Source organism: Paraburkholderia podalyriae (assembly GCF_014397785.1).
In the GTDB taxonomy this organism is placed as follows: Bacteria; Pseudomonadota; Gammaproteobacteria; order Burkholderiales; family Burkholderiaceae; genus Paraburkholderia; species Paraburkholderia podalyriae.
The window spans coordinates 173,015-230,685 of sequence record NZ_VZQQ01000003.1; the positions used below are offsets into that span (position 1 = coordinate 173,015).

At 60.4% G+C, this 57,671-nt stretch carries 48 protein-coding genes and 2 pseudogenes (2 of these 50 running past the window's edge); 27 read left to right on the forward strand and 23 right to left on the reverse strand.

Annotated features, from left to right (window positions below; translation table 11 throughout):
* The 3 genes from F6X42_RS04650 to F6X42_RS04660 all read right to left on the reverse strand — a co-directional run.
* Positions 1 to 381 carry the 5' portion of a nitroreductase gene (locus tag F6X42_RS04650; RefSeq protein ID WP_187633083.1) on the reverse strand. 321 nt of this gene lie to the left of the window's left edge, so the window shows 381 of its 702 coding nt (coding positions 1-381); the start codon lies at positions 379 to 381; its stop codon lies off the left edge, out of view.
* Positions 382 to 473: 92 nt separating this feature from the next.
* Positions 474 to 2,102 carry a tripartite tricarboxylate transporter permease gene (locus tag F6X42_RS04655; protein WP_187633084.1) on the reverse strand — a complete coding sequence of 543 codons (1,629 nt, stop codon included), beginning with the start codon at positions 2,100 to 2,102 and terminating at the stop codon, positions 474 to 476.
* Positions 2,103 to 2,105: 3 nt separating this feature from the next.
* Positions 2,106 to 2,585: a tripartite tricarboxylate transporter TctB family protein gene (locus F6X42_RS04660; protein WP_187633085.1), complete on the reverse strand. Its 480-nt coding sequence runs from the start codon at positions 2,583 to 2,585 to the stop codon at positions 2,106 to 2,108.
* A gap of 340 nt (positions 2,586 to 2,925) precedes the next feature.
* On the opposite strand from F6X42_RS04660, the gene F6X42_RS04665 reads away from it, so the two are divergent.
* On the forward strand, positions 2,926 to 3,744 hold the full coding sequence (locus F6X42_RS04665) for an SDR family NAD(P)-dependent oxidoreductase (RefSeq protein ID WP_187633086.1): 819 nt from the start codon (positions 2,926 to 2,928) through the stop codon (positions 3,742 to 3,744).
* Positions 3,745 to 3,755: 11 nt separating this feature from the next.
* The gene (locus tag F6X42_RS04670) at positions 3,756 to 4,709 is read left to right on the forward strand and encodes a zinc-binding dehydrogenase (RefSeq protein WP_187633087.1); all 954 of its coding nucleotides are present in this window, start codon (positions 3,756 to 3,758) and stop codon (positions 4,707 to 4,709) included.
* A gap of 101 nt (positions 4,710 to 4,810) precedes the next feature.
* On the opposite strand, the gene F6X42_RS04675 is transcribed toward F6X42_RS04670, so the two are convergent.
* The 3 genes from F6X42_RS04675 to F6X42_RS04685 form a co-directional block, all read right to left on the reverse strand.
* Positions 4,811 to 5,797 (reverse strand): Ldh family oxidoreductase, encoded by a 987-nt coding sequence (locus F6X42_RS04675; RefSeq protein ID WP_281393944.1) that lies wholly within the window; start codon positions 5,795 to 5,797, stop codon positions 4,811 to 4,813.
* 9 nt (positions 5,798 to 5,806) lie between these two features.
* Positions 5,807 to 6,805 carry a Bug family tripartite tricarboxylate transporter substrate binding protein gene (locus F6X42_RS04680; protein ID WP_187633089.1) on the reverse strand — a complete coding sequence of 333 codons (999 nt, stop codon included), beginning with the start codon at positions 6,803 to 6,805 and terminating at the stop codon, positions 5,807 to 5,809.
* A 90-nt stretch (positions 6,806 to 6,895) separates the two neighbouring features.
* Positions 6,896 to 7,477 carry a carboxymuconolactone decarboxylase family protein gene (locus F6X42_RS04685; RefSeq protein ID WP_187633090.1) on the reverse strand — a complete coding sequence of 194 codons (582 nt, stop codon included), beginning with the start codon at positions 7,475 to 7,477 and terminating at the stop codon, positions 6,896 to 6,898.
* A gap of 836 nt (positions 7,478 to 8,313) precedes the next feature.
* On the opposite strand from F6X42_RS04685, the gene F6X42_RS04690 reads away from it, so the two are divergent.
* From F6X42_RS04690 to F6X42_RS04740, 11 genes are all read left to right on the forward strand, one after another.
* Positions 8,314 to 8,811 (forward strand): MaoC family dehydratase, encoded by a 498-nt coding sequence (locus tag F6X42_RS04690; protein WP_187633091.1) that lies wholly within the window; start codon positions 8,314 to 8,316, stop codon positions 8,809 to 8,811.
* Between the two features lie 9 nt (positions 8,812 to 8,820).
* Positions 8,821 to 10,032, forward strand: coding sequence for a thiolase family protein (locus F6X42_RS04695; RefSeq protein ID WP_184057110.1), 1,212 nt, complete (start codon positions 8,821 to 8,823; stop codon positions 10,030 to 10,032).
* A gap of 25 nt (positions 10,033 to 10,057) precedes the next feature.
* On the forward strand, positions 10,058 to 10,477 hold the full coding sequence (locus F6X42_RS04700) for a Zn-ribbon domain-containing OB-fold protein (protein WP_187633092.1): 420 nt from the start codon (positions 10,058 to 10,060) through the stop codon (positions 10,475 to 10,477).
* A gap of 51 nt (positions 10,478 to 10,528) precedes the next feature.
* Positions 10,529 to 11,758, forward strand: a complete 1,230-nt coding sequence (locus F6X42_RS04705; protein ID WP_187633093.1) for a CaiB/BaiF CoA transferase family protein — start codon at positions 10,529 to 10,531, stop codon at positions 11,756 to 11,758.
* Positions 11,748 to 12,902: a CaiB/BaiF CoA transferase family protein gene (locus F6X42_RS04710; protein ID WP_187633094.1), complete on the forward strand. Its 1,155-nt coding sequence runs from the start codon at positions 11,748 to 11,750 to the stop codon at positions 12,900 to 12,902. Before F6X42_RS04705 ends, F6X42_RS04710 begins: the two co-directional genes overlap by 11 nt.
* A 40-nt stretch (positions 12,903 to 12,942) precedes the next feature.
* Positions 12,943 to 14,352: an MmgE/PrpD family protein gene (locus tag F6X42_RS04715; RefSeq protein ID WP_187633095.1), complete on the forward strand. Its 1,410-nt coding sequence runs from the start codon at positions 12,943 to 12,945 to the stop codon at positions 14,350 to 14,352.
* A gap of 138 nt (positions 14,353 to 14,490) precedes the next feature.
* A complete protein-coding gene (locus F6X42_RS04720) occupies positions 14,491 to 15,306 on the forward strand; it encodes an enoyl-CoA hydratase/isomerase family protein (RefSeq protein WP_187633096.1) in 816 nt (271 codons plus the stop codon).
* Between the two features lie 603 nt (positions 15,307 to 15,909).
* Positions 15,910 to 17,214, forward strand: a complete 1,305-nt coding sequence (locus F6X42_RS04725; protein WP_184057120.1) for an MFS transporter — start codon at positions 15,910 to 15,912, stop codon at positions 17,212 to 17,214.
* Between the two features lie 971 nt (positions 17,215 to 18,185).
* Complete coding sequence (locus F6X42_RS04730) at positions 18,186 to 18,935, forward strand: nitroreductase (protein WP_184057122.1); 750 nt, start codon at positions 18,186 to 18,188, stop codon at positions 18,933 to 18,935.
* Between the two features lie 270 nt (positions 18,936 to 19,205).
* Complete coding sequence (locus F6X42_RS04735; protein ID WP_187633097.1) at positions 19,206 to 20,492, forward strand: acetyl-CoA hydrolase/transferase family protein; 1,287 nt, start codon at positions 19,206 to 19,208, stop codon at positions 20,490 to 20,492.
* Between the two features lie 509 nt (positions 20,493 to 21,001).
* Positions 21,002 to 21,946: a LysR family transcriptional regulator gene (locus F6X42_RS04740; RefSeq protein WP_184057386.1), complete on the forward strand. Its 945-nt coding sequence runs from the start codon at positions 21,002 to 21,004 to the stop codon at positions 21,944 to 21,946.
* A 216-nt stretch (positions 21,947 to 22,162) separates the two neighbouring features.
* On the opposite strand, the gene F6X42_RS04745 is transcribed toward F6X42_RS04740, so the two are convergent.
* From F6X42_RS04745 to F6X42_RS45250, 4 genes are all read right to left on the reverse strand, one after another.
* The gene (locus F6X42_RS04745) at positions 22,163 to 23,836 is read right to left on the reverse strand and encodes a GMC family oxidoreductase (RefSeq protein ID WP_184057126.1); all 1,674 of its coding nucleotides are present in this window, start codon (positions 23,834 to 23,836) and stop codon (positions 22,163 to 22,165) included.
* Positions 23,837 to 23,863: 27 nt separating this feature from the next.
* Positions 23,864 to 25,354, reverse strand: coding sequence for an aldehyde dehydrogenase family protein (locus F6X42_RS04750; RefSeq protein ID WP_184057128.1), 1,491 nt, complete (start codon positions 25,352 to 25,354; stop codon positions 23,864 to 23,866).
* Complete coding sequence (locus tag F6X42_RS04755) at positions 25,348 to 27,033, reverse strand: aldehyde dehydrogenase (RefSeq protein WP_311734714.1); 1,686 nt, start codon at positions 27,031 to 27,033, stop codon at positions 25,348 to 25,350. The genes F6X42_RS04750 and F6X42_RS04755 overlap by 7 nt, the downstream gene beginning before the upstream one ends.
* A gap of 106 nt (positions 27,034 to 27,139) precedes the next feature.
* A complete protein-coding gene (locus tag F6X42_RS45250) occupies positions 27,140 to 27,274 on the reverse strand; it encodes a hypothetical protein (protein WP_260320969.1) in 135 nt (44 codons plus the stop codon).
* Between the two features lie 982 nt (positions 27,275 to 28,256).
* Here F6X42_RS45250 and F6X42_RS04760 point away from each other — a divergent pair.
* Positions 28,257 to 29,438 carry a porin gene (locus F6X42_RS04760; RefSeq protein WP_184057130.1) on the forward strand — a complete coding sequence of 394 codons (1,182 nt, stop codon included), beginning with the start codon at positions 28,257 to 28,259 and terminating at the stop codon, positions 29,436 to 29,438.
* Positions 29,439 to 29,493: 55 nt separating this feature from the next.
* Here F6X42_RS04760 and F6X42_RS04765 read toward each other — a convergent pair whose 3' ends face one another.
* Positions 29,494 to 29,703 carry a hypothetical protein gene (locus F6X42_RS04765; protein ID WP_187633098.1) on the reverse strand — a complete coding sequence of 70 codons (210 nt, stop codon included), beginning with the start codon at positions 29,701 to 29,703 and terminating at the stop codon, positions 29,494 to 29,496.
* A 289-nt stretch (positions 29,704 to 29,992) separates the two neighbouring features.
* Here F6X42_RS04765 and F6X42_RS04770 point away from each other — a divergent pair, with 289 nt between their 5' ends.
* Complete coding sequence (locus tag F6X42_RS04770; RefSeq protein ID WP_187633099.1) at positions 29,993 to 31,192, forward strand: multidrug effflux MFS transporter; 1,200 nt, start codon at positions 29,993 to 29,995, stop codon at positions 31,190 to 31,192.
* Between the two features lie 455 nt (positions 31,193 to 31,647).
* Here the strand turns inward: F6X42_RS04770 and F6X42_RS04775 are convergent, their stop codons facing one another.
* Both F6X42_RS04775 and F6X42_RS04780 read right to left on the reverse strand, forming a co-directional pair.
* The gene (locus F6X42_RS04775) at positions 31,648 to 33,063 is read right to left on the reverse strand and encodes an MmgE/PrpD family protein (protein ID WP_187633100.1); all 1,416 of its coding nucleotides are present in this window, start codon (positions 33,061 to 33,063) and stop codon (positions 31,648 to 31,650) included.
* Positions 33,064 to 33,156: 93 nt separating this feature from the next.
* A complete protein-coding gene (locus tag F6X42_RS04780; protein WP_187633101.1) occupies positions 33,157 to 34,227 on the reverse strand; it encodes a zinc-dependent alcohol dehydrogenase family protein in 1,071 nt (356 codons plus the stop codon).
* 483 nt (positions 34,228 to 34,710) lie between these two features.
* On the opposite strand from F6X42_RS04780, the gene F6X42_RS04785 reads away from it, so the two are divergent.
* The 4 genes from F6X42_RS04785 (at position 34,711) to F6X42_RS04800 (ending at position 38,039) form a co-directional block, all read left to right on the forward strand.
* Entirely contained in the window at positions 34,711 to 34,896 is a 186-nt protein-coding gene (locus F6X42_RS04785; RefSeq protein WP_187633102.1) for a hypothetical protein, read from the forward strand.
* An 83-nt stretch (positions 34,897 to 34,979) separates the two neighbouring features.
* Positions 34,980 to 35,210 carry a hypothetical protein gene (locus F6X42_RS04790; protein ID WP_187633103.1) on the forward strand — a complete coding sequence of 77 codons (231 nt, stop codon included), beginning with the start codon at positions 34,980 to 34,982 and terminating at the stop codon, positions 35,208 to 35,210.
* Positions 35,211 to 35,324: 114 nt separating this feature from the next.
* On the forward strand, positions 35,325 to 36,887 hold the full coding sequence (locus F6X42_RS04795; RefSeq protein ID WP_187633104.1) for a class I adenylate-forming enzyme family protein: 1,563 nt from the start codon (positions 35,325 to 35,327) through the stop codon (positions 36,885 to 36,887).
* Between the two features lie 282 nt (positions 36,888 to 37,169).
* Entirely contained in the window at positions 37,170 to 38,039 is an 870-nt protein-coding gene (locus F6X42_RS04800; RefSeq protein WP_246529972.1) for an alpha/beta fold hydrolase, read from the forward strand.
* A 388-nt stretch (positions 38,040 to 38,427) separates the two neighbouring features.
* On the opposite strand, the gene F6X42_RS04805 is transcribed toward F6X42_RS04800, so the two are convergent.
* Positions 38,428 to 39,369 (reverse strand): LysR family transcriptional regulator, encoded by a 942-nt coding sequence (locus F6X42_RS04805; RefSeq protein ID WP_187633106.1) that lies wholly within the window; start codon positions 39,367 to 39,369, stop codon positions 38,428 to 38,430.
* 481 nt (positions 39,370 to 39,850) lie between these two features.
* On the opposite strand from F6X42_RS04805, the gene F6X42_RS04810 reads away from it, so the two are divergent.
* Entirely contained in the window at positions 39,851 to 40,744 is an 894-nt protein-coding gene (locus F6X42_RS04810) for an alpha/beta fold hydrolase (RefSeq protein ID WP_187633107.1), read from the forward strand.
* Positions 40,745 to 40,916: 172 nt separating this feature from the next.
* Here F6X42_RS04810 and F6X42_RS04815 read toward each other — a convergent pair whose 3' ends face one another.
* Complete coding sequence (locus F6X42_RS04815) at positions 40,917 to 42,857, reverse strand: AMP-binding protein (protein ID WP_246529959.1); 1,941 nt, start codon at positions 42,855 to 42,857, stop codon at positions 40,917 to 40,919.
* A 336-nt stretch (positions 42,858 to 43,193) separates the two neighbouring features.
* Here F6X42_RS04815 and F6X42_RS04820 point away from each other — a divergent pair, with 336 nt between their 5' ends.
* The 4 genes from F6X42_RS04820 to F6X42_RS04835 all read left to right on the forward strand — a co-directional run bounded on the left by F6X42_RS04820 (position 43,194) and on the right by F6X42_RS04835 (position 47,902).
* Positions 43,194 to 44,390 carry an acetyl-CoA C-acetyltransferase gene (locus tag F6X42_RS04820; RefSeq protein WP_187633108.1) on the forward strand — a complete coding sequence of 399 codons (1,197 nt, stop codon included), beginning with the start codon at positions 43,194 to 43,196 and terminating at the stop codon, positions 44,388 to 44,390.
* A gap of 284 nt (positions 44,391 to 44,674) precedes the next feature.
* Positions 44,675 to 45,052 (forward strand): hypothetical protein, encoded by a 378-nt coding sequence (locus F6X42_RS43815; RefSeq protein WP_246529960.1) that lies wholly within the window; start codon positions 44,675 to 44,677, stop codon positions 45,050 to 45,052.
* A 43-nt stretch (positions 45,053 to 45,095) separates the two neighbouring features.
* A complete protein-coding gene (locus tag F6X42_RS04830; protein ID WP_187633109.1) occupies positions 45,096 to 46,322 on the forward strand; it encodes an ABC transporter substrate-binding protein in 1,227 nt (408 codons plus the stop codon).
* Between the two features lie 71 nt (positions 46,323 to 46,393).
* Positions 46,394 to 47,902 (forward strand): aldehyde dehydrogenase, encoded by a 1,509-nt coding sequence (locus F6X42_RS04835; RefSeq protein WP_187633110.1) that lies wholly within the window; start codon positions 46,394 to 46,396, stop codon positions 47,900 to 47,902.
* Between the two features lie 41 nt (positions 47,903 to 47,943).
* Here F6X42_RS04835 and F6X42_RS04840 read toward each other — a convergent pair.
* The 6 genes and pseudogenes from F6X42_RS04840 to F6X42_RS04865 form a co-directional block, all read right to left on the reverse strand.
* Positions 47,944 to 48,082: pseudogene (locus F6X42_RS04840) on the reverse strand (IS6 family transposase); the annotation flags it as partial.
* Between the two features lie 154 nt (positions 48,083 to 48,236).
* Complete coding sequence (locus tag F6X42_RS04845) at positions 48,237 to 48,917, reverse strand: ABC transporter ATP-binding protein (protein WP_187633111.1); 681 nt, start codon at positions 48,915 to 48,917, stop codon at positions 48,237 to 48,239.
* Positions 48,901 to 49,647, reverse strand: coding sequence for an ABC transporter ATP-binding protein (locus F6X42_RS04850; protein WP_184057160.1), 747 nt, complete (start codon positions 49,645 to 49,647; stop codon positions 48,901 to 48,903). Before F6X42_RS04850 ends, F6X42_RS04845 begins: the two co-directional genes overlap by 17 nt.
* On the reverse strand, positions 49,644 to 50,636 hold the full coding sequence (locus F6X42_RS04855; protein WP_184057162.1) for a branched-chain amino acid ABC transporter permease: 993 nt from the start codon (positions 50,634 to 50,636) through the stop codon (positions 49,644 to 49,646). The genes F6X42_RS04850 and F6X42_RS04855 overlap by 4 nt, the downstream gene beginning before the upstream one ends.
* 3 nt (positions 50,637 to 50,639) lie before the next feature.
* Positions 50,640 to 51,521, reverse strand: coding sequence for a branched-chain amino acid ABC transporter permease (locus F6X42_RS04860; RefSeq protein WP_187633112.1), 882 nt, complete (start codon positions 51,519 to 51,521; stop codon positions 50,640 to 50,642).
* Between the two features lie 13 nt (positions 51,522 to 51,534).
* On the reverse strand, positions 51,535 to 52,737 hold the full coding sequence (locus F6X42_RS04865; protein WP_246529973.1) for an ABC transporter substrate-binding protein: 1,203 nt from the start codon (positions 52,735 to 52,737) through the stop codon (positions 51,535 to 51,537).
* 344 nt (positions 52,738 to 53,081) lie between these two features.
* Between F6X42_RS04865 and F6X42_RS43820 the strand changes: the two are divergent.
* Positions 53,082 to 53,234: pseudogene (locus tag F6X42_RS43820) on the forward strand (acetyl-CoA C-acyltransferase); the annotation flags it as partial.
* Positions 53,235 to 53,253: 19 nt separating this feature from the next.
* Here F6X42_RS43820 and F6X42_RS04870 read toward each other — a convergent pair.
* Both F6X42_RS04870 and F6X42_RS04875 read right to left on the reverse strand, forming a co-directional pair.
* Entirely contained in the window at positions 53,254 to 54,522 is a 1,269-nt protein-coding gene (locus F6X42_RS04870) for an acetyl-CoA hydrolase/transferase family protein (protein WP_512699616.1), read from the reverse strand.
* Positions 54,523 to 55,148: 626 nt separating this feature from the next.
* Positions 55,149 to 56,096 (reverse strand): LysR substrate-binding domain-containing protein, encoded by a 948-nt coding sequence (locus F6X42_RS04875; RefSeq protein WP_187633114.1) that lies wholly within the window; start codon positions 56,094 to 56,096, stop codon positions 55,149 to 55,151.
* A gap of 152 nt (positions 56,097 to 56,248) precedes the next feature.
* Here F6X42_RS04875 and F6X42_RS04880 point away from each other — a divergent pair, with 152 nt between their 5' ends.
* The gene (locus F6X42_RS04880) at positions 56,249 to 57,094 is read left to right on the forward strand and encodes an HTD2 family dehydratase (protein ID WP_187633115.1); all 846 of its coding nucleotides are present in this window, start codon (positions 56,249 to 56,251) and stop codon (positions 57,092 to 57,094) included.
* A 29-nt stretch (positions 57,095 to 57,123) separates the two neighbouring features.
* Positions 57,124 to 57,671, forward strand: partial view of an acyl-CoA dehydrogenase family protein gene (locus F6X42_RS04885; protein ID WP_184057173.1) — the 5' portion only. The gene runs 613 nt beyond the window's last position; the window shows 548 of its 1,161 coding nt (coding positions 1-548); it begins with the start codon at positions 57,124 to 57,126; its stop codon lies off the right edge, out of view.

The following is a 57,671-nucleotide window of genomic DNA, read 5'->3' on the forward strand; positions in this document are numbered from 1 at the left end:
CTGTCGCGCCGCGGCTTCGCGATCGCCTTTCCGCACGCCGGTGGCTTGATAAAGGGCCCAGCCGCATTCTCGCCTGCGCGTCTGATGAACGCCGCGATACTCGCGCGGCCAATCGAGTTCGGGCGACGGAGCGATGTTCGCTGAGGCGCGGGCCATCAGATCGCTACGGAGACTCTCGAGCGGCTCGCCGCTCACCATGTGGACCTGCCAGGGTTGGGCATTACACCAGGATGCAGTGCGTTGCGCCGTCGCCAGAATTTGCCGGATGACATCTCGCGATACTGGCTGCGGCAGAAAGGCTCGGCAGCTGTGTCGCCGCCGCAGCAATCCGTCGAGGCAAGTAAAATCTGCTGTGACTGTATTGGTGCAAACGGAAACCATCTTTTCTTCCTCCTTTCCAGTGCCGCTGCAGCGGCGTTAATGAACGGATAAGAACGATGCGTGTAGGCGTCGGCAGCACACAATGTCTGGACTCACATGTCGGACGTGCGGCGGCTCGCCGTTTGCGCGGCGCGCACGCCGATCGACTCAATTCCGCCCTGAGCTAGTTGTCCCGGTTGATGGGCCTGGCCCGTCTGCGCGGCAGCGCTCAGTCGTCTTTGAATCACCGCTCGCCGCAACCCGAAGCAGATTTGACTCAGCAGCAACAAGGCGCAAAGCGTGATCAGCACGGCGCTAATCGGGTGTTCGACGAAGATCATCATGTCGCCGCGTGACAGCAGCAGTGCCCGGCGGAAATTCTCTTCGAATGGTCGCCCGAGCACGAAGCCGAGCAGGATTGGCGCGACGGGAAAGTCGAGTGCAAGAAGGACCGCGCCGACTACGCCGAAGAAGAGTGCCTCGCCAACATCGAAAAGCGAATTATTCGTGGAGTACACCCCGATGGCGATAAAGCCCATCGCCAACGGCAAAAGGTAGCGGTAAGGCACCTTCAGCATTCTGACCCAGACGCCGATCATCGGTAGGTTCATGATCATCAGCAACACATTGCCGATCCAGAAGCTTGCGATCAAGCCCCAGAAGATGTCCGGGTGTTCCCTGATCATTTGGGGACCCGGCTGAATACCTTGAATCAGCAGCGCGCCAAGAATGAGCGCCATCACCGCGTCGCCGGGAATGCCGAGACTCATCGTCGGGATGAAATCGACCTGCGTCTTGGAATGGGACGCAGCTTCCGGCGCTGCAACGCCCTCGAGTGCCCCATGGCCGAAGCGTCCGGGCTTGCGAGATACCTTCCGCTCGAATGCATACGCTACGAACGACGCTACCGTCGGACCGGTCCCGGGCATTGCGCCGAAGAGCGTGCCGACCAACGTTCCGCGAATCGTCGGCCAGAAAGCCTGCTTGATCTCCGTCTTGCTCGGCAGCATATCCTTGAAGCCTACGTCCATCGTCTTGTTGCTCGACGTGACCGCGTGCATGCGGTTGATACTGACGAGAAAATCAGCCACACCGAAAAGGCCAAGTGCTAGCGCGACGAGTTCGATCTTGTCAGAGAGTTCCAGAAATCCAAACGTGAACCGTTGCACGCCGCTAGTAACGTCCGTGCCGACGATGCCGAGCAGCAATCCCAACGTCGTCATGGCGACGCCCTTGAGCGGCGAGCCGCGAGCCATCGTGGAGCCCGCCAGAAGGCCGAGCAGCATGACCGAGAAGATTTCCGCGGGTCCGAAATCGAAGGCGATTCGTACCAGCAGCGGCGAGGCGATGATCATCACGACGATGCCGAACGATGCGGCGAAGAACGATGCAAACATCGCGACGCCCAGCGCCGTTCCTCCTTTTCCAGCCTTGGCCATCGGGTACCCGTCGAGGCAGGTTACCGCATGCGGCGGGTGCGATGGCAGGTTTAACAGGATCGCACCTATGGCGCCGCCATACATCGACCCGTAGAAGATGCCGGCTAGCATCAGGACCGCGGGTACCGGATGCATCGAATAGGTAATCGGCAGGAGCATCGAGATGGCCGTCAGTGCGCCGAGCCCCGGTAAAACGCCTATCAGGTTGCCTATTAGAACACCGACGAACGACCACCAGATGTTGTGAGGTTGCAGCGCAATCTCGAAGCCATACCAGAGGTTTGTGAGCGAATCGGTCAGCATGGCTCAGGCACCTCCCCACGTAAACAGCGGAAAGGACATTCGCAGCGCGCCCCATATCACGACGATCGCAAACACCAGCATGATCGCCATCAGCAGCAAGCCGTCCTTCAGCTTATTGTCGCGGTCACCCATCGCGGCGATAAAAACGACCGCTGCGCAGGCGGCCAGCAAGCCACCATAACGGCCCAGAATGACGAAAGCGATCAACGCACCAACGATGCACGCCCACCCTCGCCACTCTGGGGGCAACGTCTCGGACTTGACCACACCCGCACGCGCACGCTCGAGCCAAGCAGCAACGGCAATGGCTGTGCCGGCAAACATCAACAAGACCCCCAACGCGACCGGGAAAAAGCCCGGCCCCATCTGCCGGAGCGTTCCGATACTGTATGTCGCGCCCATGCCAGCTGCGCTCGCACCAATCAGTATCATCAAGCCGCCACCCAGATAGTCCTTCGGTAGCGAAACCAATGGATTCGGCATTCGTCCCTTCTCCAATTGCCAGACAGCTTCCGAAGCCGTGTTCGCTGCGCACCACCTCGACCATACAGGCAGCTCGCGAACAGGACTCAGTCGTGCCTTGTCTCCGATATTTACTATATGAACTCTGGTAGCCAGATGATGGTGCGAGAGTAGTGTATGCCTCACTCCAAGCCCGATCTATGTGCCCAGCCGTTAAGCAGTTTTGCGCGCGGCGGCAAGACACTCGGCCCGCCTGCCGTACCGGCTCATTTTTGCGAGCGCGAGCAAGCAGCTTCGCACACTGGTGCGTTGACTTCGCTGCCGACACACCCCTAAGCTCGTCCGAGCTACCGGAGAAATCATGACCAACAAAACTGCTGTTGTCACAGGCGGCGCGTCCGGGATCGGGCGACGTACTGTCGAACGCCTGATTGCCCACGACTGGACCGTCTGGTCCCTGGACGTTTGTGAACATGCACCGGATCAGCATGCGTCATTGCAGACTTCGCAAAACCGACTGCGTCACCTCCAATGCGACGTGGCCGACGTCGAGAGCGTCCGGTCCGCATTCGATGCCGTCCGCCGCCAGACGGCGAAACTCGACGCCTTGATCTGTTCCGCAGGCGTGATTCGCGTCGGAGCGCTCGAGGAGCACACGCCAGAAGATGTAGATCTGCTGCTCGGCGTGAACGTCAAGGGTCCGTGGTTGACAGTGCGCGAAGCGCTTCCGCTTTTGCGTGAGCGCTCGAGTGTTGTCCATCCTGCGCGCGTGGTGATGGTCGGCTCCTGTGCAGGCATCCGACCCAAGCCCGGCTCGGGTTTCTACGCAGCGACGAAGGCGGCGCTCCATTTGCTCACCGGTGTACTCGCCGTCGAGTTGGGGCCCTCGGGCGTTGTCGTCAACGCCGTAGCGCCCGGAACCGTGGCAACGCCGATGCTGAACGGCGCGGCCAAAACCGATGTCACTTCGCTGTACAAGCCGACGGGTGTATCGCCGCTCGGCCGCATCGCCGAACCGGACGACATCGCCGATGTCATCCTGTTCTTCCTGAGCGATGCGGCCCGGTACGTCAACGGGACAGTGCTCCCTGTTGACGGCGGAACCCGTGCAGCCTTCTATCCAGGCAATACCGCCATGCAGCCGGTGGCAGACGCGTCTCTCGATGGGACTCCACAATGACAGGACCCGCCATGAAAGCGATACTTGCAACCTCCGCCGGTGCACAGCCCGGCGACACCCCCGTGCCGCGCCCTGAGCCCGACCAGATCCTTGTGCGTGTAGGCGCGGCAAGTCTGAATCGGGCCGATCTTTCAGGCGTGGCTGCAAAAGATGGCAAGGTGATTGGCATGGAGTGGGCCGGCGAAATCGCCGGGGTCGGAAGTGCCGTGACCGAATGGAGACCAGGCGACCGCGTGATGTGCACAGGAACCGGTGCATACGCGGAATACGCCGTTACGGATCGGGGCCGCGCGATGCGTATTCCGGACGGCATCGCGTTCGAGGAGGCAACGGTCCTGATGCTCGCCTGCCAGACCATGCACAATGCGATCGTCACGGCAGGCCGCATGCAGCGCGGCGAGACACTCATGATCCACGGCGCCAGCTCGGGTGTCGGACTCATGGGCATGCAGATCGGGAAGCTACTCGGAGCAGGCGCCGTGATCGGCACTTCGACGAACAGCGCAAGGCGTAGCCGGCTCCAGGAATTCGGCGCGGACTATGCGCTGGATGCCTCCGCGCCCGAATGGGTAGAAAGAATCCTTGACGCGACTGCCGGAAAGGGCGTGGATGTCATCGTGGACCAGGTGAGCGGACCGGCCTTCAACCAGACCATGAAGACCTGCGCCAAGCTCGGTCGCATCGTCAATGTCGGCCGGCTCGGAGGCAGTGAGGGTGTCGTAGATTTCAATTGGCACGCGCTGCGTCGCATCTCGTACACTGGAGTCACTTTCCGTACGCGATCAGTAGATGAGATTCGCGACCTCACGGCACTGATGGCACGCGACCTGTCGGCCGCCATTGCCGAGCGCAAATTGCGGCTGCCGATCGATCGCGTGTTCCCCCTCGAACAGGCCGCCGCGGCCCTTGACCGAATGAGTTCGAACGCCCATTTTGGCAAGATCGTCCTGTCCGTCCCGGCCTGACTCCTGTCTGCGTTACCCAGGCACGAACTCTAAAAAAAATGCCGTTCAGCGCTTTTGCTGAACGGCATGACAGGCTGCGATGACGGTCGCGATTCGCGATATTACTCCACCGTAAGGCGGCGATAGATTTCCTCTTCGATCTCGATCCAACCACGCGCACGCCCTTCGGCCAGGCGCGCGTCGGTCGCGCTTCCCGGCACCCTCACGGGACCGCCGCCCTCGATGGGACGGGAGCTTTCGATGGAGGAACGCAAGACGCCGATGCGCTGCTTGAATTCGTCGACCGGCATCAAGAGTTCAGGGTTGATCGTAATGAACAGATAGCCCCACTTACCCGCCTCGCCAATGATGGGATCGCTGCCTGCGAGAATGCCAAGCGCCTGCACGACCAGCGAGACGCTATAACCGCGCGCACCGCCCCATCCCAGAATTGCACCAGCGAGCGCCGCTGCGGGGTCCGTGGTCCGCCGTCCTTGCGGGTCGACAGCGCAGTCCGACGGAAGCGGCTTGCCGAGCTGCCCGTGGTAAATGACGTCGCCCCACATCAGCTGCGAGGTGGCGAAGTCGATCACGAGTGGCGAGCGCTCGCCGGGAAATGCAAACGCGATCGGATTCGTCCCGAGCAAACTGTCGGCGCCGCCATGTGGCGCGACTCGAGCCGTCGAGTTCGCGGCGTGGATCGCGATGAAGCCCTCGTTTGCGGCAGGCTCGACGTAATAGCGAAGCAGTCCGGAGAACCAGCTGTTGTTCACGCCCACAATGCCCACGCCGCTCGCCTTCGCAAGTGCCATAGCCTTCTTCATCGCTATGACAGATGTGACGTAGCCGTTGACATTCGCCCCGTCGATCAGCGCGGAATTATCCGTCTCCTTGACCGTCCGGATTGTGCCGCCGGTTCCGGTCTTGCGCAGCCGTTCGGCCATGGGAATGAGCCTAGGCAGGCCGGCGTACGCATGTCCGGCAAGCATTGCGTAAATGAGGTGATCGGCGACCATTCGCGAGTGTTCCTCGGACATGCCGCGTCGCACGAGGAAGGCGACCGCCACGCCATGGGCATCGGAGGTATTGATCTTCACTGGGTTCTCCATCGGGACAGGTTAGTGAGGCGTGAAATGGATGCTGGCAAGAAAGTCGCGCCATTGCGTCGTTTCCGTTTCGATCTCGTGCGCAAACAGCTGCGGGTTGGACTGGGGTATGAAACCGGAGAAAGTCGATTCGATACGATCTTTCATATCCGGTGCCGTCGAGACGGCGTGAATGTCTGCGGCGATGCGGTCGAGTACGCGTGGCGGCGTGCCCTTTGGCGCGAACACTCCATTCCAGAGGACCGGGTAAAACCCTTTGTACCCCGCTTCACGCACTGTCTGGACGTTCGGCAACTCGGGGAAGCGTTCTTCGCCGAACGCCGCGATAGGGTAAATGCTGCCGTCGGCGATATGCCCCTTCAGCGCCGCAGGTGTGTTCTCGAGCACCTGCACCTCGTTACGAATCAACGCAAGGATGATGGGTAGCGTGCCGTTGTAGTTCACTTCGGAATACTTCACACCGAGTCCCCTGAGAACAAAGCCCGCGCTCATATTGAAAGCGGTGCCCGGCCCTGTGCCACCGTAGAAGATTCCGCCAGGCACCGACTCACTGAGCGTGACAAGTTCGTGGAGATTTTTCGCCTTGGCATACGTAACGGCATTCGTAGCCAGCACCATCTTGAACTTAAGGTACTTGAGCACGGGCGCGAGCTCGACCTGGGGATCGAAATGTACGTTCGCATTGGTCAGCTTGGCCATGGTGGTGCTGAGGCTCCCGATCAGCAGCGTGTGACCGTCAGGCTTCGAACGCATGACATAGGCAACGCCGATCATCGTGCTCGCGCCCGGCATGTTCTGCACAATTACGGGCTGTTTCCACAGCGCCGAAAGCTTCGGCGCGACCATCCGTGCCCAAAGGTCTCCCGTGTTACCGGGCTCATAGGGAACGATCAACGTCACCTGCCTACCTGGAAACTCGTCCGCCGCCGCGAGACCCGGTGCAAGTCCGCCGGCCAGCAAACCAGCGAGCGCGAGGCACGCGTCACGGCGGTTCATGCGCGAAAAACCCATGAATGTCTCCGTCTGTATTTGGAATGTTCGTCCCGCACTGGGCCGGGATCTGCATGCGGTCCGGATGGATCCGCGCTACTGCCAGCCGCGTCAACTGCCCGTCTTCGTCTCCAGATAGTCCGGATCCTCCAGTTCCGGTGCAACGCCGCTTGGCAGGCCTAACTCGAACGTGTTAAGCGTGAACGATGCGAGGCAGTAATAGCCCAGAATCGCGACAAGCTCCGCCATTCCGCGCTCGCCGAGCTGCTCAATGCCGCGCGCGTATAGCTGCTCAGGCACCCGGCTCGTCGAGAGGAGCGTCGACGAGACGTCGTAGACCGCACGCATGCGGTCTTCGCTGATGGCCGGCACGCGACGCGCCGCGATGGCCTCGACAACTTGCGCGTCGAGACCCGATTTCAGCGCTATTGCCTTATGTGCGTTCCATTGCACGTGTGCAGTCCAATGCCGGGCGCATACAAGAATGGCGAGCTCGCTGAGCTGCGGCTCGAGCGTTGTCTGATAGCGAAGCAGCTCGCCTAGCTTCTGCACCCGTCTTGCGAGGTCCGGGTTTCGCAACCAGGCAATCATTGGCGCAGGCACCTTTCCGCGCGGCCCGCTGATCACTTCCGCACAAACAGCTGCCTGTTCAGAGGTCATGGCATCTTCAGATGGCATTTCCAGTCGTGGCATAAAGTTGCTCCTTTCGATTGACTACCAAGCGGCTGCTATACGGCCCAGCGGAATCAGCCCGTTGCGCGCGGCCACCAGTTCTTCACCACCAGCAGCGCCACGGTGCTTCCTCAGTGGCGCTCCCCCTGCGGCGTAGGCGTCCTGCCAACCACTTCGCTGTTCGCGCCTGATCGCCCGCACGGATATAGCGAATTCTAGGAACTGGCCGAGTGCTTGCATACGCAGTTAAGTGACAAGGATTTTTGCCCGTGAAGCAAAGACCTCGTCGCCTCGTTCCTCGATGGCGCGCACCACGGGTCATGTTTATCGGCGCTCGAGCAACGGAGCCCCACGAGATCGGTCGATCCACGGCGACCGTCCTACGCCTGGCCCGCTCTTCCCGATCACGCGTCAATCCGGCAACGAGTGGTGGAAGGCGATGGTGACCGTTAAGAGGACTGAGCCAGAAGCTCAGAGCGGAGCGCAAACGGTTCGAGCAAGTGGCCAGATGGTCATCGGCGCCACACGCGCGTGCTGCTGCAGATTTCGATGTTCTCTACCAACCGTCGCGTCGAGAGGATCCGGACCGGCAATCCGGGTGGCTGATATCGTCCGCGCAGACACGTTGGAATCTCAGTCGCAGTCGCGCTTGACCGATTCGCCGGATGAGAATTGCACCTTCCAAATTTGCGAGTTGGTTCCTGTCCTTTGATCTCTTACGCTGTATCAACGACACAACTCCGAGCTCGCGATCGAAAGACGCCAAGCAAACCTCATTTGCTGGCCGCGCTCGCGCGTCACGTAACAAACCCCGAATACTCACCACCACTGGGTTTACCCTGGGAGACATCCGAACTATGAGCAAGATCAAGAACCGCATCGATCAGACCTACGACGAGCTAGAGCTAGGGCAACTCTTCCGTTCCGGGGGACGGACTGTGACGGAGACGGACGTGGTGAATTTCTGTGCCCTGACCGGCAATTGGATCGAGATACACTCCAACGTCCAGTACGCATCAAAAACTCGCTTCGGTAAGCGACTAGTACAAGGGTCGCTCACGTATGCGATCGTAACCGGCCTGATCCAGTTTGGCCTCGGGATCCAGGCGAACTACGGCATCGACAACATGCGCTTCCTTGCGCCAGTGTTCATCGGGGACACCATTTATGCCGCGTGCGAAGTCATCGGCAAGAAGGAAAAGGATGCGAAGTACGGCGTAATCAAGTTCCTCATGAAAGCGATCAATCAGGACGGAATTGTCGTGCAGAAGGGAGAGTGGAGTCTCCTGATGCTCCGTCAACGAGAGGAGCTCGACGCGCTCATCAATCTCTCGCTGCCTGAACTGAAAGACTGAGAGGCGCGCATGACACCCAAGCCACAAGCCGCTATTGTCGGGATGGGAGATGCCTACGCGTCCGTGCGCGAGCGTAAGGATCCTCTGCAACTTGCGGTCGAAGCCACATACAAAGCGCTTGCAGATGCAGGTATAGGTAAGGACCAGATCGACGCGGTGTTTACCGGCCGCTCGCCTTGGGCCGACAAGCGCTCGCAGTGGAGCAACATCTTTTGCTCGCACATGCAGATGCCCGTGACAATCAATAGCGAAATCACCATGCATGGTGCAGGCCTGAACGCAACAGTTGCGATGGCCTCACAGATGATCGCTGCCGGCCGTGCTCAATACGTGCTGTGTCTGCAAAGCGATGCGACGGAACTCTTCGTAGATGCGGTCGCGATGGGCGCCGAAGCGGATGCTGATCCGCAATTCGAGATTCCATACGGTCCGACGATCCCTTCCCTCTATGCGCAGGCTGCCTGCCGCTACTTTCACGAATTCGGTATAACGGAAGAGGATCTGGCCGACGTCTCTATTGCCAATCAGAAATGGGCCGTGCATCACCCGCATGCCGCAAAGGCCCGGTTCGGCGAGATCGATCGCGACAAAGTGTTGGCATCGCCTTATGTGGCGACACCTTTGCGGCGTTGGATGTGTTCTACCTGGGGCGGGGGCACGGGCGGTGCCCTGGTGGTCACCTCTGTGGAAAACGCAAAAATAGCGCGCGATGCGGTGTATGTGATGGGCTATGGCTCAGCCACCACGCACGAGTACCTAGGTGATCGCGTAAACATGCCGCGCTGTCGATACGAAGCGCTCGGGCCTTTCCCGAACCTCACCTATACAGCCACGGCCGAAGCTGCGCGGCAGGCATACCAGATGTCGCAGCTTGCCCCGGCGGACATCGACATGGCGCAGATCTCGGTCAACTTCGCGCACATGGGCCCGATCATCATGGAAGACCTCGGCTTCGCTACGAAGGGACAAGGAATCAGCCTCTATCGTGAGGGCCGCACCGGCATTGACGGCGACTTGCCAACCGACACAAATGGAGGCTGGCTGTCCTTCGGTCAGCCTGGCATCTCCTGCAATATGGACAGCTATATCGAGGCAATCCGTCAGTTGCGCGGTCAAGCACTCGGGCGTGCCGCAAACAAGCGCCCGCGTACCGTGCTAGTCCAGGGATCGGGTGGCATGCTCGCAGCCGGAAGCGTAACCATCCTCTCGTCCAACACCTGAACGGCCCGCGAACAAGGAGCATAGCGTGAGCACCGAAACGCATTCCCCCAACGGTTGGCCTCAACCGTATCGCCTGCTCGATGCGCAGCCCTATTGGGAAGCGCTACAAGAAGAGCAACTCAAGTACCAGCGCTGCGCGGGCTGCGATCAGGCGGTTTGGCCTGCGCATTCGCATTGCCCGCATTGCGGATCGCGCTCGCTCGAATGGAAGCATTCAAGCGGCCGTGGAACGCTTTACTCGTTTAGTACGATCATGCGAGGTCCAACACAGCTGTGGACCTCCATAGTCCCCTATACGGTCGGATTTGTACAAATGGAAGAAGGCTATTTTCTGTTCACGCAAATCGATGCGACTGCAGAGGAAATGGCGGTAGGAAAAGGCGTCGAGGTGAAGTTCATTAGGCGCGGCGAGCAAACGCTGCCTATTTTTTCACTGATGCGCTAACTGGCGAGTGCGGCATATTCGCTTAGTCCTAAATCAAAAAGGAGTATTGATATGGCCGGTCCACTGTCGGGAGTACGCGTCCTTGACATGACGTCCAACATCATGGGCCCATATGCGTCGCTGTTGCTTGCCGACATGGGCGCGGATGTATGCAAGATCGAATCCCCGGAAGGCGATTCCACGCGCTCGGTCGGACCGGCGCGCAACAAGGGCATGAGCGTCACTTTCCTGCACGCGAACCGCAACAAACGCAGCGTCGTGCTCGACCTGAAGAAAGACAGCGGTCTTGCCGCCTTGAAGCGCATGGTGTCTACGTCGGATGTGCTCATGTACAGCCTCAGGCCGAAGACGATGGGCAAGCTGGGTCTCGCTTACCAGGATGTTTGCAACATGAACCCGCGCTTAATCTACTGCGGTGCTTTCGGCTTCGGCCAGCGCGGGCCGTATGCGGATCGGCCCGCATATGACGACTTGATGCAGGCGGCAGTCGGAATGCCGGTATTGCAGGCGCGCAAGTCGGGGCCGCCGCAGTATGTGGCATCTGCTTTCGCCGATCGCGTTGTCGGAATGGCTATGTCCAATGCGATTGCTATGGCGCTTTACTACCGTGAGCGGACCGGTCGCGGTCAGGCCGTTCAGGTCCCCATGTTCGAAACGTTCGCACATTTCGTGTTAGGCGACCATCTGTATGGTCACACATTCGTTCCGCCCATCGGCGACTGGGGGTACGAACGCATGATGAGCCCGGAGCGCAAGCCTTACCGCACGCTCGATGGTCATGTCGGCGTGAGCGTATATACCGACCGCCATTGGCAGCGCTTCTTCGAGATAGCCGGCCGGCCTGAAATGGCAGCCGATCCCCGCTATGGGACACTGCCCGCACGGATGCAGCACGTCGTCGAACTGTTCGAATTCCTTGCGCAGATTTTCGAAACAAGGTCGAGCGACGAGTGGTTAAGACTGCTCATTGAGGCGGACATTCCCATTGTGAAGATGAACACCCCGGAAACACTTCTGGACGATGAGCATATGAAGGCCGTCAGTTTCTTTTCCGTGCAGGAGCATCCCACTGAAGGGTCGATCCGCACGCTAGGAATCGCGCAAGAATGGAGTGAAAGCACGCCAGAAATGCGCTACCCCGCACCACGTCTGGGCGAACACACCGTTGAGGTGCTGCGTGAATACGGACTCGCGCAGCAAGAGGTAGAGGCCGCGCTCCGTGATGGCGGCGCTCGCGCAGAAACCCGGGATTCAAGTGAGGAGCTGAACCATGCACAATGAGTTACCCCTGTCCGGCGTGGTCGTCGTTGAGTTAAGCGATAACGCATCGCTGCCTTTCGGCGGCCAGACGCTCGCCGGCCTCGGCGCGCAGGTGTGGAAAGTGGAGCGCCCCGGCGGCGACGCAACTCGCGGCTGGGGGCCAAGCAAATGGAAAGGCAGCGGCGCTGCTTTCCATTCCCTTAACCGAGGGAAACACTCAATCTGCGTCGACATCAAAGATCCCGAGCAACTGGAAATGCTCAAGGACTTTATATTCCGCCACGCCGACGTGTTCACGCATAACCTGCGGCCGGGTTCGGCAGGTCAATACGGCCTGGACCCGGAGAGTCTGCGAGCCCGCAAGCCGGAACTGATCTGCTGTGAAGTCGGCGCGTTCGGGCATGTCGGCCCGATGAACAAAGAACCCGGCTACGATCCGCTAATGCAGGCTTTCTCCGGAATCATGAGTCTCACTGGCGAGAACGGGCAAGCTCCATCCCGCGCCGGCGTGTCCATCGTGGACTTCGGAACGGGCATGTGGACGGTGATCGGTATTCTCTCTGCACTGTACCGCCGCAAGGTCACCGGCAAGGGCGCTACCGTCAATTCCTCGCTGCTCGAAACGGCCATTGCCTGGATGTCAGTCGGCATCGCGAATTACTCCACCGACGGTGAGCCTGGCAGTCGCCACGGCTCGGGCATTGCGTTCATCGTCCCACATCGCGCATACACTACGCAGGATGGCTATCTCATCGTCAGTTGCGCGAATGATCGCCTGTTTGGAAAGCTGAGCGAGGCACTCGGTCACCCCGAATGGGCGACGGATCCAAAGTTCGCGACGAATGCCGGGCGCCTGCAGAACCGGGCCGAAATCGACGGCCTCATCGGCGATCGGCTGGCCACCGACACCCGCGCATATTGGAAAAAGCAGCTGCAAGCCTATGGTGTCGCATCGGCACCTATCCAGACCACGGCCGAACTGATCGCGCACGAGCAGACCAAGGCGTTGGGCATTCTCGGCAAGCCGTCGCCCGACGAGATCGAGTGCGTCGGCGTGCCATTGTCGTTCGACGGCCAACGGCCGCCGCCGCTTGCGTCCGCCCCGGATGTAGGCCAGGACAACGACCGGATGCATGCACTGCTGGAAGCGGCGCAGGCGAAGTAACGGCTTGCACGCCTCATTCAATTTCACGCAAGGATTTCACATGACCCACAACGAAGCTCCCGACGCCAGTCGTCTCTTTGCCGAGTTTGTTACCACGACGCGCTTCGAAGATCTGCCGGCCAAGGCGGTTGCCAGCACTAAGCGCTCGATCTTCGACACGGTGGGCGTCATGCTCGCCGGCGGCGGCCCGGGCGCCAACGCGCAGCGCATCGTGCAGATGCTCTCACGCTGGGGTGGCACGCCTTCGGGCACCGTCATTGGACACGACGTGTGCCTGCCCGCGCCTCAGGCTGCGTTCGCGAATGCGGCGATGGCGCACCAGTACGACTTTGACGATGTGCATGACGAAGCGGTAGCACACCCGACGAGCAATTCGTTCGCTGGGGCGTTGGCCGCGGCCGAGGAAATACCCGGATCCACTGGGCGCGAACTTCTCTCTTCGGTCTTGCTGGGCAATGAGATCGTGTGCCGGGTCGGCCTGGCGATCAAAGGGTCGCTATATGACTACGTCTGGATCTGGCCGGCAGTGGTGGCGATCTGGGGTTCGACGACTGCGTCCGCACGGGTGATGGGCCTCAATACACAGCAACTTCAGTCTGCCTATGGGCTGACGCTGCACCAAACCGGCACGACCTTGGAGTGCCATCACGGCCCCGGCTCCGACGTGCGGGGCTTTCGCGATGGCTTCGGTGCACGCAACGGGGTGACCGCCTCTTACATGGCCAAGGCTGGCCTGCGTGGCGACGCTGCAGCCTTCGAAGGGAAGTACGGCTTCTACGGCGCGTTCTTCCGCGGCGAATACGATCGTGAGCGCCTGATAGGCGGACTTGGAGAGCGCTACGAGGCGGAGCGGATATCAATCAAGGCATGGCCGTCGGCGCGCGAGACGCATGCGACACTGCAGGCACTGATCGAAGTGCGCGAGAGGCAGAACATCGATCCCGCGTCGATCGAGAAGGTGGTGCTTCGCGTGGGTGAGACGAATCTTCGATTTTGCGAACCGGGCGAGGCGCGGCGACGCCCGACCGTGCGAATGGACGCGCTATGCGCCCTGCCGTTCTGCGCGGGCGTTGCATTGGCCCACGGAAGTGTGCCGTTGGCCGCGTTCTCCGACGAAGGCATGGTCGACTCACGCGTGCTCGCGCTGGCCGACCGTGTGACCTGGCAGGTCGACGAGTCGCTGTCCGAAGGCACGGTCGAGGGCGGCGACGTCGAGGTGCATCTTAAAAACGGTCAGACGTATCGTCACCAGGTCCGCCACGGCATCGGGCATCCAGACTTCCCTATTTCCGACGAGTTGCTCGTTCGCAAGTTCATCGATTGTGCGGCCCTTGCGCATCGCCGTCCTAGCGACCTCAAGGTTCGCGAATTCTGGGACGTTGTACAAAACCTCGAGAATATCCAAATAGACGAATTCTCCGCGGCGATTCGCTCGTTGACAGGAACCTGACCGGCTAGCGGGCGGCGCGTCGGCGTTGCGCTGCTCGGGTCTGCTTTTTTGACTCGCCGGAGCAGCGGACCGGGGCGGCTCCTCCGGAAAGACACGAGCAGGCGCCCCTCGTTACCCCTCTGCGGAGGTTAAGTTGATATGAGCAAAGTTGAGTCGCAATCTCCTACGCCTCCTACCGTCCTGGTTGACGACAGCACGGAGCACGTCCGCATCATCACCTTGAATCGTCCGGAGCGTATGAACTCCTTCGACGGTTCGACGCTCATCGCTTTCAAGTCCGCGATCGACGAGTGCGCAGAGGTCGAACGTGACGTCCGTGTCATCGTCATCCGTGGCGCAGGGAGGGCATTCTGTGCTGGCAATGATCTCAAATGGCTCGCGAGCGGTGTCATCAATGATGTAGCGGCACATATGGGCCACCAGGATCTGATGCAAGCGACGTTCGAAGCGCTGGAAGCGGCGCCCCAAATTGTGATCGCGTGCGTACACGGCTTTGCGCTCGCTGGAGGCTTCGAACTCGCACTGTCGTGCGACATCCTCATAGTCGATGAACAAGCAGAGATGGGCGACGAACACATCCGGCGCAACCTACTTCCAGGTGGCGGTGGGTCGCAGCGCTTGCCGCGCAAACTCGGCCTTTCTCGCGCGCTGTTCTACCTTCTCACAGGCCGGCGTATGACAGGCATCGAGGCGGAGCGGATCGGTCTGGCATCTCTCGCCGTGCCCGCCGAGAAACTGGAATACGAGACGATGCAAATTGCGACAGGAATGGCGCAAACTGATGCCCGAGCGCTGGCTTCCATGAAATCTGCCGCTCGCAGGGGCCTTGAACTTCCGCTGAAGGAAGCGTTATGGCTAGAGCGGTGGACCCAATACCGATATCGGATTGCGTCACCCGCGCTTGCTGACGGCGTGCAAATGTTTGCAACACGCGCGCGTAGCGAGCGCGAGTAATGATGCGACTTTTCCCGCCAGCGATATCCGCGCCCGAATCGTGTGTGGTGTTGTGCCGGACTTGAACTAACAGCAGTTAAACGATAACGTGCATGGTCCGTTTGATAATGGGCTGCGCCAAGGCATTGCACCTGCTCATAATCCATTGGAGATGACTTTTCAAGCGAGGGTTGACCAGTGAGATAGTCGCGCCCCAGCCAAGCAGAACGGTACCGTCCCATTAGCCCGCGGCGTCATCGCGCTGTAAATGAGACAAATCGACTTCCTGCACCTGGTTTTCTTGGCATAAAGGGACGTCCACGGTGCCAAAGCCGATTCCGCTTTGGCACGAAGAAGTCTTTGACGAGATCGGATTCCCACTAGCCGACTCCTACCGACAGGGATAGGAAGATCGCGATTTGCTCGACTGACAACCGGGCGCACGCTGCGCAACTACCGCGGCCTGAAGGTGTCGTTAAGGGAAAGGCCAGAACTCTACCTTTCGAATGAATTTATCGGATCCCGCAGATATTGCGTGTAATGCAGGCGACGTCATGGGGAGTGCGTTCCCAGATGTAACTCGCTTTTAAGGCGCACCCCAAGTTACATAAATCGGAGGAGACTATGAAACGGCAATCATTGCGTGTACTCGGCGCAGCTTCTATTGGAAACTTTGGCGAGCTTTATGACTTCGCTATTTTCGGCTTCTCTGTGCCTATCCTTGCAAGGTATTTTTTTCCTGGAACAGATCGAACAGCCGCATTGCTTAGCACTTTCGCTGTGTATGCCGTCGCCTTTTTTGCCCGTCCCATTGGCGGGATCCTCTTCGGCTATGTGGCGGACAGATTAGGCCGCGTGAAGGTCCTCACTTTCACCGTATGGTTGATGGCAGGTTCCACCATGATGATCGGGCTATTGCCGACTTATCAGAGCCTTGGTCTAGCCGCACCGGTATTGCTCGTCGTTTTCCGCATTGTTCAAGGCCTGGCAATCGGCGGTGAGACGTCGGCCAGCAACAGTTACGTGATCGAATCAGCGCCCGATGACCGCCGAGGCGCGTGGATTGGGCTAACCACGTTGTTTTCGTTTATGCCAAACGCGTTCGTCGCCGTCCTGCTGTTTGCGCTGCAAAGCGCTATTGGCGAAGCCGCATACAGTGACGGCATCTGGCGAATTCCTTTCCTTCTGGGCGGCTTGGTGGGCGTTGTTGGCTTTTGGCTCAGAAGCAGCCTCGATGATCCGGAGGAGTTCAAGCAAGCGTCCCAAAAAGCACGGTTCGATAATCCGCTGGTTGCTGCGACACGCTCGGGATTGAAGTGTATGCTGCATGTCGTTCTAGTGATGCCTGTCCTGGCGGTTGGCGCATACGTGCTACTGGGCTTCATGTACACCTTCTTGGTCAGGGAGGCGCATCTGAGACCGACGGTCGCGCTGTTATGCAATGCCGCCGCTATCATGGCCTCCGCAATCTGCCTTTATCTTTCCGGAAGGTGGAGCGATCGCGTCGGACGGAAAACTGTCTTGACGATCGGCGCCGCTTGCGTAGCTATAACTGCCTACCCGGCAGTGCTACTTTCCACTTCGGGCTCGACTCTCGGCACACTGATTGGCCAGATTGTGCTGGGCATCACGGTCGGCATCTATGGCGGAGCTGCATTTACAACGATGACGGAGTTGTTTCCAACGTCCTTTCGGACCACTGGGCATGCCATTTCCTACCAGTTAAGCGTGGCGGTTTTCGGAGGCACGGCGCCTTTCATAGCCGCCTGGCTCATAAGCGTTTCCGGCTACTCCACGGCCGTCGGTGTGTACCTTGCGATTATCGGAACTGCAGGATTGATTGCCGTCCAGTTCATTCCTGAGACAAGAGGAGTAAGTTTGCGGACGTCGGTAACCGCCAGTTTGGTTGCATCTAGTCCCCGTGCCTGAAAGTTGTCGTCGCCTATGTGGCGCAACGCGGCCGCTCCCTTTGGAAGACGGCAAAAGAACGCCATCTGCAGGGGTCGAAGGCCCCGCCCGGCAACATCGCGGCTAGAACCGCGATTCGAGCTTTCCAATTCGATATGCTCCGTCCTATACGTGCGGAGCGTCTATGGGCGGCCAATGGCTCGAGACACGTGTGCGACGGGGTTTGCCGCTGTCCGGCGTTCATGGAACACGGGAGTACGTCAGTCGAAAATCCGTCGGCCCCGACAATCACGCAGTATGTACCGGCGGTCCCGATGAAGCGCTTTGTGCAGCCACTGGTCGGGCGTCTGTCGCGCGAGCTGCACAAAGGAAGCGGTTTTCGCGGCGAAGAGCGGGCACGGCGATCAACGTTATCCATGCAGGCTTTGGTGCAAGGGCGCAGCCTGAATTCCCGGTCGACCTCAGACTATGCAACGAAGTTGCGGCGTGAATTGGGTCGGAGACGTCGGCGAACCGACGGATCCACATCGCGACTCAGCGAGACCGTGGGATCGGGCCCGCCACCGGTATGCTGATCTGTGCCTCAGCACGCGCATTCGCCGGCTGCGAATCGAAGCTTCGTAAATCACAAGTTGGCGCACAAGAATAAGCGCTTACACTTCGAGTCAGTCGGTGGCGTTTAACTGAGATTCAGTCTGTGGGATTGCAATGCACGTGCACGATTGCACACTGAAAGACCAGCCGCCCCGCCCTGCATCGCAGATCATTGTCTTCTACGGCGGCCTAGTATCGTTCGGCCGTGGACCCGTTGAAAGAGCTGCGCAAACCGAGTTCCGCGTACGCTGCGCTGATGTAATCCAGTGCAACTTGCTTGTCAGTCCCGCCTGGCCTAATGAGCGAAATCATTCCTGCGCGCCGGCGAATAGCAAGCAGTAGTCGCGCCGAATGTCATTCGTGATTGGATCAACACGAGTACCAATATGAACCGAGTAATGGATAGCGATCTTCAGGACCCGAGCAAAGTACCCGACGTGCTGGCAGTCGTCAATGACCCGCGAAGCGTCTACACGGCCATCGAAACGCGTTTTTGCTGCCGAGCCTTCCTGCCGAAATCGGTGGAACGTGCGACGATCGAGCGCATCTTGCGTGCGTGCAGTTGGTCGCCATCCGGTTCGAACACCCAGCCGTGGAAAGTTTACGTCGTGCAAGGCGCGAGCCGCGATGCACTCGTAAGCAAAGTGTGCGCCGCCCACGACGCATTACGCGACGACCCTTCGCTCGCGTCGGTCTACCGGGAAGACTACCCCTACTATCCGTCTGAGTGGAAGTCGCCGTATATCGAGCGGCGACGCGCGACAGGGTTTGGACTTTACGACGCGCTGGGCATCCGCAAGGGCGACCGAGACAGGATGCATGCTCAACTCCAGCGGAACTACAAATTCTTCGACGCTCCTGTTGGCATCTTCTTCACCAACGAAAAGGCGATGGCGCAGGGGGCGCTCGTCGATACGGCCATGTTCGTGCAAAGCGTGATGATCGCGGCGCGCGGCGAGGGGCTGCACACTTGCGTGCAGGCGGCATGGAATCCGTTCTCGTCAATAGTTCTGCCGCACATCGGTGCAACCGAAGAGCGGCTGGTCTGCACCCTTTCGCTCGGCTACGCTGACGCGGGTGCAGTCGTCAACGAGTATCGTCCCCAGCGCGAGGATCCAAGCGTCTTTACGCGCTGGCTTGAGAATTGACATTTGCCAAGGCCATGACAACCGAATTATCGCCTGCGCCTTATAAGGTCATCGGCTTGCGTGGAGAGAACTCGATCATCGTCGTGTGACCCGTCATCAGTGCGGGTGCGAGCGCACCTTCTAAAGCGGTTCACCCGCTTTCTGAGCACCGCCGCACTTCGAGTGTGGTCTCGGGCAGCCGCCTGCCACTTGCCGCCTGCGTCGGAGTCAGCCTCGACATCGCCGTGTATATTAGCTAATTGTCTCAATTGCGGAAGCACGCTAGATTGGATGACAACTGAGCCAGTCGAGATTCCCTTGAATCAATATCGTAGCCTGCAAAACCTAAGCGCGATTATCCGGCCCGGCGATACTGTGCTATGGGGACAAGCGCACGCTGAACCGGTAACGCTCATTCGCGCGCTCGTCCAGCAACGAGCAGCATTCGGACGGCTTAGATTGTTTATTGGCATCGGCGTAGCGGGAATCCTCCAGCCGGAACATGCCGATGCCTTTGACTTCCTTTCCTACTGTGGGACGGGTGAAAACCGCAAGCTCGCCGAGGCCGGAGTGCTGGATTTTTTGCCGGTGCACTACTCGCAATTGCCGCGCATGATTTGCAGCGGTCAGTTACATGCCGACGTCGTGTTTCTCCAAGTTTCGAAACCGGATGCTTTGGGGCGCTACAGCTTAGGGCTGGCCCGCGAATATGTCTCCGAAGCCGTCCGTCACGCGAGAAGCATCGTTGGCGAGGTGCATCCAGATGTCCCGTGGACTTACGGCGGTCCTTATCTGCGCGATCACGACTTCGCGTTGCTTGTCGACTCAACCTCGCCGCTTCCGATCAGTGCGAGACCGCTTCCCAATCCCGTCGAGACAGAGATAGGTCGACATGTCGCCGGTCTCATCGAAGACGGAGCCACATTGCAGACAGGTATCGGGTCCATCCAGGATGCAGTCCTCACACATCTCAAAGATCATCGCGAGCTGGGGGTCCATTCTGGAAGCATTGGCGAGGGAATCGCTTGCCTTTGCGAAGCGGGCGTCGTGACCAACTCTTGCAAAAGCATCGACGCCGGCCTGACCATTGGTGGGACCTTAATAGGCGGGGCGCCTCTCCACCGCTTCGCACACTTGAATTCATCGCTTGAGTTACGTGGAACGGAATACACGCACGATCCGTCGGTGCTGGCCGGTATTGAACGCTTCGTCGCGATCAACTCAGCCATCGAAGTAGATGTAACTGGCCAGGTTAACGCTGAAGTGGCAGGCGGGAGTTACGTCGGCGGCGTCGGAGGCATTGGCGACTTCCTGCGCGCGGCGCAAACCAGTCGCGGCGGCGTGCCTATCATTGCGCTACCCTCGGCCGCCGGCATACGCAGCGGCGTCGTGGCATCACTTTCTGGACCGGTGACTGTACCCCGCAGCGACGCATGCGTGATCGTGACGGAGCACGGGATCGCTGATCTCCGCGGTTTGTCAATCGCCCAGCGCATTCCTCGCATGCTCGCCATCGCGGATCCCCTTCATCGTGAGGCGTTGGAACGCGAGGTCCACGCGCTCATGAAGCACGCCTGAACAGCAGCAGTGCCTCCGCTGAACTCAGTTCCTTCAACGGGAAAAGTAAGCTGTCAGGCGTCGACGCCTTTCCGGCCAAGGGTTGAAGTAGCAACGAATACGTCGACTAATCTGGTGCGCCGACTCCGGAACGGAGGCCACGTTGGACTCGCTCAGGATGCCGACACGGGCTAACGCCGGACGAGGCTGCGAAGCTGATTTCTGACTGCAACCTCTCGCTATTGTCTCCGACCGTCAGCAAGAGTTGAGGCGCCGATTCGTATCCGATGCAGTTGCGTGCGGTCAGTCCGCGGGCGCGCTCACCAACCAGCCCCGAGACATGACGTCCAGATCTGCGAGCCATCGTGCGGCTCTGGAGCGTAGCTACAGGCGTGGCGCCATATACATGCTCCGATAGGGATTAACGCTCATGGTAAGCGAGAGGTTCTCAGCGGAAACTACGTTGCATAGGATCCGGCGGTACGACGGGGCGGTATTATCAGGTGTTCTCGCTGATCGTTATCTGGGCAATGAATTCCTTTAACAGACTGCATTTCATTCGGCAGGTCGATTTGTTCACTTTGCGGCTGTTTTTGTCCGCAGTGGAGGAACGTCAGATTGGCTTGGCCGCAATCCGTGAAAATATTGCTGCCTCGGCCGCGACGAAGCGAATCCAGGATTTAGAAGAGATTGCAGGCATCAAACTGCTCGAGCGCGGTCCAAAGGGTGTCGTACCAAGTCCCGCAGGACAAGTCCTCGTGGACTACATTCGCACTGTCTTCTCCAAGTTCGATGACATGAGAGCGGAGATGACCGCATTCAGCGAAGGCGTGCGCGGCACCGTGACTATCGCTTCCGCTCGATCGATCATTGCACCTTTCCTGGCGCGGGAGCTGGGCGAATTCGCACGTGAGTTTCCGCTCGTCGATCTCATCGTAAATGAGGTAGAAAATAGCGAAATCCCGAAGGCTGTGGCGCAAGGCGAAGCCGACATCGGCGTTTTCGCCGCTGCGCCTGGCCTGGACCTAGATGGGCTTGCTGTCGTCCCTTACCGCAAAGACCGCATGGTTGCAGTTGTGCCCGGCGGACATCACCTTGCACAACGGAAAAGCATCTCGTTTGAAGACTTGTTGCCCGAGAACATCATTGTCGCCGGCGCCATGCTCAGTGCTTTTCGTGAGGCGGCAAAACGGCTCGGACGCGAGTTAAATATTAAATATAGCGTACAGAGCGCGGGCGTGGCAATGAGCCTCGCACAGGCCGGTCTTGGTGTTACCGTGCAGCCTGAGTGCCTGCTGGACATCAAGTTATTCAGTGAAGTCGCAGCGGTGAACTTCACGGAGCCTTGGGCCAATCGCTCGATAGATATCGCGACCGCTGGGAGCCGCTCACTGGGGCCAGCGGTGCGTATGTTGCTAAAGCAGTTGCTCGATCGCCCGCCTGAGACGCCCTCCATCGTTAGCATAATTCGGTGATGAACAAGCGCTGGCGTACGGGCGGTCGGCCAATGGCGCCGGGCAAACTGGCGCGGTTACGATCCGCGAACAGCATAAACGGTTCGTTGTTCGCGCCGCAGCCCCTGCAAGGCTGACCACATGCATTGAACCGTGCTTCGCCGGAGTCACGCCTGCCGACTTGACTCCGGGCGGCGCCCGGTATGACCGTCGCCGCGGCCGGCTCGAATGTAACAGTTACATACTCTTGGCGACAGCAGGCGCGTGCCGCAGCGCCGACTCCACTTGCGCCTGAAACGCGTCCTTGTCTCGCGCGTCCTCGCGAATCATCTCGGCTCCCTTCTCGCCGATCATCATGGCAGGCGCGCTCGTATTCCCTGCCGTAATCTGCGGCATCACAGAGGCGTCGATGACACGGAGTCGATTGACCCCCCGAACGCGCAGCCGCGCGTCCACTACGGCCATCTGGTCATTCCCCATCTTGCAGGTGCCCACCTGATGCCAAGCGCAATTGCCGTGAGCGCGGAGATGATCGATCAGTTGCTCGTCCGTCACGGCTCCGGCGCCCGGTACCGTCTCCCGGACGATGCGCGTGGCCAAGGGCTCGGTGGCGAGAATGCGGCGCAGCATCCGCATTCCTATCACCATGCGCTGCACGTCGTCATTGTCGCCCAGATAGTTCGGATGGAATTGTGGTGCCTGCAGCGGGTCAGCGGAGGCAAGCTCTACATATCCGCTTGATCGGGGAAGCAGCAGCACCACGACGCCACTCAGACCCGGGAATTTGTCGATCATCACCTCGCCGGAGGAGGGGTGAAAATTGAAGGTCATGGGTCGCAGCACGAGTTGCAGATCGGGCTGGGGTGAGTCCGGCGAGCTTCGCACGTACGCGCTTGCCGGCGACATGCCCAGCGCCAGATAGCCGCCCCGCGTCATCAGATAGCGCAACCCGTGCCAGTACTTGCGCAAGCCGTGCAGGCTGCTGTTGTACGAACTCTCCGGAGTGCACTGCAAGAGTTGCGGGGCGAAGAAGTGATCCTGCAGGTTGCGCCCGACGCCCGGCAGATGGTGCAGCGTGGTGATGCCGAAACGTTGCAGCATGTTGCCGTCGCCGATCCCGGACAGCATCAGCAGGTGCGGCGAGTTCAGGGCGCCCGCCGAGACGATCACCTCGCGCGCCGCATGAATCACGCGACGTTGGCCTCCTTCCAACACTTCCACCCCGGTTGCGTCTCGGCCCTCGAACACGATCCGCATCACGTGGATCCCACTGCGCACGTGCAGGTTCGGCCGGTGTCGCACCGGAGCGATGAACGCGTCGTAGCTGCTGTGCCGGCGCCCGTCGCGGATGGTGAATTGCTGGTAGCCGACGCCCTCGTGCGGCGGCCCGTTCAGGTCCGCCGCACGGGGGATGCCGGCCCGGGCCGCCGCCTCGACGAAGTCGTCGGTCGTGGGGTGCTGGAGGACAGGATCGGACACGCACATGGGTCCTTCCGCTCCATGGAATGGACTGGCGCCACGCGTATTCGACTCGGAGCGCAGAAAATACGGCAGAACTTCAGACCAACTCCAGCCAGGATTGCCCTTGGCCGCCCACTCGTCGAAGTCCCGCGGGTGCCCTCGCATGTACACCATCCCGTTGATGGCGCTCGTGCCGCCGAGAACTTTGCCGCGCGGCCAGTACACTTTTCGCCGCTGCATTGAACGAATCGGCTCAGTGAAGTACCGCCAGTTGAACCGGCTGTCGTGGAACAGCTTTCCCACGCCCGCTGGAGTCTTCACCCAGAAAGAATTTGCGGCGGGCCCTGCCTCCAGCAGTAGTACACGGATATCCTTGTCCTCGGATAAGCGGCTCGCGACCACGCACCCCGCGGAGCCCGCGCCGATGACGATATAGTCGTATGTCTCCAATCTATCCTCCTCACCCTGTCCGCTTCTTCAAGCGTCAAGGTTGATCATCACCGTCTTGATTTCCGTATAGGCCTCGATGCCGGGCCATCCGCCTTCGCGACCGAGGCCGGAACCCTTGAAGCCGCCCACCGGTGAACTGGGAACCACGCCGTACCCGTTGATGCCCATGATCCCGGTCCGAACTGCCCGGGCGACCTTGAAGGCGCGCGAGATGTCCTTCGTGTACACGGTCCCTGCCAAACCGAAGCCGGAATCGTTGGCGAGCGCGATCGCATCCTCCTCGGTGTCGAACGGTATGGCGCTCAGAACCGGCCCGAAGATCTCTTCCTGGGCGATGCGCGTGCGGTTGTTAACGTCGGCGAACAGCGCGGGCTCAACCCAGTTGCCCGCCGAGAGCTCGCCTCCGGAACGCGTTCCGCCAAACACAAGCCGGGCGCCGTCCGCACGGCCCGAGTCCACGTACTCCAACACGCGCCGCGTCTGCTTCTCGCTAATCAGAGCCGCGGAAGTGGTGTCCATCGAGAACGGGTCTCCCCGACGGATCGTTTTCACCTGGCGCGCGGCGGCATCGAGAAACCGGTCATACACCGATCGATGCACGAGCGCCCGCGAGGTTGTCGAACAGACCTGCCCCGAAAGGAAGGTCGACGACAGACCCATGACGTGGGTTCCTGCAGCTTCCACGTCGCAGTCAGGAAACACAATGGCCGCACTCTTCCCCCCCAACTCCATCGTTGTCCGCTTCATGTTCTGGCCACTGCGCGAGAGGATGTACGCGCCGACTGCATTGCTGCCGGTAAAGGCGATCTTGTCAACGCGGGTATCCTCCACGATCGCGCGACCGGTCCCGCCTCCTCCCATGACCACGTTCAAAACGCCAGGCGGAAGGTCGACTTCCTCAATGAGTTGCGTCATACGCAGCGCGCAGAGGCCAGCGAGCTCGGACGGTTTGAGCACCACCGTGCAGCCGGCCGCGAGCGCCGGCGCGACCTTCATGGCGAACATCATGATGGGCGCGTTCCAAGGGATAATCGCCCCCACGACGCCCACCGGCTCGCGGAAGCTCATGAACTGCATATTCGAGTGGAAATCCGGGTACGTCTCGCCGTTGATCTTGTCGATCCAGCCTCCGTAGTGGTCGAAGATGTCCACGGCATTACGTGCGGACACACGCCCATTGAGGCTGTAGGCGATCGGCATGCCGTTGTCCAGCGTCTGCAGCCAGCTGAGTTCGTCGGCATGGCGCTCGATGACGTCCACAATGCGGCGGAACAACTGCTTGCGGTCGCGCGCTTTCATACGGGACCAGGGACCCTGGTCGAACGCCCGCCGCGCGGCCTGCACCGCGACACCCACCGTTTCAGCATCAGTCTCAGGCAATTCCGCCGTCACCTCGTTGGTCGCAGGATGACGCTGGACATAGCGTTCTGACACCCCCTCATTCGTCCAGCGACCGTCGACGTAATTCATCAACGGCGGCAAGGTCATGTCGTTGCGTCGCCCGAGGATGCTTAGCATGGCTTGGCCTCCATGATGATGGTCTTGGACTCCAGGAACGCAGCGAGGCCCTCAGGCCCGCCCTCCCGGCCGATACCGGACTGCTTGAAACCACCGAAGCCGACGGAAAAATCGGTGCGCGACGCATTGTGACCCACCGATCCGGCGCGGATCTGCCGGGCCACTTGCATCGCCAAGTGCGAGTCGTCAGTGAACACTGCGGCGTTCAGGCCGTAAATGGTGTCGTTGGCGATCTGGACGGCATGCGCTGTGTCGTCCGCCGGAATGACGCATAGCACCGGACCGAAGATCTCCTCCTGGGCAATCGTCGAACGGTTGTCCACGTTCGCGAAGACGGTCGGTTCGAAGAAGAAGCCCCTTTCCTTGTTGGCCGGGCGCTTGCCTCCCGTGACGAGAGTCGCGCCTTCGGATGTGCCTTTGGCCACGTACCGTTCGACCGTTTCCCGCTGCCGTGCAGTTGCCAACGGACCGGCTGTGGAGGCCGCATCGAACGGATCACCCAGCACCATGTTCCGCGCGACTTCAGCCAGCGCCTCTGTCATCGCGTCGTGCTTCGCGCGCGGAACGATCACGCGCGTCAGGCTGTGACAAACCTGCCCGGATAGGTAACCGAAGAAGGACGCGCCTATCGTCTTTGCTGCCACCTCGACGTCGTAGTCGTCGAGCACGAGCGCGGGCGACTTGCCTCCCAGCTCCAGCGTCACCCGGGCGATCCGATCCGCGGCCACCGCAGCGATCCGGCGGCCGGCCGCAGTTGATCCGGTGAAGGTGATCTTGTCGACTCCGGGGTTTCGGACCAATTCCTCGGAGACCGCGCGATCCGCCGTCAGGACGTTGACGACGCCCGGCGGAAAGCCGACCTCTTCACACATTTGCGCGAACAGATAGGCGGAGCATGGCGCCTCGGGAGAGGACTTGATGATGACCGTACACCCTGCGAGGAGCGCCGGCGCCACCTTGTACGCCATGAGACCGGCCGGGCCGTTCCACGGGATGATCGCGACGACCACGCCCGCCGGCTCGTGAACCCGGTAAGCCGCATTGCCGGTGGCCGATGTGCAGGGCTCCGTGAACGCGAACGTCGATGCCATGGCGGTGTACTGCCGGAAGGCGCCGCTTAGGAAGACGCCGATGCGCGGCTGCGCGACCCGATAAACGATGCCAGATTCGATGGACCACACGCGCGCATATTCGTCATTCATTGCCTCGAAACGCTGCGCGAGCTTCTCGAGATAGGCGGCACGTTCCAGGACAGTCATCCGAGGCCAAGGGCCGCTGTCGAATGCTTTCCGTGCGGCCTGCACAGCGCGTGCGACGTCGCCGGACCCCGCTTCCGCGACGCTCGCAACGACCTGTTCCGTGCTGCAATCGAGCACGTCGAAGCTCGCAGACAGGGACGGCTGGATCCACTCGCCTCCGATGAAGAGGCGGTGCGGATGCTGCAGTTGGATGGTTCTTTCGCTCATCAGGGAATCCTCGGTAAATGGTTGAAAAGGGCCGCCCGGATTACGAGCCCAGGAACTGAGCCGGTAGTTGCCGGCTGCTGATCCCGCGTTGTCGTTTCCATACCAGCGGTGAGAGGCAAGGTCGATGAATTTGACATTCTGCCGTCCGCCGGTGAGCGCCAGATGCTTCCCATCGAACGCGCTTTGATATTGCCCCCACTGTGTTGCCGGCATACGTTAGCCGCAGGCGCATGGGTTCAGAAAAAGCGAAAGAACCTCGCCGGACATGCGCGCGAAGGGCAAGATTTTTTTCCACCGTCGAAGGGTAAGTTCGGGAGTCTCAGTAGCAGCCGATGCTTGCGCCCAAGGCGCCGAAATCGGATGCCGCGGCGGTCCCGATCCGTTCACTGCCGGCTTTGGCGAGCGCGACAAGGGTGAAGAGGATGACGACGGCAGTTGTTGGCAGTGGGATCACGGGTGTCTCCTTTTTTGTGAGAACCATTGAATCACTGAATGCAGCTTATTTTCAAAACCTTCGCCCAAATATTCCGTACAACGGAACCAGGCGTGTCGCGGGCCGTCCGCGCGTGGCCCGGGAGAGCCGCAACGATATGTGCTGCGTCGACGGCTTCCTGACTTATTGAACCTAGCCACAGCAGAAACGACCGAAGGAACAATCTGCTTTCACGAGGGATTGCGAGAAGTGACCTATCCCGTTTCTCGTACCCCAAAAACCCCCGCTCGTTTGTAGCACCGAGTTCGGAGACATGACACGGTTCCACCCGGATTCGACAGCAGCTTTGGCATTCCAAGATTAACGACGTTTATCAGCGATTCGCCTCACTTGCCCGTGTCAGTCAGACTGACGTCTCGGCCACGTTGCCTCTCGGGGCTTCCACGCAGCGCCCCCGCGACGCTGCGGACCTTCGGACTCCTTGTCGGAACGGCTTCGCACATCACCATTGCCAGTAGGGCATGCGACCCTAGCCGTAACAGCCGCCTCACAGGGGCTCAGCTACAGCGATAGAACAAACTCACGGTTGGACAATGGTGTTAGCGGGCATGCACTGCACCCAACCACCGAGCCTGATGCTTCGCCTGCTCCATCTTCAAAGTACGGAACACCTTCCGAGGTCCTATTGCCTGGTCGAAGGCAACTCTATCCAATGGCGAAAAATCAATCAGATATGGAGACGCTCTATGTTCATCGGCAACATCAGCAGACTGCTCGCTTTTCGCACGCTACGCGCAAATGCGTTCCACGTCCCAAGGAAAGTAACCATTCCTTTGGCGATCGTCAGGAATGCTATTTCGATAGTTCTGTGACGACATATAAGTTCGACCATCGACACAGCCAAGCGTGCAATGGCCCGCCCCGAGTGGTCTGAAGATTCGCTTCAACTGGTTCTTTTGCAATGCAAGTATCACTTGCCAACAATGATGAACGGAGGCCGTCAATGAAGAAGTCTTGCATTACTTTCGCAATGCTCAGTTTAGCCAGCAGTATCGCTTATGGCCAAAGTAGCGTGACGTTATACGGAATTATAGACGAGGGCATTAACTACAATAGTAACGCGAATGGTAAGGCGCTCTACAATATGGCCAGTGGCGTATTGCAAGGAAGTCGCTGGGGTCTGCGTGGAAAAGAAGATCTTGGCGGAGGGCTGTCTGGAATTTTTGTCCTTGAGAGCGGATTTGATGTCAACACCGGAAAGCTTGGCCAGGGCGGCCTCTTATTCGGCCGGCAAGCGTACGTGGGCCTTTCCAACCAATATGGCACGGTAACGTTGGGGAGGCAGTACGACTCTGTCGTTGACTATCTCGGACCACTCGAAGCTGGTGATCAATGGGGTGGCTATCTCGCCGCGCACCCTTCCGATAACGATAACTTCAATAACACGAATCGCACAAACAATGCTATCAAGTACACTAGCCCTAACATCGCGGGCCTAACATTTGGCGGTGTGTATGCCTTGGGCGGCGTGGCCGGCAGCGTCGGACGCAATCAGATCTGGTCACTCGGTGCAGGCTACTCGAATGGGCCGCTTGTCGCCGGCGTCGGCTACCTTAATGTGCGCAATCCTAACACTTCGTTCTACGGCGCTGGCGGGACTGTCGCACCTACGACAGCCGGCGTACCGGGATCGAATTTTGGCGCCTCCCCTGTCATTTCTGGTTACGCGTCGGCGCGTTCTCTCCAAGTGATTGGCGCGGGCGTGGCATACACGTTCGGTGCAGCAACTATCGGCGCGAATTATTCGAACAGTCAGTTTCGGAATCTGGGAGACAGGACCTCGGGACCTGTTCCCATTGGTGGCATCAGCGGAACGGCTACATTCAATAACGCCGAAGTCAACTTCAAATATCAGATCACACCAACTCTTCTCGCGGGCGCAGCTTATGTCTATACAAAGAACAGTGGCGCCAACGGATCCGACGGGGCCACGTACCACCAAGGCGCTGTCGGTGTTGACTACTTTTTGTCTAAACGTACCGACGTATATCTGATCGGAGTCTACCAAAAGGCCAGCGGTACAGACTCATCGGGTAAGGAAGCGGTCGCGTCAATCAACCAGTTGACGCCGTCGACGTCAAATCATCAGGTTGCAGTACGAATCGCCATTAGACACAAGTTTTGATCTGATTCTTCATGTCCTTCCCGCTCCGTTTAGGTTAGCTCCGTGTTGATGCGGCTTATTCGTCGGAGATCGGGAAATCGGGGTGGTCAAGCGTATGGCGAGCATGCATGTCTTCATGCACTCGCCGCTGCGCAAGTACGGCCACGTCGCCACCTTCGATGGTGTCGTCCCGGGAGCGTACGTCGTCGACCTTCCCCGTGATTCGCTCAGACGCATTGCTGGCGCTCCCTGCGCTTTTTTTGTCTTGACCGAACCAGTCGAGCAAGCTTGTGCTGTCGCTGGATAGTCGTGGATGCCACAGTCGACATCATCGATCAGACGAAAACGCATGCGCTTCGGCATCCGGAACCACCTTGAGAATGACGACGCCACTATCTCCTCGCACGATCGGCGCGGGCACCGGAACCGGAGAAGGAGTGTCGTTTTGGAGCCTATAGCTGCAAAGTACGGAACAGCCTGCACCACGCCGTTGACTTGGGGACCTCGCACCGCGATTCTCACCGGTGGCTTGCTATCAAACAGCGGAAGCCGCCTTGCAACGAGAAAGGATTACAATGAGTTCTGAGTGCGTCGATTCGATTCCGCGTGCAGCGCCGCCTTTCTGGGTGCTGGCGCTGATCGCGTTGGGTGGAACGATGGCCATGCACATGTTCGTGCCGGCGCTGCCCGATGCCGCCCAATCGCTTCACGCGCAAGCGGGCCAGATGCAGATGGCTATCAGCATCTATATCATCGGGCTGGCCGCAGGCCAGCTCATATATGGTCCGCTATCGGATTCGTTTGGCCGCCGTCCGCTGCTGATGATCGGGCTCATCGTGTACGTCGTCGGCGGACTGATCATCGCGCTCGCCCCTAATCTCCCGTGCCTGCTTTTCGGGCGCCTCGTACAAGCCCTCGGCAGCTGCGCCGGAGTGGCGCTGGGCCGCGCGATCGTCCGCGATACCTCAGATCCCAGTTCGTCAGTCTCGCAACTCGCGCTGCTCAATCTCCTGGTCGTCATGAGCCCCGGTTTCGCTCCGATGGTCGGGGGTTTCGTCGCGGGGGCGTGGGGATGGCGCATCATGTTCGCCCTGCTGTCCCTCGTCGGGGCCTTCACACTTGGGGTGGCGTGGAAACTATTGCCCGAAACGCGACACGCAGCGCGCCGGAGGGATGTCCTGAATCTTGTGGCCGATTACCGCGCACTGCTTGGGTCCGCCCAATTTCTGGGGTTCGCCGTTGGCAACGGCCTCGCGACGTTTTCGATCTATGCGTTTCTATCGGCAGCGCCCTTCATTCTTGTCAACGAATTGCACCTACCTTTGCATCTCGTCGGCATCTACATGGGGCTCATGATCGCCGGCATGGCGATTGGCAACGGCATTACAGCCAAGCTGGTACACCGCGTATCCCCCGAGTCCTTGATGCGGGTAGGTTGTACCATCAGTTTTGTCTGCGCCTTCACGCTCCTTTGCATCCTGCTGCTCGGCCAGCTCGATGTGCATACGGTGGTTTGTGGCATGATTCTCTTCACCTGTGGCTCCGGCATGGTGAATCCCGTCGCGCTTGCGAATGCTCTCAGCGTCAATGATCAGTCGATCGGTTCGGCGGCAGGATTGTGCGGGTGCATCCAATACGCCGTCGGCGCAGCGTGTACGACTCTTGCAGCACTCGGCCCGAGCCCCGCGTTCTCAGCGTTACTGGTCCTTGTCATCGCGACAGCGACTGCGCAATTCGCCTTTTTCCTAGCGCTCCGCAAACGGCCCGCTGGATAGCGGGGAATACATCTCGCACCTGAAAGCGGAGCGCCGGCGGGAAAGCCAGTCAGCAATTCACACTACGCACGTCATGTCGCAGCGCCAAGATAGCCCTCTCGTAGAGGCGAGAAGCCGTTCGTCGACTATTTGAGCAAGAAGCTCGGGTACTCAACCCGGACATCGACGAAATCCGCGCTGTAGAACAGTTCATCGCCGCGCTCGACGCGTCCAGCCTGACATCTGCGGAATTCACCTTTAACCCGCAGTTGCCAGACTAGAGTGGCTCGCACGTGCGCGCCTGATCCGGAGATCAACCCGCCCCTCTGTGACGGTCATCCCGGGCACGCATTAGAAAGCCCCGCGGCGTAAAATCAGTGGAACAAGCAGTGTGGACTCGCTTTAGACATGATACATATCAAGTCGTGACGAGCCTTAGACGTATCAGACGGACGAACTCCCTTTGCCGAGATGCATCACGCGGCGCACATCGCCATCAGGTCGGCAGCCTTCGTGCGAGGGTCCATCTCCTTGAGGGTGGTCAGCAGCGCCTTTGCCCGAGCGTCACCGAGCACATCAGTGGTCAGTTCCATGAACTTCGCATCCTGTTGCTGCTCGGACATCGGATTGACGAGCGTGCCGATCGGGTCCTCCACGAATACGTGCTCCGACTTTCCGTCGCGAAACGTGACAGTCACTTCAGCCACGAACTTGCCCGGGTACTGCTGCTCGAGTTCAGGGGCTTCAGTAATCTTGATACCGCGTGCCGCAGCCATCACAGGGCTCATATCGATCTTGCCATTCAGATAGTCGCGGTGCACCCGGTAACCGTTGCCCTTGCCGAGCATCGCGAACGCCATTTGCACAGGCAGGCTGAACTGCACATGCTCGATGTTCTGCGGCTCGTATGCGTTCGCATTGGCGGTGCCAACAACCACGTTGAACGCCGGGTGGATGCGGGCCTCCACGCCCGAGATGTCGGCGAAACGGTCAGCGAACGGCCGGATCGCATCGATGTACGCGTGAGTGCAGTAGCAGGCGCAATACGCCTTGAGCCAGACGGTGCCAATCTCGAATGGTCGATCCAGCGAGAACTGCTCCTCGGCCTGCTCGCCAGGACCGCGCTGCAGGAAGGTGCGAAATAGCCCCTTATTGCCGCTCAGGAACGATCGAGGCCCGGTAATGCCGGAATGCGCCATGTCGGCGGCCACCATGCCACTGCGCGTGCCAATACCGGCATGCACACGCTTGATCGAGCCTCCAGTGGACGTGTACTCGGTGGTGCCGGACGCATGGCTCAGCGCGATGGAAAGCGCATGCAACGTCGTCTCCGCATCGAACTTGCGCAGCTTGGCCGCCACCGCCGCGGCGCCAAAATTGGACAGCACCGCGTGCGGATGGAAGCCGCGCTTGAGCAAGTCGGGTGCCGCCAGCACGCCGATGCGAGTGTATACCTCGTAACCAGCAACGATTGCCGTGATGACCTCTTCGATATTAGACCCCAGCTCTTCGCCAATCGCGAGTGCTGCAGCAACCACGCAACTGCCTGGATGGCTGGCGCTGGGCCCGTGCGCGTCGTCATACTCGAAGCCGTGGCCAAACGCGGCGTTGACGAATGCGGCATCCGCGGCGCTCAACGCGAGCGCGCTAGCGGACACGCGGCTGCGCCCGGGGCGCTGTTGAGCGCCTGCGAACGCCAGCACCTTTTGGGACCAAGGCATTCGCGAGGTGCCGATCTGCAGCGCGAGCTGGTCGCGCATGAGCCGGCTTACTCCGGCGTGCGCCGCATCGTTCAGGTGGTCGAACTTCAACTCCTGGACAAGGCGGACCACCGCGTGCTCCAAAGGCGGGCAATTGGCCGGCGATCTGGTGTCGGGCTGGTTCGTAGTCAAACGGTCCTCTCGATGGAAGTTATTGGTGACAGGCGTCCAGTTGATATTGGACGCGCAGCATGTGACACCCTGGTTTCTCGCACGGCGCGTGCTTCAAAAGACGAATACGGCCTTGCCCCCCGCCTGGCCGTCGAAGATGCGATACGCTTCCTCCGCCTGCTCGAGCCTCCAGTGGTCAGTGAACAACTTGTCCACGTCGACGCCGTGATCGGCGATGAAGTGGGCGCAATCCTTCATAGCGACCTCCGAAAACGTGTAGGACCCGATCACGGTACGCTGCTTGCCGATCAGGTCCTTCATCGCGTCGACGGTGAGATTGCCGCCGACAGCCACCAGCGCTATTTTTCCCCATGGCCGGGTCGAGCGCACGGCCTGCTGCCGCGGCACTTCCCCGCCGGCGCAATCGATCGCGCAGGTCACGCCTTTGCCGCCGGTGAGCTGGAGAATCTCCGCCACGGCGTCGACCTGACTGCCGTCGACGGCGTGGGCGACGCCGAACTCCCTGGCCCGGCTGACACGCTCAGCCGAGATGTCGACGCCGATCACCTCGACGCCCATCGCCGCGGCGAGTTGCGCGGCAGAGAGGCCGACGGGACCGAGCCCGAACACCGCCAGCGTGTCGCGCGCGCTGATGTCGAGACGCAGCAGCGCGCCAAAGGCGGTGCCGGTTCCGCACGACACGGCCGCGCCGCCCGCGAACGACATCTCCTGTGGCAAATGGACGAGCGACGAAACAGGCACTTTCATGTAGTCGGCATGGCCGCCGTGCGCGATCAAGCCGTGAATTGTGGCACCGTGATCGCATAACTGAGTCCAGCCCGTGCGGCACGAATCGCAGTGCTTGCAGCCTTCATAGTGAAACACCATCACGCGATCGCCGATCTTGAAGAGGCCCGGGTCCACGCCCGCGCCGACGGCGGCGATCACCCCGCAGGGCTCATGACCGCCGATGACCGGCGCACGCTCGTCGATGCCGCGTGAAGCCAGGTCCCTGAAACCCAACGACCGGATGACCTCAGCCGGATCGTTCCGATAGAAATGCAAATCGCTGCCGCACATGCCCGAAGCCTTCATCTCGATCACGGCTTCGCCCGGCCCCGGGGTCGGGTCGGGAAATTGCATGAGTTCCAGCTTGCGGTCTCCTTTGAACACGACGCCACGCATGTCTGCTCCTGATAGGTGGAACCCGAACGACGAAACGGGCCCGTGACAACGAAAATCAACCCTGCTAACGGCGGGTAGCTTTAGCCAGTGTGCGACGCAGCGCCCCGAGCGTTAGCCCCGCATCTGCCGAATTGGAACACCGATATTTCATTCCGGTTCGCTTCGGGCGATTTGATTCCGTACTTCGATTTAGGATTGGGTACGTGTCGATAAAGAGCTATTTGCCACGCTGACTCATCTGCGCGCAACGTGTAAGGATTAACACCCATGGCGATTCGCCTGTCGATCAATAAAACTAACATCTCTTAGCTGGTACGTAGATAAAAGATGCATTTCGGTCGCGCGACCTACGCCGGCACATGCTTCACGGATGCCGACGCATGCACGCCCGATCTGCCCGCATTCAGTTCTGCGGCACGTCGTACTTTCCCGCCGCCTACCGAACATTCCCCGACAGGCCCGTCGGCCGATTGCGCGAGCCTGATGACCAACGACCACCTCGCCGCCAAGTTCCACCGAAACACTGCAGACGTGATGTCAGCCGACTGCATCGACCATGTGATCGACGCCGTCTTCAATCTTGAGGACATCGGCGACGTTGCGTCGATCATGCGTGCGCTGGAGGCCAATATAAGCCGCGCGCATGCGTGCGAACGGAGGACCGGATGATCGCGGCCTGCCTCATCTCGCTTCGATGGCTATTACTGTGCAACGAGACGTGCGACGGAGATTCGCGTACGCGGACCGCAGGCTTGGTGATTGAAGAGCGTGCGGGTCGTGCCATTCCTCTCGAACGATTTGGTGGGACGTTCCGTGAGAGCCTCGCGGCGGCTGCATCAGCAGGTCACATGCCGGCCGGGGTGCAACGGTCCTGTTATCTTTTCGGACTGCTGTCACTTCCTTATTCGCTTGCGCATCTCGACAGCCAGGCGATCGATCGCCTGATCAATCCCGCCGAGGCATTACCGCTGCGCGACGACTGAACTGCCGGCCCGGGGTCGACATAGAACCGAAGTGGGACGGCTGGACGAAACCGGACCCTTCGGCACGCACGAAGCCGCGACCGGCTGGAAAGCGCACATGATCAGGAGAACTCGATGACGGTTCCAGATAAACTCGCACGGATCAGCGGGATTCCGTGCTTTTGGGCGTCGCGCGCGCCAGATCTCGTTGCCATCGTCGATGGCGAGCAACGCACGACGTTCGGAGAACTGTGGGCGCGCATCCAAAAGGCCCGCGCATTTTTCGAAAGCCGGGGCGCAATGCCCGGCGACCGCGTCGTGATCGTCGGTGAGAACTGCACGGCGCTAATCGTCATGCTGTTCTCGTTGTCGGAAATTGGGGCTTGGCCGGTCGTGGTCAATGCACGTCTGTCGGAGCGAGAGCTTTCCGCGATTTGTGCGCATTGCGAGCCGCGGCTGGTGTTGTTCACGCACGATGTTTCGCCGGACGCGTTGCGTCACGGCGAACGGCTTGGCGCTCGCATAACTGTAGCGGACGGCATCGGCGCCGTCTTGTGCAGCGATGCGGATTCAAATGCTCGCCCCGAGAGCGGGACGACGGCGCGCGAGGTGGCCATCCTGATCTATACGTCGGGGACCACGGGCCAGCCCAAAGGCGTCATGGTCACGCATCGCGGCTTGTTGCACTTCGCGCGAGTTTCCGCGATCTCACGTGACTTAAAACCAGGCGACTGCGCGTACGCGGTGCTGCCGATGTCTCACATATTCGGCATCGGCACCTTGCTTCTCGCCACGTTATACGGCGGGGCAAGCCTGCACTTATGCGCGCGTTTCGATCCAGGAGACGTGATCGAAGCGATCGAAAGCGGCGCGATCTCAATTCTGCAGGGCGTGCCGACGATGTTCACACGCGTCGTCAGCTATTTGCGGGAGTCCGGACGGACGGTGGGCGCGTCGAAGCTCCGTTACCTCTACACCGGCGGCAGCCTGCTCGACCTGACGCTCAAGCGCGAAGTCGAAGCGCGTTTCGGGCAACCTCTGCACCACGGATATGGCATGACCGAATACGCGGGATCACTGGCGGTGACGCGTATCGAACGGCCGCGGCAAGACTGTTCTGCAGGCGAAATAGTTGAGGGTGCCGAGTTGCGCGTGTTGGACGAAAACCGCAACCTTGTCCCGCGCGGAACGCCGGGCGAGTTGTGGGTGCGCGGTCCCGGCGTCATGCGAGGTTACTACCGCGCGCCGCATGCGACCGCCGAAGTGCTGGACCCAGACGGTTGGCTCGATACCGGCGACATCGGCACGATCGATGCCGACGGTGCATTGTTCATCGTCGGGCGGTCGAAGGACCTGATTATCCGTTCAGGGTTCAACGTCTATCCGGTCGAAGTGGAAACGGTGATCAATTCATTCGATGGGGTCAGGCAATCCGCCGTGGTCGGCCGACGCACAGAAGACAGCAATGAGGAGGTGATCGCCTTCGTCGAGTTCGAAGCCGGAGCAACGGCCGACGTCGACGCATTGAATCGGCACCTGGCCGCGCGGCTGTCGCCATACAAGCGGCCCTCACGGATCATCGTCATTCCGGAAATACCAACGACTGCCAGCGGAAAACTGATGAGGCATATTCTCCGTGCGATGGCACAAGATGATCACGCAGTGCCATCGCATCGAAGTTCGGCTACTCCGCGATAACACGCTGCGACAGCAAGCGCTTCGAAGCCCTTCGCGCTCCGCGGATCTATTACTCGCTAAATGCTGCCGGTCCTGTTCCCGTTTCTACGTCGGAACGACCGACCAGAGTACGGAACACCTACGCGACTGGGATTGACGCCGTGACGCTCCGCGTTGAAGTTACGGCTATACGTGTCGACTCGTGCGCAAAGCATGCACGCACACGCCGCGCAACCTGAGAGCAATTCGACCATGAAGACTTCGACGGAAGTGGGCACATGCCTGCCGGCCGCGCCCGCCCCCATGCATGTATGGAGAAGCGCGGACGGCATTCGCCTCGCTGGCGACTCGTGGGGCGACCCGGACGGTACCCCTGTCATCCTCCTGCACGGCAGCGGCCAAACCCGTCACAGCTGGAGTGGAACAGGAAGAGCACTCGGTGACGCAGGTTTTTTCGCCGTGGCATTCGATGCCAGGGGCCACGGCGACTCCGACTGGTCTCCCATCGGCCACTACAGCCTGGGCGCTATGGTCCGCGATCTCGAATGCGTCGCCTCGACGTTAGGCGAGCGGCGGCCCATGATCGTCGGCGCCGGGTTGGGCGGCGCAGCCGGTCTCCTCGCGGTGGGAGAAAACTATCTGAACGCCCAGGCGCTGGTTCTCGTCAATATCGCGCCTCATACCGAGCCTGCGGGCGTATCGCGTCTCCAATCGTTCATGCGACAAAAGCCCGGCGGGTTTCGGTCGCTCGACGAAATTGCTGACGTGATCCGGCAGTTCCATCCGCAGCAACTGCAATCGCCAAATCCGGAAGGCCTGACCCGAAGCGTGCGCTTCGGAGACGACGGCAAATATCGCTGGCATTGGGATCCTCGCTTCCTTGCGTGGCCACGCGATCTCCCGCGCCGTCATTCACGATTTTCGGCGAGCGCGCGCAAGCTGAAGCTGCCAACACTTCTGCTGCGCGGCGAAAGCTCAGAGATCGTCAGTGAGGCAGGAGTGGAGGAGTTTCTGCGTTTGTGCCCACATGCGGAATCGGCCGATGTGCAGGATGCCGGTCACATGGTTGCATGTGAGCGCAACGACGTATTTGGCGAAACGGTACTTCGTTTTCTCGTTCGCCAGGCGCGCGCCGATCAGTCGGCGACGCGCCGCGCGGTTGCATATAGTTGAAGCCGCCGCTGGAGAATGCTTCCGGCGCGCCGCAGAGCCGCCGGCGCCACGGGTTCACGACGAAGCGGCGACCCTCTATCTTGCGCGCGGTCCGCCGTGGCTTGGTAGCAGGCTTCACGCCCTCGAAGAACATCGTGCAAAGCTGATCCGCGACGCTTTCCAATGTGCCCTTCTTCCGATTGAACCAAGTCTAACCGGAATTGATGCGGCTGAGAACGAACACCCTGCACTGCGCAATATCGCCATCTCCCCGCAAGAATCCTTGTGAGCAGGTCGTCGAACAGCGCCGCCTATATCTTACTTTTGCCATGCAACCCAGTTGTCGAAATCGCCGACCGCGGAGGCGACAGCCGCGCCCCTAGAACGACCGCCCTGCCGATGCATCGGACTATTGCTTGCCGTACATGCACAATGCCGTCTTGTCGGCCGCGAGCGCCTGCGGAACGGCTTCCCGGAGGAAATGGACGAATGTCCCGATCTTCGCGTCGAGGTACTGGCGCGACGCATACAGGACGTACGCGGTCAGATTCTGCAACTGATAGTCGGGCAGCACGCGAACCAGCGCACCACTGCGCAGCGCCGGCATCGCCGTCGCCATAGGAAGCGAGCCGATGCCGACGCCCGCCCTCAGCGCAACACTCAGAGCATCGATCGCGTTCACCTGAAAATCTGCCGGCGGAAATTCAAACGTTTCCCGGCCATTGGGTCCCTCCAAATGCCAGCGATCACGCGGAAACACGGATGCGACGATCTGCAGACAAGCGTGCCCGCGAAGCTCCTCCACCGAGTGCGGCGTGCCATGTTTGCTCAGATAGGCCGGCGCGGCGCAGAGCACGCTGGGCAAGTCGCCGAGTCGATGCGATACAAACCCCGAGTCGGGCAAATCCGTCATGCTCAATTGAAGCGAGACGTCATAGCCCTCGTCCAGGAGGTCCGGCACGTGCTGCGATAACGTCAACTCGACCGATACCGCTGGATTCTGTTCCCGATAGCGCAAAACCGCGGGTAACACGTACGTCTGGCCGAAACTCGACGTCGCATGCACGTGCAACTTTCCGGAAGGCCGGGCATGCGCATCCGCGGCTTCGGCCTCGGCCTCCTCGACATAGGCGAGAATTCGCTCGCATCGTTCCAGATAGCGCTGCCCCGCCTCGGTGAGCGCGACGCGGCGCGTGCTGCGGTTGAGCAAGCGCGTGCGCAGATGCGCCTCCAGTTGCGCGATCGACCGCGACGCATTGGCGTTGGTGATATTCAGACGTTGAGCTGCCTCCGTGAAGCTGCCCTCTTCTGCGATGCGAACAAATATCCGCATCATGTGTAGCGTGTCCATTGATCCTTTTCCCTGCGATGAATTCGCCTCGCACTCCGTCACGTGGCGAGGCTTCCGAAGGTCCCGAGCGAGACCTGTCGTGGTGTTGCAGCAGCGCGGTCACCGATACGTATCGACCGCTGTTTCGATCTCGTGGGTGCCGCCTAAGACGGGAGTCTACGAAGTGCGGAGAAACTACCTGAGCGCCCGGGACGTGTCCAGCGAAAGGCTCGTGCCGCGCGGCCGGTAACTGCGATCCGCCGGAACCCAGCTCGATACTCGATCAACGACCGCCCTCGGTCCATCAAAGTACGGAACAGCGCGATCGTCTAAGTTGACACATTTGCTGCCACCGGCGAAGTTTGACGAGGGCGCGGAGAATGCCGCCCGTCTCGGCATCTTCGTTCGCAGGCCAGCAGCCTGTCCGTTCGCGCCGTTCAGCAAGACGTCCGGCCGCCGCACGCTAGCCACATGCCGTACCCACCCAACCATGAGGATCACGATGAAAGCAGGAAACCGCCTTCCCGGCACCCCGGAGCCGATGCACATATGGAAAGGTTCCGGTGGCGTCCGGCTCGCGGGCGACACGTGGGGTCATGCCGACGGCCCACTCGTCGTCTTGCTGCATGGTGGCGGCCAAACCCGCCACGCGTGGGGCGGAACCGGCGAATTGCTCGGCAAGACCGGCTATTGTGCCGTAGCCTACGATGCCCGCGGGCACGGGGATTCCGACTGGGCTCGCGACGGCGACTACAGCCAGGACGCACTGGTGCGCGATCTCACGTGTGTCGTAGCGGCGCTCGGCGCAAGACGCCCCGTGCTCGTCGGCGCCTCGCTGGGCGGCGGCACTAGCCTCGTTGCAACCGGAGAGCGCCAGATCGACACCAGCGCGTTGATCCTCGTCGATATCGTGCCTTATACCGAGCCCGCCGGCGTCGCCCGAATTCACACGTTCATGCAGCAAAGTCCCGACGGATTCGGCTCGCTCGAGGAAGTCGCCGACGCGATCGGTCAATATCGCCCGACTCAAGCGCGCCCGCGCAATCTCGATGGCCTGTCCAAAAACGTCCGCTTCTGTGACGACGGACGTTACCGGTGGCATTGGGATCCGAGATTCCTCGCCGGCACCATCGATCTGCGCACGCGTCACGAGCGGTTGGCGGCTTGCGCGCGCCAACTGACGCTGCCAACGTTGCTGGTGCGCGGCGGCAGTTCCGATGTCGTCAGTGAAGCGGGCGTGCGCGAATTCCTCGAACTCTGCCCGCACTCGGAATACGTGAACGTCGCGGAAGCCGGACATATGGTGGCAGGAGACCGCAACGACGTATTCGGAAAGGCGGCCGTTCAATTCCTCGCACGCAATGTTCCGGTTGCCTCGCTTTCGGGTCAACCTTAACAACGTGCCCGGCTTCGCTGCATAGGTCCGTGGCGGCCCAAGGAACGACGCGCTTCTGATACGAACAGCAACGCTACCGGCCCCGCGCTGCCCTTTCCTCAACCAGATCGGCAACAGCAAGCGCTGCCGCTGCCGGCCCGAGCACCGCGATCAGCGCAGCGCCCAACGCAACTCAACGCCCCGCGGCACGACGAATGTCATCCAGCGCACCCGGGTTATCGAGCGACGACAAGTCTCCCGGAGGCTGTCCCGCATAAACGCTGCGAATCACGCGCCGCATGATCTTCGAACTGCGCGTCTTCGGCAGTTGCGCGACCACATGCACCGCGGATGGACGGAACGGCCGCCCAAGCCTGCCGTCGACATGCTTGGCGAGACTTTGTTCAAGTTCAACCGGTGACACGTGCGATCCCGCCGTCTGGATGACGAACACGACGAGCTTCTGCCCCTTGACGGCATCGTCGACGCCGATCGCCGCTGCTTCGGCGATCTCTGGCAGTTCAAGCAGCACCTCTTCGATCTCGGCCGGGCCGACTCGCTTGCCGGCCAGTTTGATCGTGTCATCGGATCGGCCGAGCATGAACCAGTGTCCGTCTTCGCGGTGCATCGCCAGATCGCCGTGCACCCAGATGCCTGGAATCGTTCGCCAGTAAGAATCGAGGTAGCGCTCGTTGTCCTGCCAGAACGATTGCGTCATGCCGACGAACGGTGCATGCACCGACAACTCGCCGATGCGGTCGACCAGCGATTCGCCGGTCGGCCCGACGACGTCGACCTCCACCGATGGAGACGCCGTGTTGAATCCGCTCGGCACGATCGGTCTGACGACAACGCTCGACAGCAACGCGCCCGATACTTCAGTGCCGCCCGTGTAGTTGATGACGGGGCGGCGCCCCGAGCCGAACGCTTCCTGAAACCAGACGAAATGCTCCGGATCGATGCCCTCACCGGCGGTGATCAGCAACTGCACTGTAGACACATCGCCTTGCATGGCGATCCCGGCGTTGGCCGCGAGACCGCGGATCAATGTTGGCGCCGAACCGAAATGCGTAATGCGATGACGCTCGATCAGACGCGACATACGCGACCAGTCCGGAAAGTCGGGTGCGCCGTCATAGCAGACTAGTGTCGCACCGCGCAGCAACGCGCTCGACATCACAAGCGAGCCGGCAATCCAGCCCATGTCGGCGGGCCAGCAAAACACGTCGCCCTGCTTGACGTTGAAATGCACGGCCGAGTCGTGCGCGATCTTCAGCGGGAAGCCGCCGTGCGTATGCACCGCCCCTTTGGGCTTGCCCGTCGTTCCGGACGTGTAGATCACCATGAACGGGTCTTCAGGCGACATCCGCTCGGCCGCCGGGTCCGGCTGTGCGTCGGCGACCGCGCGCCAGTCGAGCACCTTTGCGTCGAAATGGATCGGCTCTGCCGCGCGTTTCCAGATAACAGTGTCGATATCCGGCAAGCGCGTCAACGCTTCGTCGACCAGCTTGCGCGTATCGACCCACTTGCCGCGACGCGAGAAGCCCGTTGTTGCGATCAATAAGCGTGCGGAACATGACGACAGCCGCGACACGATCGCGTCGACGCCAAACCCGCTGAAGAGCGGCACCGCAACCGCGCCAACCCACGCAATGCCCAGCAACGTAACAGTCGCCTCGACGCCGTTCTCCATCAGCAAGCCAATGCGATCGCCACGTTTCACGCCTTGCGCCTTCAGGCCTGCCGCGAACGACGCGACTCGCTGCGCCAACTCACCGTAGGTCACGCGCTGAATCGAGCCGTCTTCCCGCTCGGCGACGACTGCGTCCTGTTGCACGGTGGCCGGATCGTCCGCCCACTTCAGGGCAGTCTTGACCCAGTTCAGTTGTCCGCCGCGGAACCACTTCGGAAACTCCTTGCCCGCGGAGAGATCGGCATACGTGTGGTAATCGACGTCCCATACGATCCCACAGAAATCGACGACGGTTCGCCAATAGTGTTCGGGTTGGGCGTTCGAGAAGGCCAACAGTTCGTCGTAGTCCTCGAGTCCTAGACGCTCGATCAGTGCAGTGACATTCGACGTTGCGATATCGTCGGCCGTTGGTCTCCACACATTCATCCTATGTTCACTCATTGAAGTTCCAGGCGGGTAAGGTAAAGCCGGGAATCGGCCTGATCATTGTCTTGTCCATCGTGATCCGCCCGCGTTGCCAAGTCAACGCGGCGAATCGGCGTGTTCCGTGCAACGGAATGACGCGAGCCTGCGCAAAAATGCGCTCCGTACCTGCACGAGCCGTATGTTTGCTTCCGGTTTCACCGTCCTCGGGACCGTCGTCGTATCGAAGTACGGAAATCTTTCTGGGCCCGCGTTGACGCTCAGTTAGCACGCCCCGCAATGTGAACAAACATTCGACATGCCTCGCCATATCCAATCGCACGCATGCCACCTACAACGCAGAAGGACATTTTCATGAGACGAGCAGCCATTGTTGCACCCGTTCGAACCCCGGTGGGTACGTTCGGCGGATCCCTGCGCAACATCCCGGTAGAAGGCCTGACGGATGCGGTCATCAAGGCCACACTCGCGCGCACGAAAATAGATCCGTCGCGTATCGACGATGTCGTGTTCGCGCAATCGTATGCAAACAGCGAAACGCCCTGCATCGGTCGATGGGCGGCGCTGAACGCAGGCCTGCCGATCAGCGTGCCTGGAATGCAGCTCGATCGTCGTTGCGGCGGCGGGTTGCAGGCCATCGCCACCGCTGCGATGATGGTTCAGAGCGGCGCGGCGGATGTGGTGCTGGCCGGCGGCGTCGAAAGCATGAGCAACATTGAGTACTACACGACCGACATGCGCTGGGGCAAGCGCTCCGGTTCGGCGCGCTTTCACGACCGCCTCGAACGCGGCCGCGAACGCTCGCAGCCGGAGGAACGTTTCGGCTATATCTCGGGCATGGTCGAAACGGCGGAGAACCTCGCGCGTGAATACGGTATCTCGCGTGCCGAGGCCGACAGCTTTGCCGCTCGTAGTCACGAGCGCGCCGCCGCCGCATGGGAAACGGGCAAGTTCAATGACGAAGTCGTGCCGATCGCCGTTCCCCAGAAAAAGGGGGAACCGGTAATGTTCTCGCGCGATGAAGGCATTCGCCCCGATACGACGTCAGATACGCTTGCCAAGCTCAAGCCGCTCATGAAGGACGGCATCACGACGGCGGGTAACGCGAGCCAGCAAAACGACGCCGCCGCGGCTTGCCTGATCGTCGCGGAGGACAAGCTGGACGAACTCGAGTTGGCGCCGCTCGGTTATCTCGTCGGATGGGCGGCCGCCGGGTGCGAGCCGTCGAAGATGGGCATCGGCCCGGTTCCTGCCGTCGAACGCCTGTTCGCCCGCACCGGCTTTTCGTTCGATCGCGTCGATCTCGTTGAACTGAACGAAGCGTTCGCTGCGCAAGCGCTCGCTGTGCTGAAGGGCTGGAATTGGGACGACCGCGAACGCCTGAACGTGAACGGCTCGGGTATTTCGCTCGGCCATCCGATCGGCGCAACGGGTGTGCGGATGATGGCGACGTTGCTGTATGAGTTGAAGCGGCGCGGAGCACGTTACGGTCTCGAGACGATGTGCATCGGCGGTGGTCAGGGTCTGGCCGCGTTGGTCGAGTCAGCGTGACCCACAACTGGAGAATTTACTGCTGCAGCCTGCGGCGTGAGTGGATATCCGTCGCGTCGCAGGATTCGATCATTCATATGCCCGCGTCATGGTTTTCAGCTCGCCTTTGATTCGATTTCTTATTTAAATTCAGATAGCCCGGCTGATATAGATTGACCGCAGCAGCTCATCGTATGTGCTCGCGCTTCTCACTTTCTCGTATTCGCTCGCCTACATCGATCGTCAACTGCTTAGTCTTCTGGTCGATGCGATCCGGCATTCGCTGCCGATCTCCGACACCCCAGTTGAGTCTGATCCAGGGCATCGCATTCTTCTCCGCCAATCTTCTGGCGGCGCCCGTTTTCGGCCGACTGGTCGATGTCTTCGATCGACGCAATATTCTGGTGGTTGCCATCTGCCTGCGGAGCCTCTTCACCGCACTCTGCGGACGCGCCGATACCTATTCGGACTGTTCGTCGCTCGCTTCGGCGTCGGTGCGAGTGAAGCATGTGTCTGGGTATGCCGCCCCGGTTTCCCGCACGGATCGATGCGTTGAATCGTATTTCAATCTATCAGTTGTTAGGTTTGTGACCCGAGGTGAGCGTACGTCTGCGGCAGACCGTATTGCTTCAATTTCAAGGCGTGGAACGATCGATTCACCGAGATTGTCCTCGCGCATCTAACGGACTTACAACAGATCACAAACCAACACGAGGAGACATCGCAATGAAGCGACTTTCATTTCCCTGCGCCGGCATATCACTTGCCGGCCTCCTGCTCGCCCTGTCGAGCACCATGTCATGTGCGCAAGACGCGATGCCGATAAGAATCGTCGGCTCGCTCGATCTCAGTGGGCCTGCTTCCGACCTCGGCGAACAGTCGCTTGCCGGGATTCAGTTCGCGATCGACAGTCTGAACAAACATGGTGGGGTACTCGGACGACCGGTCACGTTCGACAAGCAGGACAACGGCACCAATCCGCAACGTGCAATTAACCAGGCCAGCGCGCTCGTCCAGCCGGGCGCGTCTCTATTGCTCTCTCCGACCAGCTCGGGCAGCACTATCGCCGTCAGCAAAATGGTCTCCGGGAAGCTGAAGGTGCCGATGTGTGTCGCCATCTCGGCCGCCGAGGAGATCACGATGAAGGACTATCAGCCCTACGTCTTTTCGATGGCGCCAACGACCTACATGCTGATGCGCGCCGTCACCACGCGGCTCGCGAAACAGTCGTACAAGCGCTACGCGCTGCTCGTGCCCGACTACGCGGGCGGACGTTCGGCCGCTACACGGTTCAAGGCGTTCCTCAAAGAGATGAACCCGCAGGCACAGATCGTCGTCGAGGAATATCCGAAACTCGGCGCAATCGACTACACCGCGAGCATCAACAAGATCCTCGCGGCGAAGCCCGACTATGTGTGGGCCCAGATCTACGGCGCGGACCTCGTCACGTTTTCGAAACAGGCCAACGCACTGGGCTTCTTCAAGCAGATCAACAATCACTTCATGACGGTGGTCGATGCGAACACACTGAAGATCCTCGGCGACGACGCGCCGCTCGGCACAGAAGCCTATCAATACGCGCCATTCAACTATCTGGAGAAAACGCCGCATGCGAAGGATTTCGTCTCGCAGTTCAAAGCCCACACGGGCAACTATCCGTCGGATTGGGCAAGCGTCGGCTATGACTGCGTGATGACTTGGGCGCAGGCAGTCACTACCGCGAAATCGACGCAATCCGATGCGGTCATGCGGGCGATCGAAACGAACGCCTTCGACTTGCTGCGCGGGAAGGTCCGCTTCGGTCAGTACGATCACGAAGCCGAAGTGCCGGTCTACATCGGCAAAATGGTCAAGAGCGCCCAATACGGTCAGCCGGTGCTCGATATCGACGAGGTGGTGGCCGCTAGCATCACGCGTCCGTCGAAGGCGGTTGTCGAGGAAGCCCGCAAATAGATCTGCGCGGCTCTTCTCCCGAAGCACAAGGCAATCTTCCGAACGAAACAGCACCTTTCCCGGAGCATCGAATGTCGAACCAATCATTCGCCCCCGCAAGCGACACATCGCTGCGGCGCTACGAACATCTGTACATCGACGGCGAATGGGTGAAGCCGCTCGACGGTGAACTCATCGAGAGCATCGATCCCGCCACTGGCAAGCCGTGGGCCATTGCACCGATGGGCGGCCCGCAGGACATCGACCGCGCGGTCGCCGCGGCGCGGCAAGCGTTCAACGGCCCGTGGCGCCGGATGCCCGGTCACGAAAGAGCGGCCTTGCTGCGCCGCTTCGCCGATCTCTTCAGCGCGGCGATCCCCGAGCTGGCGGTCATCGAATCGCGCGACAACGGCAATCTGGTGCGCGAACACCGGGCGAGCCTCACTGCACAGGTCCAGTGGTATCAGTGGTTCGCGTCGCTCGCGGACAAGGCGCAGGGCACCACAATCCCGATCGACGACAGCGTGCATGCGTTTACGACGCGCGTGCCGATCGGCGTAGTCGGCGCGATCATTCCTTGGAATGCACCGCTGCTTGCGACCTGCCTCAAGATCGGCGCGGCGTTAGCGGCCGGCTGCGCAGTCGTGGTCAAGCCCGCCGAGCAGACGCCCGTTTCAGCGCTGGAGCTCGCGCGTCTGATGCACGAAGCCGGCATTCCGCCCGGCGTGTTCAATGTCGTGCCGGGTTTCGGACGGACGGCGGGCGCGCATCTCGTCAAGCATCCGGACGTCAACAAGATTTCCTTTACCGGCGCGAGCCAGACCGCGAAACACATGGTGCGCGACGGCGCCGAGAATCTGAAGCGCTTCACGTTCGAACTCGGCGGCAAGGCGCCGCATATTATCTTTGCCGACGCCGATCTCGACAATGCGATCAATGCCGCGACAGCATCGGCGTGGCGGCTGACCGGACAGAGTTGTGCGCTCGGTTCCCGCGTACTCGTCGAGCGCCCGATCTACGACCGCGTTGTCGACGCGTTCCGCACGCGTGCAAAGTCCGTGCGTGTCGGTCTACCATCGGTCGATACCAACCATATGGGTCCGCAGGCGCATGAAGAGCAGCTCCGGAAGACTCTCTCGTACATCGAGTTCGGCAAGCAGGACGGCGCCGAGCTGATCACGGGCGGCAGCCGTGTCCTTACGCCAGCCCTTGCGCCCGGGTACTTCGTCGAACCGACCGTGTTCGCCGGCGTGACGAACCGGATGCGAATCGCCCGCGACGAAATTTTTGGCCCCGTTGCGTCGCTGATTCCATTCGATGGCGAGGACGAAGCGGTCGCGATTGCGAACGACACGCCATACGGTCTCACCGCCGGTCTGTGGACTCGCGACGTCGGACGCGCACATCGCGTATCGAACCGTATCGAGGCGGGCATGGTGTGGGTCAATACGTACTCGTTCCTGCGCTGGTCGACGCCCTACGGGGGATTCAAAGTCAGCGGCTGGGGCCGCGAGAACGGCATCCATGCACTCGATCCGTACCTCGAGACGAGGACGACGGTCATCAGCACGAGCGGCCAGTTCCCGAATCTGTACACATGAACCGAATAAGAAGGAAGCACGCATTTTGTTCTGACAGTATGCCGGGCACAACGAAGAGTCTGGAAGCTAGCCACGGGCTGAGTGCGTCGCTTGATCGCCGGATGATCTTGCTCGACAACGTTGCAGATACTTGTTCTGGCGAATCTTGATCGGTGATTCACGCTTCGCGTTGATGGCCTCAAACAATGGAATCATGCGAAATGCAGTGACGCGAGCGAGATGTGGAGGTTGCACGGTGGCCTGAATCGGTTTCCCCATAACAATGATTGCCGAGGGGCATTTGTGTCGCAGCCGCAATGTGATGGCTGATTAACACACCCGAGTGAAGATGGAATCAGGCGCGGGGCAGCATCGCCGTCGGTTGTCTGTCAGTGATCGCGCCTTTGTCGATTCCGTACCAGCGCTGACAGACCAGGTCGGTGAATTTGACATTCTGCTCGGCAACGAGGATGCCAACGCCTCTGGCCTGCAAGGCTTTGATCGACTCGGCAAGGCGCAGCACCACGATCGGTGCCAGGCCTTCGCTCGGCTCATCCATTAGCAGCAGCTTGGGGTCGAGCATCAAGGCACGCCCGATGGCGACCATCTGGCGCTCGCCGCCGGACAGCTTGCCGGCATATCTTGACCGCAGGCGCAAGAGCTCGGGAAAGAGCGCAAAGATCTCGGTGACTTTTTGCAGGTCGGGATGCGGCACGCCGATGGCGAGATTCTCTTCCACTGTCAGCGACTTGAACAGCCGCCCACCGCTAGGGACGATAGTGACGCCCGCTCCCACGCGGCGATGCGCCGGCAACTCAGACACCTCCCTTCCTGCGAGCACGATACTTCCGCTTGCGCAGGCCAGTAGACCGGCAATCGCGTTGATAAAGGTCGTCTTACCCGCGCCGTTTCTTCCAAGCAACCCGACCACCTCGCCGGCATGCACGGCGATCGCTGCATTGCGAATTACCCGTACAGAGCCGTATCCCGCTTCCAGCGCTTCAACGCGCAGGACCTCCTCAGAAGTCTTCGCCAAAATACGCCTCCTTTACGCGCTCGTCCGCGCGCACGCGCTCGGGCGGCGCGTCAATCAGAACCTTGCCTGCCACGAGCACAATCACTCGAGTGGCAAATGAAAACACTACGTCCATGTCGTGCTCCACGAAGGCGATCGGAATTTTCTCCCGCCTGGTGATTGCGCGGATCTGGGCGAGACACTCGCGTGACTCCTCCCGGCCCATTCCTGCGGTGGGTTCGTCCAGCAGCAGGACTTTGGGCCGTGTTGCCAAGGCCACGGCCAGGTCCAAGGTGCGCAGATCGCCGTGCGACAGTTCGCCGGCGCGCACGTGTGCCTTTGCCGACAGCCCGACACGATCGAGCAAGTCATCGGCTTCCGCACGCAGCGTTTTTGTTGCGAGCAGGAACACATTCCAACTCAGGCTGTTCGCGGCCATCAGCGCGACCTGCACATTCTCACGCGCGGAGTACGCCGGGAATAAGCTGCTGAGCTGGAAGGAGCGACCGAGCCCCTGCTTCACCCGCCGCCACGGCGGTTGCCGGGTAACCGGCTTTCCAAAGAGGTGTATCTCGCCCGCATCCGGCATCTTGCGCCCGGTGAGTAGATCGAAGAGGCTGCTTTTTCCCGCCCCGTTAGGCCCGATGATGGCGACCGCTTCCCCCGTGTGCACGGTCAGCGAAACCCCGTCCACCGCAGTGAAATCGCCGAAGGACTTGCACAGGTTCGACGCTTCGAGTACGGCGCTCATCGCTGTTCTCCAGCCAGCGGCTGCCGTGCTGCCGCCGGATCCGGCTTGGCCAGGGGTTGCCGTGATCTCGACCACACGATCTTCTTGAAAAGCGATCCGATTCCTTCCGGGCAGAGCAAGGCACACAGAATTACCACGCCGCCCACCACCAGATCGGAGTGCGCCGAGTGCACCTGCACCGCTGCGCGAGAAGCCTCCAACAACACCGCACCGAGCAACGGTCCGAAGAACCAGGTGCGCCCTCCGATCGCGACCATGTTGAGCAATATGGCACTCGTCATCCAGGACACGATGCTCGGCTCCACGCTTCCTTCAGCGAGCACCCAGACCACCCCGAACAGCGTTCCGAGCACACTAGCGATGACCATGGCTGCGATTTCATACAGCTTCGGGTTGGCGCCGATTGCGGCAACCCGGTCCCTGTTGTCGCGTACCGCCCCAAGCATTACGCCGAAGGGCGAGGCCAGTAGTCGCAGGAGCAGTAAGCAGACCACCAACAGGACGCAGACGCTCGCATAGTGATGCGCGATGTCACCATCCAGCCATGATGGTATCGGCACACCGATGAGACCATCGTCCCCACCCGTTAGCGTGTAGCTGCTCGCTACATACACAAATGCAACCTGCCCTAACCCGAGCGTAAGGAGGCCGAAGAAAAGGTGCCGAGCCCGCAGCGTGACTAAGGCGGTCAACAGTGACATCGGGACAGAGATGCCAAGCGCCAGTGCCGCTGCGGACCAGAACCCCAACCCAAATTTCAGAGTGCCGACCGACACGATATATGCGCCCAACCCCAGGAACATGCCTTGCCCTAACGAAATCAATCCCGTCGAACCTACGAGCACGTTCAAGCTCATTGCCGTGCCCGCCAGGATCACCACGCGAGTTGCCTCCGGCAAGAGCGAAGCTGGGAGGATCAGGGGCGCAAGCGCAAGGACGGCGCAAATTACAAGAAGTGTCCAGAAGCGGGCGGGAGTGAATCGTTCCATGGCTTACTCCCTGCCAACAATGGTGCGGAAACCGGTCGGCCGCACCAACAACACGACAACCATTACGGCGAAAATCACCATCTCGCCGCCGGTTTTCATGAATAGGGTAGACACCGTTTCCGCCACCCCAATCAGGACGGCTGCCGCGAGGCTGCCCCAGACCGCGCCGAGACCGCCAATGACAATTACCGCGAACGCGATCACGATCATCTGTACATCCAACTGCAGATTGATCGCGCCGCGGGGCACCGCGATGACGCCCGCGATGCCTGCGAGCAAGGCGGCTATCGCCATCACCTTCGTTCGAAGCCGCCGCACATCCACCCCGACTCCCTCCAGCATCTGCGGATCATCAACGGCGGCCCGGATCAGACGTCCGGTGCGGCTCTTGTTCAGGACCTGCCAGAGGTACCACGCCACCGCGGCGGTCACGACCAACATGGCCAGCTGATAGGTCGCCAGGCGGATCCCCGCAAACTCGACGGATCCCGACAGCAGCCGTGGGGGTGACATCGAGAGGGCCTGCGCACCGAACACGATACGTACCAGGTTGTTGATAACCAGCAACAGGCCGAAAGTCAGCAACAACTGGCCCCAAAGACCATAGCCGTACACGCGACGGAACAGCGTGGTCTCCAGGCCGACAGCGAGCAGCGCCACCAGTGCGGGAACGATTACCAGAGCAGCGAGCAAGCCGAATTCCGGGCCCCAGAGGCGGATACAGGCGGCGGCGCCGAACGCCGCCAGCATGAAGAAGGAGCCATGAGCCATGTTCACTACGCCCAGTGCGCCCCACAGCAACGTAAGGCCCGAAGCCACGAGAAAATACAGCGCGCCATTGGCGACGCCCGCTACCACCTGCGCGGCTAGCAGTTGCCAGTTCATGTTGTGGCACCTCCTACTGTTGCCGGGATTTCAGGATTACCGCATCCGGGGCGCGTGACAATGAGCCCGGGATAGCCTCCTCGACTTCAAGGACAGGTTGGGCAAATTCCTTGCTGTCCACGACCTTGCCAATGAAAGTGGGAACCTCACCCATGTGATCGATCTTGCCGAAACGGAACTTGCCACGAGTGGAGTCGAATTCGTTTGAGACGATAGACTTCATCACGTCATCCGCTTTGGTTGACTTCGCCATAGTTGTCGCCTGCGCCCAAGTCATGACGCAGTCGTAAGTCATGCTGGCGTCGTCCCCTGGATATTGGCCATATCGCGCCTTGTAGCGTTCGACGAAATCGCGCGATTCCGGGCCCATCTTCGTCATGTAATTCATCGGCGCCGCCGCGTAGCCCTCGGACCCGAGCACTGCATCCGCGCCGAGCGACTTCAGGGTCTCCGAGTCGTACAAGGTGAAGAACTGCCCCGGCTTGAAAAACCCCATGGCCTTGCCCTGTTTGGACAGGGTTATCACATCCGAGCCGAAATGGCCGGAGAACACCCAGTCCGGTTTCGCTGCAGCCACCTTATTCAGCGTCGCGGTGAAGTCCTGCAGCCCAAGGGGCGTGTACTCCTCCGCTACAACCTGAATTTGCGGATTCTCTTCCTTGAGGAAGCCGATCAACTGCTCCACCGAACTTCGTCCGCCGGCGCTATCGTTGCTGATGAGGGCGACGCGCTTGTGGCCCTGCTTTGCGACGCGAATGGCCACCGCGCGGAGAGCCATGTACTGATTGGGCACCACTGAGAAGATGTAGGGCTGGAAGTCCTTCATCGTCGTATCAACGGTGCGCGACACCGACACGCACATTGGCACTTTCATTTTCGCCGATACAGTCTTGCTCACCGCCAGGGTGCTTGCCGAAATCTGCGGGGCGATCAGGAACACGGCGCCATCGCGTACCATTGCGGTCGCCTGGCTTACCGCGCGCTGAGGGTTCGTTCCGTTATCCTGAATATTGAGGACTACGGGGTGGCCTAGCACGCCGCCGCGCTTATTCAACACCTCCACGGCAAACTGCGCGCCGTTCTGGGCCATCTGCCCATAGCTGGCGGCCGGTCCGCTCAGGTCGAAGGAAGCGGCGATCTTGATTGGTTCTCCCCCCGTTTGTGCGAGCGCGAGGGAGGAAGATAGAATGGCAACGGCAGCTGCTATGAGGCGCATCACGAGTGTCTCCTTGTATTGTGAATCTATTGGACCATCCAACTCTTTCGCCTCTCGCAACTGCCGCTTGAATATTCCGTACAACGGAACTAGATGGAACAGCGCTCAGCTTGCTGAAGCCGCGTTCTCCCAACTTACGAACCACCGTGCAGATCTTGTGGAGAGACGTCGGGTTGCCCTGCGACGACAGATCACTCAGCGGCAAGCTACAGTAGACGCGGCCGATCACGCGTCGCATGATTTTGAAAGGCACGTCTTTGCAGTCGGCTCACGAGGTGGAGCGCATTGGGTCGGAATGGCTAACCAAGACGCTTGTCGAGGTGATGCGCGACCTGTTTCGGGCGACGGCGGACAACGCCAGTCAGCAGAACACCGCCGCCGCGGCTTGCCTGATCGTCGCCGAGGACAAGCTGGACGAACTCGAGTGCGTGCCGCTCCGTCATCTCGTCGGATGGGAGGTCGACGGGTGGGAGCCGTCGAAGATGGACATCGGCCCGAGCTCATTTGCAGTGCTTCTCAACGACTTGTCCGCGCTTCTCGTTCCAGCCGCTCCCGGTGATCGGGATGCGCAAGGGCGATCAGCTTCGGAATACGTTGGCGAAGCGAGAGACCTCGCAAATCCGCGACGCCGTATTCGGTGACGATCACGCACGCATCGCCTCGCGGTATGGTGACCGGCCCCGAAAGCTGCACCACGATCCGGCTGTGGCGGCCCGCCGTCGACGGCAGAGCGATGATCGGCACGCCTCCATGGCTGAACTGCGCCGCGCGAAGAAAATCGCCGATGCCGCCGACCGCCCCTACATAGGTGCCCGCCGCAACCTCGGCGTTCACCTGCCCAGTCAGATCCACTTCCACGGCCGAATTGATCGCGACGAACCGGTCGATCCTGCGCAACACGTCCGGGTTGTGCGTGTATTCCGTGCCGCGCAGCGCTAGCGCACGATTGCAGTGCGCGAAGCGGCGAACGCGTTCGGAACCGATGACAACTCCGCCGACGGTGATCCCCTCGTCGATGGTCTTCCGCGCATTCGTGATGACGCCCGCTTCGCAGAGTTCCGCGATGCCGTCTCCGATGCTGCCGGTATGGACGCCGAGGTCGTGTTTGTTTCGGAGTTGCGCAAGCACCGCGTCGGGAATTGCTCCAATGCCTGTTTGCAATGTGGCGCCGTCTTCCACGAGGGTCGCCACATGTTGGCCAATCGCCAGCTCCACAGGACCGGGGACGGAAGCCGGTCCGGCCGGAAACGGAACGTCCGATTCAATCAGAAGATCGATGTCGGACGCCTGCAGGTATGGCTCGCCATACGTCCACGGCACATCGGGATGAGCTTCGGCGATGATGGCGCGGGCGTTCTTCACCGCTTCGACGAGGTATTCGCGCGCCAGTCCGAGGCTATAGCGTCCGTGCTCGTCCGGCGGCGACACCTGCAGCATCACGACGTCAATACGCAGCGCGCCGCTTCGAATCAACCCCGGAAGCTGCGAATAATGAGCGGGAAGAATGTCAAGTACGCCCGCGCGCGCCAGCTTGCGGTTAGACCCGCTGCCACAATACGCGAGAAAATCGAACGCGTCGGCATGCTCGGGAGTCAACACATCGGCGAGGCCGATGCCGAGAAAGATGCGGATGCGCCGCAGCCGATCCCGCTGTGCGACGAGCGCACGCATCAGCGTAACGGGCTCGGCATGCGACTGCCCCCACATCACCGTGTCGCCGGAGCGGATCAGGCTGGAGAGATCCAGACCACGGCCGACCGATGCAGTTGCATTCGATCCTTCCAAAAGGGTTAGTTCCGCGGAACTCATGCCGGACCGAGCGCAGGTGTCACTCGTCTCATTTCGTCTCCTCCGGGCAATGACCCGGTATGGTTATTTTCAGCCCGCAGGACGTCGCCGGCTGACCGGTGAAGAGTTTTTCTCGTATTTACTATGATTAGCTAATTACAAATAAAACTTCCCACCTTGCCGATCACTACATTCCAAGCCGTCCGCTCAGAATCGTCTGCTCACCAATCGCGATTCCATCATCGCCAGATTTGCCGAAGCACGTTAAGCCCATTGCATCATCGCCCTATTCGAGCGTCAACGCGGCTTCCATGACTGTTCCGTACTTTGACGAACAAATAAAAGTGCGCAACATGCGTTCCGATCGACGCACTCGCCACAGCACAAACTTAAGGATGCGTCGTCGCGAAATCGCACCGTTCGGCATGGAGATTGTGTGCGCGCAACTCATGGATTTCCATTAGACGAGCCAATCCCGCTCTCACTGTACGGAACAGCAGGAGCAGTTTAAGGATTAATCCAGGAAGTCAAGGCTGAAAGATCAGCGATCTGAATAAGCGCGTGCCGCAGCAGCACCGCATTCGATGTTCAAGCGTTTCCCTGCGTGTAGCCGTTTCGCGCTATCAATGCGCGTCTACAGGCGGGCGTAACATAATGCCCGTCCATGCCCCACTTTCGGTCAATTCGACGATCAGTTCTACGATGATCTGCCGCACGGCCAACGTCGCCGACATGACGGGCGCGGTGTTCGACCAGCACAGGCTGGCCGGTCGACTGATTTCCGGGTCCACGATTCGGCGCATTTTTGGCCGGCTCGCGATATCGCGTGAAGCAAGTGCGGATGCCGGCAGAATGGTGCATGCCGCGCCCGAGTGAGCGATGGATAACAGGGTCGGCAACGAATCGATATCGGCAACGATATTCAGCGGTGTCTCCTCGCGCGCAAATGCGCGTTCGAGCAGCAGACGCAGCCCGTTCGACACGCTCGGTGCAACCAGCGATGCGCCGGCGAGAGACGCAAGGCTGCAGGTCCGCGCTCGCGGCGCGACATCGCCACCCGGTTCGCCGAGCACGTACAGTTCTTCGTCGAATAGCGGCATGGCGGTGATGCCGGGCGTATTAGATTCGCGAAAGAGAATCGCCAGATCGAGCCGCCCATTCGCCAGCAGTTCGTTGATGTACCCGCTCATGCTCTCGAAGAATTGCAGGTGGATGCCCGGGTAGCGCGCTCTGACTCGCTCGAATACGGGCGTGGCAAGCAACGACGTCATCGTGGTGGGAAACCCAACCGCAACCGTGCCAGACTCCACGCCCGCGTCCGCCTTGACCTCCTGCCGTAACTGATCCATCTGCCGCAGCACCAGCCTGGCATGCCGATACAGCGCTTGTCCAGCCGGCGTAGGCTTCATTCCCTGCGGGCTACGCACGAGCAACGCGACGCCCAGATCCTCCTCGATCTTCGCGACCTGATGGCTCAGTGACGGCTGGGCGACGTAGAGCTTTTCCGCCGCTTTGCCGAGGCTCCCATATTCGACGATGCTGACGAAATAGCGCAGTTGGCGAATGTCCATGGTGCAGGCGGTCAAATGTGATGCCATAGGATACATCTATGGCAGGCACGTTCAATTGGTATTTCCGTTGCAACGGCCGTTCACATACAGTCGGCTAAATACCATTCCAAAGCGGCTCGCATGCAGCCACGCATGCAGCCATTGAGACAGCCATGAACGAATCCCACGCAAGCCGCCTCGATGGCGCCACTCAGGTCGCTCACGATCTGATCTCTCCGGCTCCCGCCACCGCCCTCGCCGCGACGCTCGATCGCAACACCGGCTTCAATCTCGGCGACGCACTTCCGCCCATCTGGCATTGGCTCTATTTTTGGTCCGTCGCGCAGCAGTCCAATCTGGGAGCGGACGGCCATCCACGCATCGGCGGCTTTCTTCCCGATCTCGGGTTGCCGCGCAGGATGGCCGCCGGCGGACGTCTTTTCTTCCACGACCCGCTACGAATCGGCGACGCCGCGACACGCATGTCGCGCGTATTGTCGATCGAGAACAAGGGGGGGCGTAGTGGCCGGCTCGCGTTCGTCACCGTCGAGCATGTGATCGACGTCAGCGGTCAAACGGTCATTCGCGAAGAACAGGACATCGTCTACCGCGAACCCGCGGAACCCGGAGCACCGTTGCCACGCCCGCAACCGGCTCCCACTAACGCGCATTGGCAACGCGAGATTCTGCCGTCGGAGCCAATGCTGTTTCGCTACTCTGCGCTGACTTTCAACGGCCATCGCATCCACTACGACAAAATTTATGCGCGCGACGCTGAAGGCTATCCCGATCTGGTCGTTCATGGCCCCCTGATTGCGACGCTGCTGCTCGATCTGCTTTCTCGTTCTCTGCCTGACGCCGTCGTTCGCGAATACGCGTTCAAGGCGGTTCGTCCAACGTTTCTCGGCCATTCGTTGTCGGTGTGCGGCCAGTTGTCTCCCGGTGGAAAGTCGGTGGAACTGTGGGCAAAGGATCACGAAGGCTGGCTCACGATGTCCGCGCGTGCGACGCTCGCCTGATTTTCAATCATTTCTTTGGGATGCACTCGATGAATCATGCAACCGATCAATATCAAGACCTTCGCGAAGCCGTTCGCGACCTGTGCAGCCAGTTTCCGGCGGAGTACTTCCGCAAGGTCGACGAAGAGCGCGGCTATCCTGAAGCCTTCGTTGACGCGCTGACGAAGGCCGGCTGGCTCGCGGCGCTGATTCCGCAGGAATATGGCGGTTCGGGCCTTGGGCTCACCGAGGCGTCGATCATCATGGAGGAGATCAACCGTTCAGGCGGCAATTCCGGCGCGTGCCACGGACAGATGTACAACATGGGCACGCTGCTACGCCACGGCTCGGACGCGCAGAAGGAGCGCTATCTGCCGCGCATCGCATCGGGCGAGTTGCGCCTGCAATCGATGGGCGTAACGGAACCAACAACCGGCACCGATACGACGAAGATCAAGACGACGGCGGTGCGCAAAGGCGACCGCTACGTGATCAACGGACAGAAGGTATGGATCTCGCGCGTGCTGCACTCGGACATGATGATCCTGCTCGCGCGCACCACACCCCTCGCCGACGTCAAGAAGAAGAGCGAAGGCAT

Coding starts and splice junctions, on each gene's coding strand:
- F6X42_RS04655 (WP_187633084.1), bottom strand. CDS start 2,102: ATGCTGACCGATTCGCTCACAAACCTCTGGTATGGCTTCGAGATTGCG.
- F6X42_RS04660 (WP_187633085.1), bottom strand. CDS start 2,585: ATGCCGAATCCATTGGTTTCGCTACCGAAGGACTATCTGGGTGGCGGC.
- F6X42_RS04665 (WP_187633086.1), top strand. CDS start 2,926: ATGACCAACAAAACTGCTGTTGTCACAGGCGGCGCGTCCGGGATCGGG.
- F6X42_RS04670 (WP_187633087.1), top strand. CDS start 3,756: ATGAAAGCGATACTTGCAACCTCCGCCGGTGCACAGCCCGGCGACACC.
- F6X42_RS04675 (WP_281393944.1), bottom strand. CDS start 5,797: ATGGAGAACCCAGTGAAGATCAATACCTCCGATGCCCATGGCGTGGCG.
- F6X42_RS04680 (WP_187633089.1), bottom strand. CDS start 6,805: ATGGGTTTTTCGCGCATGAACCGCCGTGACGCGTGCCTCGCGCTCGCT.
- F6X42_RS04685 (WP_187633090.1), bottom strand. CDS start 7,477: ATGCCACGACTGGAAATGCCATCTGAAGATGCCATGACCTCTGAACAG.
- F6X42_RS04690 (WP_187633091.1), top strand. CDS start 8,314: ATGAGCAAGATCAAGAACCGCATCGATCAGACCTACGACGAGCTAGAG.
- F6X42_RS04695 (WP_184057110.1), top strand. CDS start 8,821: ATGACACCCAAGCCACAAGCCGCTATTGTCGGGATGGGAGATGCCTAC.
- F6X42_RS04705 (WP_187633093.1), top strand. CDS start 10,529: ATGGCCGGTCCACTGTCGGGAGTACGCGTCCTTGACATGACGTCCAAC.
- F6X42_RS04710 (WP_187633094.1), top strand. CDS start 11,748: ATGCACAATGAGTTACCCCTGTCCGGCGTGGTCGTCGTTGAGTTAAGC.
- F6X42_RS04715 (WP_187633095.1), top strand. CDS start 12,943: ATGACCCACAACGAAGCTCCCGACGCCAGTCGTCTCTTTGCCGAGTTT.
- F6X42_RS04720 (WP_187633096.1), top strand. CDS start 14,491: ATGAGCAAAGTTGAGTCGCAATCTCCTACGCCTCCTACCGTCCTGGTT.
- F6X42_RS04725 (WP_184057120.1), top strand. CDS start 15,910: ATGAAACGGCAATCATTGCGTGTACTCGGCGCAGCTTCTATTGGAAAC.
- F6X42_RS04730 (WP_184057122.1), top strand. CDS start 18,186: ATGGATAGCGATCTTCAGGACCCGAGCAAAGTACCCGACGTGCTGGCA.
- F6X42_RS04735 (WP_187633097.1), top strand. CDS start 19,206: ATGACAACTGAGCCAGTCGAGATTCCCTTGAATCAATATCGTAGCCTG.
- F6X42_RS04740 (WP_184057386.1), top strand. CDS start 21,002: ATGAATTCCTTTAACAGACTGCATTTCATTCGGCAGGTCGATTTGTTC.
- F6X42_RS04750 (WP_184057128.1), bottom strand. CDS start 25,354: ATGCTAAGCATCCTCGGGCGACGCAACGACATGACCTTGCCGCCGTTG.
- F6X42_RS04755 (WP_311734714.1), bottom strand. CDS start 27,033: ATGCCGGCAACACAGTGGGGGCAATATCAAAGCGCGTTCGATGGGAAG.
- F6X42_RS04760 (WP_184057130.1), top strand. CDS start 28,257: ATGAAGAAGTCTTGCATTACTTTCGCAATGCTCAGTTTAGCCAGCAGT.
- F6X42_RS04770 (WP_187633099.1), top strand. CDS start 29,993: ATGAGTTCTGAGTGCGTCGATTCGATTCCGCGTGCAGCGCCGCCTTTC.
- F6X42_RS04780 (WP_187633101.1), bottom strand. CDS start 34,227: ATGCGTGGCGTCGTGTTCAAAGGAGACCGCAAGCTGGAACTCATGCAA.
- F6X42_RS04785 (WP_187633102.1), top strand. CDS start 34,711: ATGACCAACGACCACCTCGCCGCCAAGTTCCACCGAAACACTGCAGAC.
- F6X42_RS04795 (WP_187633104.1), top strand. CDS start 35,325: ATGACGGTTCCAGATAAACTCGCACGGATCAGCGGGATTCCGTGCTTT.
- F6X42_RS04800 (WP_246529972.1), top strand. CDS start 37,170: ATGCATGTATGGAGAAGCGCGGACGGCATTCGCCTCGCTGGCGACTCG.
- F6X42_RS04805 (WP_187633106.1), bottom strand. CDS start 39,369: ATGGACACGCTACACATGATGCGGATATTTGTTCGCATCGCAGAAGAG.
- F6X42_RS04810 (WP_187633107.1), top strand. CDS start 39,851: ATGAAAGCAGGAAACCGCCTTCCCGGCACCCCGGAGCCGATGCACATA.
- F6X42_RS04815 (WP_246529959.1), bottom strand. CDS start 42,857: ATGAGTGAACATAGGATGAATGTGTGGAGACCAACGGCCGACGATATC.
- F6X42_RS04820 (WP_187633108.1), top strand. CDS start 43,194: ATGAGACGAGCAGCCATTGTTGCACCCGTTCGAACCCCGGTGGGTACG.
- F6X42_RS04830 (WP_187633109.1), top strand. CDS start 45,096: ATGAAGCGACTTTCATTTCCCTGCGCCGGCATATCACTTGCCGGCCTC.
- F6X42_RS04835 (WP_187633110.1), top strand. CDS start 46,394: ATGTCGAACCAATCATTCGCCCCCGCAAGCGACACATCGCTGCGGCGC.
- F6X42_RS04850 (WP_184057160.1), bottom strand. CDS start 49,647: ATGAGCGCCGTACTCGAAGCGTCGAACCTGTGCAAGTCCTTCGGCGAT.
- F6X42_RS04855 (WP_184057162.1), bottom strand. CDS start 50,636: ATGGAACGATTCACTCCCGCCCGCTTCTGGACACTTCTTGTAATTTGC.
- F6X42_RS04860 (WP_187633112.1), bottom strand. CDS start 51,521: ATGAACTGGCAACTGCTAGCCGCGCAGGTGGTAGCGGGCGTCGCCAAT.
- F6X42_RS04865 (WP_246529973.1), bottom strand. CDS start 52,737: ATGCGCCTCATAGCAGCTGCCGTTGCCATTCTATCTTCCTCCCTCGCG.
- F6X42_RS04875 (WP_187633114.1), bottom strand. CDS start 56,096: ATGGACATTCGCCAACTGCGCTATTTCGTCAGCATCGTCGAATATGGG.
- F6X42_RS04880 (WP_187633115.1), top strand. CDS start 56,249: ATGAACGAATCCCACGCAAGCCGCCTCGATGGCGCCACTCAGGTCGCT.